Below are 54896 nucleotides of genomic sequence, written 5' to 3' on the forward strand. Positions count from 1 at the left end.
CGCGGTCGGGACCCCGCCGGGGGTGGAGCTAGAGGTCTGGTCGAAACGGATCCGGAAGCCGTCGGACACGTCGGTGACCAGCTTCTTGAGGGTGCCGATGGCGAGCGACTCGTTGACCTTGACGACCCCGTCCACGGTCAGCGACACCGTGCCAGTGGCGCCCGTCTCGGAGCCGTCGGTGAGCGCGTAGGTGGCCGAGAGGCTCTTGCACTTCCTGCCGAGGGTGTACTCGACGTACGCGGGCGTGCCGGGCGTCTCGGTGGTCAGGCTCGCCGAGTAGTACTCAGCACCGACCATCGCGCCTGTGTTGCCGTCGATGTTCACCTTGGGACCGGAAGTCCGCTGGACGAGCTTCTCCCAGCGGTAGACGGTGACCTCGAGCTCCTTGCTGACTCCCGCCTTGACGTTGCCGGAGGCCGGCTTCACCACGCGATAGAAACGGAGCCCCGGGGTGCCCGGGTCGTCGGAGAGCAGGAAGCGCCCGTTCTTCTTGACCTTGACGTCGTCCGTCTTCTTCCACGTGGTCCTGCCGTCCAGACGCTGCTGAAGAATGATCTTCTGGCCGGCGGCCTTCGGGGTGACCTTGCCCGAGACCTTGATGACGTCCTCCTTGGCGACGGCGGTCGAGGAGCTGATCGAGGCCTTCACCTTGTACGTGGCTGCGGCGCGGGGCGCTACCTCGGCGCCGGCGGAAAGGGTGGCTGCCACGGACAGTGGCATCGCAGCCACGACGAGCGCGGCCAGCGTGGTGGTGAGTTTCATGAGACTTCCTCCGTGTGTGTCGTTCGATGCGGCCTCGTGGGCCCCTCGGACATGAGACTCGCAGCATGTCGGGAAAGTTGTGTCCCATCTCGGCGGCACGGGGGGCCACCCACCTATCCCTGAATCGTTTGTTCTAGTACGATGCAAACTATGTTGATCCGTCTCGACCCGCACAGCAGTGCGGGTCTCGCCGACCAGATCGCCGGGCAGGTACGCCGCGCCATCGCCACCGGTGGACTCGCACCGGGCGAGAAGCTGCCACCGGCCCGGGAGCTGGCCGCCGGACTCGACGTCAACATGCACACCGTGCTGCGGGCCTACGCCGTCCTGCGGGACGAGGGACTGCTGGAGGTACGACGGGGCCGGGGGGTCCACGTCCGCACCGACGCCGGGCCCACCGAGAGCACGACCCCCGGCGTCCAGCTCGGCGCCCAGCTGCTGGAGCAGGTGCACGAGCTGGTGCGCAGCGCCGCTCGCATGGGCCTGTCCCGCGAGCAGCTCATCGACGAGATCCGAAAGGTCCAACCATGACCAAGACCCCGCGCGTCGCGGTGGCGGCGACGATCCTCCTGGCCGCCCCGCTCGCGGTCCTGTTCCTGTGGATCCGGTACGCGAACGCGGTGCCGGACCCGGTGCCCACGCACTGGGACGGCACCGACGAGGTCGACGGCACCACGTCCCTGACGGCGTTCACCCTGGGCGCGGGCGGAGTCGCGACGGTCGGCTCGCTGGTCGGTCTGGCCGTGCTCGCAGCCCGCGCCCACCTGCGGATCACCGAGGTCGCCGTGGCCGCCGGCTGGCTGGCCTGGCTGCTGCCGAGCGTCTACCTCACGGTGATGGTCAACGCCCGCGGCGCGACCTCGGCGGGCGAAGTGCACCTGGGCTACCAGTGGGTGGCCGTGGTGCTGGTCGTTCCAGTGGCGGCCGCGGCCGCCATCTGGTGGCTCCTCCCCCGCCAGAGCGGTGAGGTCCCGGTCGGACCTCCGCACTCGAGCCTCACCCTGGGCGAGGACGAGCGGGTCGTCTGGGTCGGGCAGGCGCGCTCGCGGGTGCTGCTCGGTCTCGCCTCGGTGGCCGCGACCGCTGGCGCCGTCCTGACGATCTGGTCCTCCTTCGCCGGCCTGACCACTCTCGGCGTGGCACTGCTGCTCTCGCTCATGCACTACCTGACGGTGCGCGTGGACCGGGAGGCGGTGACCGTCACCTGGGGACCCCTCCGCTTCCTGCGCCACCGGCTGCCGCTGGACACCCTCGCCGGCGCGAGGATCGAGCAGATCGAGCCATTGCGCTGGGGTGGCTGGGGCTACCGGGTGAGCACCCGGGGCCGCGCGGCCGTGGTCCGTCGGGGATCGGGCCTGGTGCTCACGCTGCGCACCGGCTCCGAGTTCGCGGTGACGGTGGACCGTCCCGAGGGGGCGGTCGAGCTGGTCAACGCACTGCTGGCGGACCGGCGTACCGTCGGCTAGACCAGCTCGCCCATCGGAGCCGGAGCCCTAGTGCCGCCCGGGCCGCGAACACCGCCTATTGCCAGGGTCGAGGCGCCTGGGGATTACGCTCCCAGAATGGCTGGAACAAATTCCCCGAAGCTCGCGGTGCTCATCGATGCCGACAACACGACTCCCTCGATCATCGCCGACCTGTTGGCGGAGATCGCGAAGTACGGCACTGCGACCGTCAAGCGGGCGTACGGCGACTGGACGACGCCGCGGCTGTCCGGATGGAAGGACGCGAACAACTCCCACGCGATCCAGCCCATGCAGCAGTTCAGCTACACCACCGGCAAGAACGCCACCGACAGTGCGCTGATCATCGACGCGATGGACCTGCTCTACACCGGCAACCTCGACGGCTTCTGCCTGGTCTCCTCCGACAGCGACTTCACCAAGCTCGCCTCCCGGCTGCGCGAGTCCGGGATGACCGTCTACGGATTCGGCGAGCCCAAGACCCCCAAGCCCCTGGTGGCCGCCTGCGACAAGTTCGTCTACCTCGACGTCCTGCGCACCAAGGAGAAGGCCCAGCAGCCCGAGGCCGGCTCCTCCTCCTCCCCCGCCGCCCCCAAGCGCCGCAGCCCCAACGAGCTGCACAAGGACCGCAAGCTCGTGCAGCTGCTGCGCGACGGCATCGACGCCAACTCCGACGACGACGGCTGGGCCGCACTGGGCGGCGTGGGCTCGCACGTGGCCAAGCAGGCGCCGGACTTCGACTCCCGCAACTGGGGCTACAGCAAGCTGGTCGACCTGATCAGCGAGATCGGTCTCTTCGAGGTGCAGCGCATCGCCGGCCAGCAGGTCCGGGTTCGGGAGCGTCAGGCCGACAGGTCGGACAAGCAGGACCGGTCCGAGAAGAACGAGCCCCAGGCAGAGCGGGCGAGCGAGAAGCCCGCCACCCGGTCGAGCCGGTCGTCGCGACGTGGGCACGCCGAGGACGCACCTGCGGCACCTGCCAGCGAGTCCACCAGCGCCCCGGAGCAGGCCTCGGTCGGCGCCTCGAGCACCCCCGCCAGCACCCCGGTCGAGGTGCCGGCCCCCGAGGCCGACTCCGCCCCGACGACGCCCACCCGCAAGACCCGCACCCGCAAGTCGGCCAGCCGCCAGGCAGGCGCGCCGTCCGCCGAGTCCGCACCCGTGACCGCTCCAGACCCCACCCCCGAGGCCACCCCCGACGCCGAGGCCCCGGCACAGGCACCGGAGGCAACGGCACCGCCGGCCAAGAAGACCGCGCGCAAGCGCGCCGCCTCCAGCCGCACGACCAAGAGGGCCGCGGCCAAGCCCGACGCGGTCAGCGCCGAGCCCAGCACGGCCCCGGCTGCTCCCTCAGCAGCCGAGGCCGGCGAGCAGGCACCCGCCAAGCAGGTCGCCCGGAAGAAGACCGTGACCCGCAACGCCGTGAAGACGGTTCAGGCCTCGACTCCCGCCGAGTGACCGGCCGGGGTCACTTCGAGGGCTGCGGCAGCTTCACGTCGTCGCACTTGATCTTGGGGTTGGCGCCCAGGTAGTTCAGTGGCCCCGCCACGATCGTGAGGGCGGTGTCACCCGCGGACTTGCAGCTCACGTCGCGGTCGTCGCCGAAGTAGCCGCGCTGGAAGGCGGCGATGCAGCCGATGACGAGCCATACGACGACGATGATCCCGATGGTGCTTCTCATGGTGCCTGCTTCCTCTAAGGGTGACCCCGCCCAGGAGTGTTACCCCCAAGTACCGGAGTTGGAAACCCCTCGTCTCAGGACAGCCGGCGCAGCAGGGGACGCGTCACGAATGCCAGGGCGACCACGGCCCCCAGCACCAGGGCGAACCAGAGCAGCATGTGGCGCGACGGGCCGTGCACGTCCTCCCGCACCGGCGCCGGAGGTGCCGTGGCGTCGGACCGTGGCTCCGCCTCGCTCCGGGAAAGCCGTCCGTTGCGGCGGGGCGCCAGCTGGTGGGTCAGGGCGTCGGCTGCCTGGACCACGCCCGCCCCGGTCCACGGGTTGGGTCGCAGGTCGGATCCCTCGGCGGTGCGGACCAGGCGCGCCACGACCTGCTTGGCGGTCTCCCGTGGGAAGCGGGCGCGCAGCAGGGCGACCACGCCGCTGACCTGCGCGGCGGCGTAGGAGGTGGCGATCTCCTCACTGACCTGGCACTTCTGGCCGTTGAGGTTGATCGAGAGGGCACCGAGGGTGGGGGCGGCCACGTCGGTCTGCTTGTTGGGCCGGACGTAGGGGCGCAGGTCGGTGTCGCCGCCGGGACCGACCGCGCTGACGCCCAGCACGCCCGGGTAGTCGGCGGGGTAGACCTCCGCGTCGCTGTCGAGGGTGCCCGGATAGGCGCTGCTCTCCTCGGCCGGCGCGTTCCCGGCTGCTGCCACCACCACGACGTCCCGCTTCTGCAGGCGCTTGATCGCCGCCTTCAGGACAGGGTCCGGCAGGGGCATGGTGAGCGAGATGTTGACGACCCGGAAGGGGATCCGCCCGTGCAGGTCGGCGAGCCGGTTGAGGCCGGCGGCCAGGGAGGTGGAGGTGACCGGGCGCTCGCCCTCCTCGACGTCGGGGTCGTTCTTGTCCAGCACCCGCATCGACAGGATGCGTGCGTCGGGCGCGACACCGTGCTCGCCGGCGATCAGCCCCGCCACGATGGAGCCGTGCCCCGACAGCAGCGGGCCGCCGAAGCCCGGGACGGACTCCTGCACCACGTCCATCCCCAGCCCGGCCCCCACGCCGCTGTCGACCACCGCGACGGTGACGCCGGCGCCCCGGGTGATGCGGTGCGCCTGGGCCACGTGCATCCGCACCGCCGGCGCGCTCTGCTCTGCCACGGTGTCGATGCTCCGTGGTGTCGCCATCACGATCTGCGGGTCGCACGGGTTCTCGCCCTCGTCGGTGGCCGACGCGGCCGGCGCGAGCCAGACGGACCCCAGCCCGGCCAGCACCAGCGCCGCCGAGCCCGCAACCCAGCGCCTGGGCGCCGGAGCCATCACTGGACCGCCGCGTCGTCGCTGGCGTCCTCGGGCAGCCGCCGCGCAGCGTTGACCGAGAGCTCGACACCGTCGGAGAAGAAGCTCATCCACGAGTCCGGGACCACGGGGGCGTCCACCTCGCCGTAACCGATGAACTCGGCGACCGAGGGCCCGACGAGCGCGTACTTGGCGCCCTTGGCGTCCACCACGAACGGCGACCCGGAGTCTGTGGTCAGGTCCGCGCCGGAGAGGACGTAGGCGCCACCCGAGGGCTCCACGTCCACGTCCTTGCTGCCTGGCCGCAGGCTCTCGGCGCTCGCGTCCTCGCCCGGCTGGTCTGCCAGCACCACGAAGCTGGCGCCGTCCTCCTCCTGGAGCAGGCCGCACATCTCGCCGTCCGTCACCGGCGTCGGGCGCAGGCTCGGCCACTCGACCGGGTGGTCGGGCGGGTCGAAGTCGGCCGAGAGCGCGGAGGAGAGCTCCTTGGGGGGTGCCACCAGGGCTGAGTAGACCAGCGCGGGGAACTCGCTCAGCCGCTGCGGGGAGTCGTCCCCGAGCAGGTAGTAGCCGCCCTCGGGGGTCTGCACCAGGTCACCGACGAGGAAGCCGGTGAGGTCGGTGCGCAGGCCGGGGTAGGTCGCCGCCCGGCCGGTGTCGGCGACGCCGAAGGCCTGCCGGGTCAGCGCCGGGCCGAGCGGGAAGAGGTTGAGCCACTCGTCGCTGACCTCGGGCGCCAGGGAGCTGGCCCCGAACCCCAGGGCGTCGAGCAGCGTCGACTGCGCGGTCGGGTTGGCGGGCAGCTCGAACCGGTACGCCGGGCCGCCGGGGCTCTGGGCGATCAGCCAGGTGAGCCGGTCGCCGGTGCGCACCACGAACGCTCCGCCGCTGCGCTCGGTGACGTCGGGCTCGGCAGCGACGTTGATCTTCACCCCACGGCCCTCGGCGGTGCAGGCGGTCCAGCCGGTCTGGATCAAGGCATCCCCGGGGGGAAGCCCGGCCGGCGCGCTCTCGATCCCGAGGTCGGAGCCGAGCGCGACCGAGCGGATGTACTTGTCCTTGACCGAGAAGACCTCGGGCTCGGCGGTGCCCAGGAGCAGCTGGCCGGAGATGAAGTTGGGGACGCGCTGGATGGCGGCGTCGTCCCCACCGCTGAGCACGACGTACTGGTCGCCGGTGTCCTTGGAGATGATGAAGCTGCCCTCGGACTTCCAGTTGGAGTCCGGACGCCCGCCCAGGAACCCGGCCACTCCGCCGCCGGCGCACAGCAGCACCGCCAGCGCGACCCCGCCGACCAGGCTCTTGGTGGGCTTCGTCGGCTCGACCTCGCGCCCGCCCGGGGCGCCACTGAGGAAGGCGGTGACCAGCCGGCGACGGCTGAACTGGTAGGCCTCGACGAGCTCCTTCTTCGTGGCCACGACTCAGCCCCTGATCCGCTCGAAGAGGCCCACGGCCAGCACCAGCAGCGGCAGCAGCGAGAGCAGCGCGACGCTCTCCACCACGTCGCCGATCCGGCCGCGGCGCACCGAGGCGGACGGCGGGGCCAGGGTCATCACCAGCAGCACCGCACCCACCACCGCCAGCACGATGGCCGAGGCGGCGCGCCAGTCGGAGTGCAGGAACAGCACCGAGACCGCGACCGCGACCAGGCCCGCGATGCCCGAGACCAGACCGGCCAGCACCTCGGAGCCGGTGCGGTACTGACGGGTGCGGAGCATCACGGCCACCGAGCTCATCACCACCAGGAGGGTCCCGGAGATCCCCAGGCCGACCGCCAGCGGCGCCACCAGCACCAGCAGGGCGCCCACCGTGGCGGCGACGGCCAGCAGGATCTCGTGCGCGACCCGGGCGTCGGCGGCGACCCGGTCGCGGTCGATCTCGTCGGGGCCCGCGGTCACGTCGGCGAGGGTGTAGATCTGCTCGACCTTGGTGCCGGTGGCGCCCAGCGCCAGCCAGGGGAAGACGTTGCCCAGGACCACCACGACGGTGAGCATCACGGTCATGACCACGGCCGGGTCGGCGTCGAGCAGCATGATCACCGTGCCGGCGGCGGCGACGAGCGCGCCGAGCACCACGGCCGGGATGATCAGGACACGACCCTCGTCCAGACCGACCGCGGCGACCGCGCCCGTGGCCAGCACGGCGACGCCGGCGCACACCAGGGGCAGGCCGAGGAGGCCGTCCGGCAGCGGCCACTGCCACGACCCGAGGTCGTCGGGCGCGAGCACCAGACCGGCCACCGCGGCGTACACGCACGCGAGCAGCGCGACCGTGACGGCCGCCTGGGGCTCGTCCTGGGCCCGGGCCAGGACCACCGCGCCGGTGACCATCAGGCCGGCGATCACGGCTGCCGCGACCCCGCCCAGCAGGGTGTCGCCGTGCATGAGCAGCGCGACCGCGCCCAGCACGAGGAGCAGCGAGGCCGCCCACAGGGCGGTACGGCGGCCAGCGGCGGGCTCCCACGGGCTCAGCTCGTGCTCCACGACGTCCGCCATCGCCTCGACCACGTCGTCGTACACGCGCTGTGGCTCGTCGCGGTAGCCGGCGGCCACCGCCAGCACCCCGCCGTCCTCCACGCCCTGGATGGAGAGGCCCGCGTCGTTGCTGAGCTGGCGCCCGTCCTGGGTGACCAGGCGGTAGCCGCCGTAGACGGTGGAGGCGTCCAGCAGCCCGACGCTGCGGGCCAGCTCCGGCACCAGCTCGGCCACCGGGACGGCCGAGGGCAGCACCAGGTCGACCCGCCTGGACCCCGAGGTCACCGTCACGCGCACCAGTCCTGAGGTGCTGGCTGCCGTCTGGCTCATCTCGTCATCCCCACTCGTCGATCCACAACCCGCTGACGTTCGGGCCAACCATAAGGGCACCGACGGACACAAGGAGGCCGACCGCCCCTACGGACGGTCGGCCTCCTTTGTGTGGCTGATCAGGCGAAGCGACCGGCGCCTCGGGCGTCGGCGTTCTTGTACTCGGTGTTGGACTCGCCCACGGCGACCGAGACCTGCTCGAGGAGCTGGATCATCTCGGCGATCGCCTTGTCCCACTGGGTCTTCGCCACGTGGTAGGACTCCTTGGCCGAACCGGTCCAGTCCGACTGGAGGGGCTTGAGCTGGCCCTCGAGGTCGTTGAGGCGGTTGTCGATCTTGCCGGCGTAGGTCTTGAGGTCGGCCGCAGCCTGCTCGAGGATGCCGTGGTTGACGCGGATGCCGTCGAAAGACATGTCTGTTCTCCCTGGTCTCTCGGCGTCAGCCGAGGCGGTTCATGAGGTTGGAGGAAGCCTGGGCCTGGGCCTCGTCAGTGGCCTTGTTGTCCTTGTCCGTCTGCTGCAGGGACTGCTCGAAGTTGTCGAGCGCGCTGACGATCTTGTTCTGCTTCTCCTGCCAGGCGGTGTGCAGCTGGTGGAACGCGGTGGCTCCCTGGCCGCCCCACTGCTGCCCCATCCCGGCGATGCGGTCACTCAGACCCTTGCAGAGCTGCGTGACCTCGCTGCGGGCCGAGTTCACGGCCGTCGCTGCGTCGATCAAGGACCTTTCGCGGGCTGAGAGCCCCGAAGATTCAGACATGACTTTCCTTCCCCCTCTGCGGTTCTCGCCGCAAAGCTTCTTGTGGATGGCAGGCCTTGTGGCCTCCCGCCTGGTTCTCGGGGAGACGTCCCGACCCCCCGGACAACGCTGATCTACCCCGGGGCAGACGCGGTAAACATCAAGAGTTCATTTCCCAGAAGAATCGGAAGAGCCCCGAGGCGACGACCAAGGCGGCGATCCCGAAGGAACCGCACAGCGTCTCGGCCACCTCGGCCTTGCGCGCCCACCACACCGAGCGCCACCCACGGCCGGTCGCCACCGCGGCGGTCAGGGTGATCGCCCCGAGCAGCACGCTGAGCACCACCACGGTCACCAGCCAGCCCGGGCTCGCGGCGCCGAGCACCTCGACCGCGAACAGGCCCAGGCACCACAGGCCGGCCAGCCGCAGCAGCGCCTGCGCCGTGCGGTGCCGGTAGCTGCGGGCGGCGAAGAGGATCGCACCGCCCGCGCACAGCAGCAGCACCCGGGCACCGATCAGGTCGACGTCGACCACCGCGGTCTGGAGCAGCTGGGGCGCCGCGACCACCAGCACCACCAGGACGGCGGCCGCCGCCGCGGTCACGGTGCGGGTACCCCGCCCGACCAGCACCTTGACCGCGGAGTCCGGCACCACCATGCGGCCGCGGCGACCCTTGCCGCCCCGGTCCCGGGCGGACCAGGCGGTCACCGCGAGCTTGTCCAGGTCCAGCAGCGCCTGGTCGGGTACGTCGATCGCGAACGACGGCGCCGCGCGGGCGGCCAGCATGGCCAGCACCACCAGCACCGCCCAGGCCACCCGGGCGTCCAGCTCCAGCAGCGGTACGGCGCCGCACACGCACGTGACCATCACCCCGGCCACCATCCAGACCACCAGCTCCTGGTCCTCGTCCTCGCCCAGGGCCCGGGAGACGGCGGCCAGCGCGACGGCGGCCAGCGCGCACGCCGCGAGCACCGCCGGCGCCTGGTAGATGCCCTCGCCGGCCAGCAGCGCCCAGGCAGCACCGGCCCCGAACGCCGGCGCGGCGACCTGGCGGTGACGCGCCCTCCGCCCGCCGGGGAACGAGGCGAGCAGCCCGGAGACGAGCAGCACCGCGGCGACGGCGTACCGCAGGTCCTCCGACTCGGCGTGGCCACCGAACCACCCGGCCAGGACGGCCGCGAGCGCCGCGGCGACCGCTCCGGCCACCGCACCCGGGCCCGGCCGGTCGGAGTCGAACGGTGACCGCTCGCCGGCCTGGGCCGCCCGCCCCCGGTGGAACCCGGTGACGGCGATGACCACGTCGCCGGACTCCAGCCCGACGTCGGCCAGCGGCCGGTCCGCGACCACGAGCTCGCCCAGGGCGGTCTGGATCAGCGGGATGGCCGGCAGCCTGGCCTCCGTGGCGTAGGCGCGGGCGACGTCGTGCGCGGTGGCACCCGAGGGCACGACCAGGTCGAGCACGCCGACGGGGCCGTGGACGCTCAGCAGGATCGTGCGCGCCTGCTCCAGGCCCGCCCTGGTCTCGCTCATCTGGCCCCCTCGCCTCGTCCGCACCGCAGGGTAGTCGCTCACCGGCCTTGCCGCAGGTGGCACGGGGGTCGTCAAGTCCGCCTATCATCATCGCGACCACGACACGGGTCGACGAGGGGGACGCTTGAGCACCGCACTGCGCAACGGGCACCGACTGGAGGCCCCGGAGATGCCCGGCGGCCAGATCGTGCTGCAGCCGCCGCCGGAACTGCAGGTCAACGAGGGGGCCTCGGGCGTCCTGATGAACGCCATCCCGATGCTCGGCAGCCTCGGCTCGATCGTGCTCGTGGCCACCATGGGCGGCGGCGGTGCCGGCCGGGGACGCAGCTTCCTGGCCGCCGGCATGTTCCTCTTCGCCACCCTGGGGTTCATCGTCGTCCAGATCGACCGGCAGCGGAAGCAGCGGGCCCAGCAGGTCACCGGCTCGCGCACCGAGTACCTGCGCTACCTCTCCGGGATCCGCAAGGTGGCCCGCGACGCCGCGGCCCAGCAGCGCCGCGCGCTCACCTGGAACCACCCCGAGCCCACCGCGCTGCCCTCGCTGGCCGAGGAGCGCACCCGGGTCTGGGAGCACGGTCCGGGAGATCCGCACTTCCTGCACGTGCGCTACGGGCTCTGCGCCCAGCCGTTGTCGCTGGAGCTGATCCCGCCGGAGAGCGCCCCGGTCGACCAGGTCGACCCGGCCGCAGCCTCCGCGCTGCACCGGCTGCTGGTGGTGCACCGCACCCAGCCCAACCTCCCGGCCTCGCTGGACCTGCGCGCCTTCGACCGCGTGGAGGTCTGTGGCCCCGAGGACGAGGCTCGGTCCGCGGCCCGGGCGATGATCTGCTCCGCCACCGCCTTCCACAACCCCGAGCAGCTGATCGTGGCGGTGCTGTGCTCCGAGCCCAACCTGACCCACTGGGACTGGGTCAAGTGGCTGCCGCACGCCCAGAGCGCCCAGGAGTCCGACGCGGTCGGACCGATGCGCATGGTCAGCACCTCGCTGGAGGACCTCGGCGCGCTGCTGCCGCCGGACCTCAACGACCGTCCCCGGTTCGGCGCCGACGAGCGCCCGGCGACCCCGCACATCCTGCTGGTCATCGACGGCGGCCACCTCCCGCCCGGCAACCACGTGGTGCCGCCCGACGGGCTGCACGGCGTGACGCTGCTCGACCTGCCCGCGCGCTGGGACGAGCTCGAGGACGCCAGCCGGCTGCGGCTGGAGTTCACCGACGCCCCGACCTCGCAGGACAAGTGCCCGGTGCTGGCCCTGCGGCTGCGCGAGGAGCCGGTCAAGGCGCTGGTCGACCAGTGCGACCTGGCGACCGCCGAGGCGTTCGCCCGTCGTCTCTCACCCCTGCACGTGGTCTCCACCGGCTCGGACGAGGGCAGCACCGACATCAGCGGCCCGTCGGACTTCATGGAGCTGCTCGGGATGGGCGACGTCCACACCTTCGACCCCACCACGTCGTGGCGCCCCCGCCCGGCCCGCGACCGGCTGCGGGTGCCGATCGGCCTGGGCGACGGTGGCTCGCTGATCCACATGGACATCAAGGAGTCCGCCCAGCAGGGCATGGGCCCGCATGGGCTGGTGATCGGCGCCACCGGGTCCGGCAAGTCGGAGTTCCTGCGCACCCTGGTGCTCGGCCTCGCCATGACGCACCCGCCGGAGCAGCTCAACATGGTGCTCGTCGACTTCAAGGGCGGGGCGACCTTCGCGGGCATGTCGGAGATGCCGCACGTCTCCGCGGTGATCACCAACCTCTCCGAGGAGCTCACCCTCGTCGACCGCATGCAGGACGCCCTGTCCGGTGAGATGGTGCGCCGCCAGGAGCTGCTCCGCGCCGCCGGCAACTACGCCTCGATCCGCGACTACGAGAAGGCCCGGGCCGCCGGTGAGGACCTCGCTCCCCTGCCGTCGCTGTTCATCTGCGTCGACGAGTTCTCCGAGATGCTCACCGCCAAGCCGGAGTTCATCGACCTGTTCGTGGCCATCGGCCGCCTGGGCCGCTCCATGGGCATCCACCTGCTCCTGGCCTCCCAGCGCCTGGAGGAGGGACGGCTGCGGGGCCTGGAGTCCCACCTGTCCTACCGGGTGGGTCTGCGCACCTTCTCCGCCGGGGAGTCCCGCACCGTCCTGGGCGTCCCCGACGCCTACGAGCTGCCGGCGGTGCCGGGTCTGGGCTACCTCAAGCCCGACCAGTCCACGCTGCTGCGCTTCAAGGCCGCCTACGTCTCCGGCCCGCCGGCCGGGCGCACCCGGGTGATCCGGGACGAGGGCGGCCACGTCCGCGGCATCCTGCCCTTCTCGATCGCCGAGGTGCAGGCCCTGGAGCCGCTGGAGGCCGAGGTCGAGGAGGCCCCGGCCCCCAAGAGCCAGCAGGGCGAGGCGCCGTCGCTGCTCGACATCGCGGTCGAGCGGATGGTGGGCCACGGCTCCCCGGCCCACCAGGTGTGGCTGCCGCCGCTGGACGTGCCCGACACCCTCGACGACCTGATGCCCGACCTGGTCGAGGACCCGCAGCTGGGTCTGGTCTCGCCGCACTGGCGGGGCATCAAGGGCCTCGTGGTGCCGCTGGGCACGGTCGACCGGCCGCGCGAGCAGCGCCGCGACACCCTGACCCTGAACCTCACCGGCGCCGCCGGTCACGTGGCTGTGGTCGGTGGACCGCGCACGGGCAAGAGCACGATGCTGCGCTCGATCGTCACCAGCCTGTCGCTGACCACCACTCCCCTGGAGTCGCAGTTCTTCGTCCTCGACTTCGGTGGCGGCACGTTCGCCCCGCTGGCCCGGCTGCCCCACGTCTCCGGGGTCGGCTCGCGCGCCGAGCCGGACGTCGTACGCCGGATCATGGCCGAGGTCAGCGGCATCGTGGACCGACGCGAGGCCTACTTCCGCGAGCAGGGCATCGACTCGATCGAGACCTACCGCGACCGACGGGCCCAGGGCGCAGCGGACGACGGCTACGGCGACGTCTACCTGGTCATCGACGGCTGGGGCACGTTGCGTGCTGAGTTCGACGACCTGGAGATGGAGATCCAGCAGCTGGCCGGCCGCGGGCTGACCTTCGGCCTGCACCTGGTCACCGCCGCCAGCCGGTGGGCCGACTTCCGCGCCGCGATGCGCGACATCCTCGGCTCACGGCTCGAGCTGCGCCTCGGCGACCCGCTCGACTCCGAGATCGACCGCAAGGTCGCCGCCCTGGTGCCGGCCGGACGCCCCGGCCGAGGCCTGGTGCCGGGCAAGCTGCACTTCCTGGGCGCGTTGCCCAGGATCGACGGCAAGCCGTCCCCGGACTCCCTGGGCCCCGGGGTCGACCACCTGATCGAGCGCGTCACCGCCGCCTGGCACGGCCCGGCCGGACCCAAGCTGCGTCTGCTCCCCGAGCGCATCACCCTGGACCAGATCCGCGAGGACGCGGCCCGGCGCGGCCAGGTGGGCCGCGAGCTCATCCTGGGCATCAACGAGAAGGAGCTGGCCCCGGTCACCCTGGACACCGACGCCGAGCAGCACCTGCTCATCTTCGGCGACGGCCAGTCCGGCAAGAGCGCGCTGCTGCGCAACTACCTGCAGGAGGTCATGCGCACCCGGACCCCCAAGGAGGCGCAGATCGTCGTCGTGGACTACCGGCGAGCGCTGCTGGGCGAGGTTCCCGAGGAGTACCTGCTCAACTACCTCACCAGCGCCACCCAGGCGGCGCCCGCGCTGACCGACCTGGCGGCGTACCTGCAGAACCGGCTCCCCGGCCCCGACGTCACCCCGGAGCAGCTGCGCACCCGCACCTGGTGGACCGGCGCCGAGGTCTTCGTGGTGATCGACGACTACGACCTGGTCGCCACCTCGCAGAACTCGCCCGCCCAGGTGCTGCAGCCACTGCTGGCCCAGGCGCGGGACACCGGGCTGCACGTGGTCGTGGCCCGACGCGCGGGTGGTGCGTCCCGCGCACTGTACGAGCCGGTGATCCAGTCGCTGCGGGACCTGGCGATGCCGGGCATCATGCTCTCGGGTCCCCGTGACGAGGGCGTGCTGATCGGCAACGTGCGCCCGCAGCAGGCCGAGCCCGGGCGGGCCCGGATGGTCACCCGGGACCGGGGCACCGAGGTCGTCCAGCTCGCGTGGACCGAGCCGACGATGTGAGTCCGACCGGCTCGTAGCGGCGGCTGCGGAGGCCAGACCTCAGTGATCTGGCAGCCGTTGCCGCGGACGTCGATATAGTCGCCGGGTGATCTTCAAGCGGGTAGGCGAGGGACGTCCCTACCCTCCCCACGACCTTTCCTCTCGGTCCTGGGCGGAGATCCCGCCCAGCCAGGTGCGCCTGGACCAGCTGGTGACCACCAAGGACACCCTGCACCTGATGGCGCTGCTCGACGAGGACTCCACGTTCTTCGGCGACCTGTTCGCGCACGTGGTGCGGTGGCGCGGTGAGCTCTACCTGGAGGACGGGCTGCACCGCGCGCTGCGGGCCGCGCTGCACCAGCGCAACGTGCTCCATGCCCGGGTCTACGACATGCCCGACGGCGCCGCGGACGGCGAGACCGGCGGCTCGGGGGACGAGTCCTCGTCCGGCCCGACCGCTGGCAAGGAGACCCGGTGACGCTGACTCCACGACTCCGCTCGGCCCTGACCCTGGGCACCCTGTGCCTGCTTCTGGTCCTGGCCGCCCTGGTCGGGTGGAGGTCGGCGACCGCGCCGCTCCCCCAGATCATCACCACCGAGCTGTGCGTGGACACCGACCTGGTCTCCGGGGAGATCCTGTTCCCCGACCAGGTGGCGGTGAGCGTGTTCAACGCCAGCTCCCGCAACGGGCTGGCCAGCAAGACCCTGAACCAGCTGGAGGGGCGCGGCTTCGTGCCCGCCGACACCGGCAACGCCCCCGACGGCACGCAGGTGCGGGGGGTGCAGATCTGGGGAGACGTCGACAACCCGGCGGTCTCCCTGGTCAAGCAGCACTTCCGCAGCGCCGAGGTCAGGACGGGGCCGCAGCTGGGTGTGGGCGTCGTGGTCGTCGTGGGCGACGGCTACCAGTCGCTGCGGCCGGCCAAGGCCGCGCCGCCCTCGGTCGACGTCCAGGCTGCGGCCACGGTGTGCAGCCCGCCGGGCAGCTGACCCGCCCTCACCCTCGGGCTCACCCCTCGGCCCACTGGGCCAGACGTCCGTGGGACGAGACCGCCCGAAGCCGTTGCTCGGTCGCGTCGCGCTGCCTGCGCGGGGTCACCACCAGCAGCTCGTCGCCGTTGCGCAGCACGGTACGTCGTTCCGGCACCACGGCCTCGCCGTCCCGGATGACCAGCGACACCGAGGCTCCGCGTGGCAACCGCAGCTCCCCCACCTCGACCCCGTGCATCCGCGACCCGGGGCTGATCGCCACCTGGAGCAGGTCCGCGGCCACCTTCTCCAGGGGAGCGGCCTCCACGTCCAGCCCGCGCGGCTCGGAGCGCCGCGCGACCCGCAGCACCCTGGCCACCAGGGGCAGGGTCGGTCCGGTCAGCACGGTGTAGATGACGACCATCACGAACACGATGTCGAAAAGGTCCTCCGACGACTCCACGCCTCCGGCCAGCGGGATGGTGGTGAGCACGATCGGCACGGCGCCGCGCAGCCCGGCCCACGAGATGAAGGTGAGCTCGCGCAGGGCCAATCGAGGTCGTCCCTGCAGCAGCGAGCTGACCAGCACCGAGATCGGGCGCGCCACGAAGGTCAGCATGAGCCCGGCGGTGACGGCGAGGAAGACGGTCTCCCCGGTGATCCGGTTCGGCGAGAGCAGCAGCCCGAGCATCACGAAGAGCCCGATCTGGGCCAGCCAGGCGATCCCCTCGGCGAAGGACCGGGTGGCCACCCGGTGCGGCAGCTCGGAGTTGCCCAGGATCAGCGCGGCGACGTACACCGCGGCGAAGCCGGAGGCGTGCACGTAGGCGGCCGCGCCGTAGGCAAGGAAGGTCAGGCAGATCACGGCCAACGGGTACAGGCCCGAGGACGGGAGCGCGATGCGGCGCATCATCCAGGCGCCGCCGGCCCCGAAGACGTAGCCCGACAGCACGCCGACAGCCAGCTCGAAGGAGATGATCCCGAGCACCGCGAGCGGACCGTCGTCGAGGGCGGCACCGCTGGAGACCAGGGTGACGAGGACGACCGTCGGGGCGTCGTTGAGCCCCGACTCCGCCTCCAGCACCCCGGTGAGCCGCTTGGGCAGCGGCACCACCCGCAGCACCGAGAACACCGCCGCCGCGTCGGTGGGCGAGCAGACCGCGCCCAGCAGGATCGCCAGCTCCCAGGGCAGGCCGAGCAGGTAGTGGGCGCCCACGGCCATCAGCCCCACCGAGATGGCGACGCCCAGGGTGGCCAGGGCGACGCCGAACCGCATCGCCGGGCGTACGGCGGCCCAACTGGTGGTGAGTCCACCTTCGGCCAGGATGATGGCCAGGGCCCCGAACCCCAGGGCGTGGGCCAGGGAGGCGTCCTGGAACTCGATCCCCAGTCCGGCCTCGCCCAGGGCGACGCCCATCAGCAGGTAGATCAGCAGGCTGGGCAGCCCCAGACCCGCGGAGAACCGCACCGCGAGGATGGCCAGCAGAGTCACCCCGGATCCGACCAGCAGGAACGTGTCGAGCTGGTGGACGTCGAAGGTCACCTGTCTCCTCGGGTTGGTGTGCTGGGCGAATCGTATCGGTGACCACCACGCGATCGGCGTACGCAATGATTGGCGTCGAGGTTTCGGCCTGTGGACACGGGGTATGCCACTCACGCAGCGAAGGGCGGTGCGATGTACGGCGAGACGGCGATGATGCGACGACGCGTCAGCCAGCTGAGGGAGCAGGGATCGGAGATCCGCCGGGTGGCGGACCGACTGGTGGCCCAGGCTGAGAGCGTGCCGTGGCACGGACGCGCCGCCGAGTCCATGCGCCTGCGCATCCAGGACCGCGCCTCCCACCTGCGCGACGCCGCCGGCCTGCACGAGAGTGCCGCGGACTCCCTGGACCACCACGTGCACGAGGTGGACCGGCTGCAGGACGCCATCGTGACCATCGAGCGCAAGGTCGCCTCCCTGGTCGCCGACGCCCGGACCCGCCAGGCCCGGCTCGCCGGCTCCCCCCAGGGCGGCGACGTGGACGACGAGGACGCCACGTTGCTGGCCTTCGTGATGCCCCCGCCCGGTCACAAGGACTGGCTCGACGTCGAGCTGCCGGGACTCTGACGTGGCGACGATCGACCTGACGGCGGCGCCGCCGCCCCGCACGGCCAAGGTGCTCGACGGGGTGCCCCGCCGCCTCGCCCTGACCCTGCCCGAGCTGCGCCTGGTGGCCCAGCACGCCGGTGACGCCCCGCTGCCGTTCGACGTCTCCGTGGCGGACGTGCCGAGCCCGCTCAACGCCCGTCTGGGCACCACGAGCGTGTCGGGCGAGGAGGCGGCCTACGCCGCCGCCCTGGCCTCCTTGCACGGGGCGGAGGACTCGCTGACCCGCCGCGGCCTGCTGGACGGCGGCGTCGTGGAGCCCGGCCTGCTCGGAGCCGTGGGACTGCTGGCCGTCCCCGAGCTGGCCCTGGAGATCGACATCGCGACGGCCAGCAGTCACGTCAAGGCGTGGCACCGCGAGTCGGCGGGCGCGGTGGCCACGCTGGCCACCGTGGACGGCCTGGTCTTCGAGCTGGCCTGGTTCGGCGCCGACCAGTGGGCGGGCGAGCTGGCCCGGGTCGCGGTGGTGCCCGAGGAGGTCACGCTGCACGACTCCGCGGTGCCGGCCGCGTTCACCATGCCCTACTCACTGGCGGACTCGGTCGGAGAGGCGCTGCGCTCGCACCGGTCTGACCTCGTCCAGGTGCTGGTGGCCCAGGCCGACGGCTCCGTCGTCGACGGCGACGGCGACCCGATCGAGGACGCCGCGGCCGGCGCGGCCGTGGCTGCTCTGCACCAGGAGGCGCAGGGCAGGCTGCGCCTGCTCGCCGCCCGGATCGAGGAGACGGGGTCCACGGCGGTCGGCGTCGTCTCCTGGACCCTGCTGGCCGACGGCTGGCACGCCCTGCTGCCGCACCACGACGTCGCCGCCCCCCGCCTCGAGGTCCGGCGCGTCACCCCGCAGGACCTGCCCGCCACCCTTGCTCCGGTGCTCGCGGAGGTGAACGCATGAGCGACCTCGGTGCCCAGATCGCGGCAGCCGGCAGCGCCCCGCCCCGCACGGAGGCGGCGATGGCGGCCGACAAGTACCACGAGATGCTGGCCCTGGCCGACCTGTTCGACTCATCCGGGGAGGAGATGCGCGGCCGGGCCCGGCTGGGGGTTGCGGTGCTCTCGGACCCGGAGATCGTCGCCTCCGCGGCGCTCTCCCCGGCCACGTACGCCGAGGCCGAGAGCGACATCCGGGCCGCCACCACCGGCAAGAACGGCCTGCTGACGCGCTCGGTCGAGCTCGACGCCGATGGGCTGGTCGTGCGCGCCACCGTGCTGACCTACCGCTGGATCGATGAGCTGCAGAACGCCGCGTACCAGACGCTGGGCTCGATAGCGGGCCGCGCGATCGGGTACCTGGCGCCGGAGGTGGCCCTGGGCGGCGCCATCGTCTCGGCCGGCCTGATCGAGACCGACAGCCTGGACCGCGACGGGGTGACGGCGTACCTGAACGACCTCGCCGAGAACAACCCGGAGCTGATGGACCACATCTCCGGCGGCGGCGGACTGCTGGACGGTCTCCAGATGCGCTCCCTGCTCACTGCCGGCGTGCTGGCGGGGGAACGTGGGAAGTCGGTGGCGCGCGGTGGCCTCCGGGCCCTCGGCGTGCAGCCGTTCGGGCTGGATGCGGCGTCCGCGCTCCGCGACTCCATCGGGGCCTTCATCTCCGAGGCGACCGGCCCCGACACCGAGGTGTCGGCGGACCCGGTCTCCGGCGCGGCGCCCCGCGGGCTCGGCGAGCTGATGGACACCCTGACCAGCACCGGCTCGGGCGTCGCGGTGCAGGAGGTCGGCCCCGACCGCTTCATCGCCTACCTCCCCGGCCCCACCGGCGCCCGGGAGAACGTCACCACGCCCCGGGTGCGTCTGGTCAGCGGCGACCACTCGATGTATGCCCGCCAGGTGGTCAAGGCCATCGAGAAGGCCGTGGGAGAGAGCAGCCAGGCCCGGGTGATGCTCGTCGGCACCGCCCAGGGTGGTGCGACGGCCGCGGAGATCGCTGCCGGGTCCCGGTCCACCAAGTTCGTCATCGACCAGGTGGTCACCGCCGACTCGCCCGCGTCCCAGGTCCCGGTGATCCCCGAGGCCTGTCAGGTGCTCTCCCTGGAGGAGCGCAGCGACCCGGTGGCGCTGCTGGGCTCCCTGATCAACCACGGGGTGCCCAACCGCCTCACCGTCGCCTACGACGGGCGCGGGGCTGACGGTGCGGAGGCCTTCGTGCAAGGCGCCCGCGCCGCGGACGCCTCTTCCCACCCGGAGCTGGTGGCCGCGGTGTCCCGGATGCGGTCGCTGGGGTTCCTCTCCGGCTGAACCGGATCGCAGCGCACCTCAGACGAGGTCGTGCACGAACTCCCCCAGCTGGCTCAGGTTGCGGCACTCGAACATCGGCACGATCTCGCCGTAGACCTGCGCAGCAGAGTCGCCGGTGCCCCAGTTGCGACGGTGCTCAGGGTTGAGCCACCAGCCTTGGCGGGCCGCCTGGGCGAGCCCGCGCAGCGCGTCCTCGCCCAGGTCGCTGTAGTTCGAGCGAGCATCGCCCAGGATCAGCAGCGACGCCTTGGGTCCCAGGGCGTCGGAGTGCAGCTCGGCGAAGCGCGCGAACGCCTGACCGTAGTTGGTCCGGCCGAAGCGTGAGGCGTGGGCGGCGCGAGCCGCCAGCTGGGCCATCACCTCGCCCGGGTCGGCGCCGGGGCGGAACGCGTCGGTCACCTCGTGCACGTCGTCGACGAAGGTGAAGGCGCGCACCTTGGTGAACTGCTCGCGCAGCGCGAAGACCAGCATCAGGGTGAACTGGGCGAAGTTGGCGACCGAGCCGCTCACGTCGCACAGCACCACCAGCTCGGTGCGGTGCGGCCGCTTGGGCCGGTGGTGGGTGGTGAGCGGGACCCCACCGGTGGACATGGAGGCCCGGACCGTGCGCCGGAAGTCGAGGGTGCCCCGGCGCTGAGCATGGCGCTCCTTGGTGAGCCGGGCCGCCAGCCGCCGCGAGAGCGGGTAGAGCTGGCGCCGCATCTCCTCCAGGTCGGCCCGTCGGGCGGATGTGAACTCGAGCCGGTCGACCGTGGGCCGCACGGTGAGGCGCGCGATGTCGGCCGGGTCGCGCTGGGCGGCGATGCGGCGCCGGGCATCCTCCTCGACCAGCCGGCTGAAGGCGCCGATCCGGCGGGCGGCCCCCCGCTCCGCCTCCTCCTCGCTGCGCCCGCGAGCCTGGAGCGCCGTGACGATCCGGGCCACCAGGTCCTGCGGCGTGACCCGGCGCAACGTCGTGTACGCCGACCATCCGGACTGACCCGGTGACCGGCCCGGCATCTCACCGAACCTCGCCACGGCCTCCACGGCCAGGTCGAGCAGGGCCGAGGGCTCCTGGCCGGACCCGCCGTCGAGCTCACCGTCCTCCGGACCGGGGTCGGTCCCTTCCGCCGCGCCCGCCAGAGCAGCGGCGAGGCGCTCGCGGAACTCGGCCAGGGCGTCGGCGGAGTCGCGCAGGCCGTGCTCGTCCTCCCAGTCGCCGGCATCCACGCCGTCGCCGAGCAGGCGCGGGAAGTAGAGGTCAAACAGCGCCTCGAACGTCGGGCGCTGGGACTGCCGCTTCACCAGCGTCGCGGCGTACCCGGTGCGGAAGAGCTCCCGGGACTCCCAGCCCAGCACCGAGGCGGCCGAGACGGCGTCGAGACCTTCGGCGAGGGAGACGCTGAGCCCGGCCTCACGCAGCGCCTCCAGGAAGCCGATGTGCCTGGCGAGCAGGCCCGAGCCGGTGCCGGCCGGCTGCTCGCTCATGCCCGGGTCACCGCCTCAGCTTGAGCTCGCGGACGGCACGGGCATGGTCGGAGGCGTGCTTGAGCACCACGCCCAGCGTCGACTCCACCGCCGCCTCGTCGAGGTCGTTGATCTCCAGGGCGATCAGGGTGCGCGCCCAGTCGATGGTCTCGGCGATCGAGGGCGACTTCTTCAGGTCCAGGTCGCGCATCCGGCCCACCATGTCGACCAGCTGGGCGGCGATCCGGTCGTCGATGCCGGGCACCTGGCTGAGCACGATGTCCCGCTCCCGCTCGGCGTCGGGATAGTCGAGGTAGAGGTAGAGGCAGCGACGCTTGACCGCCTCGGAGAGCTCCCGGGTGGCGTTCGAGGTGAGCACCACGAACGGCCGGCGTACGGCGGCCAGGGTGCCGAGCTCAGGGATGGTGACCTGGAAGTCCGAGAGCACCTCCAGCAGCAGGCCCTCCACCTCGACGTCGGTCTTGTCGACCTCGTCGATCAGCAGCACCGTGGGCTCCGCGCGGCGGATGGCGGTGAGCAGTGGACGGGTGAGGAGGAACTCCTCGGTGAAGATGTCGTCGTGGGTGCTGCTCCACTCCTGGCTCCCCGCGGCCTGGATGCGCAGCAGCTGCTTCTTGTAGTTCCACTCGTACAGCGCGCGCGCCTCGTCGAGGCCCTCGTAGCACTGCAGTCGCACCAGCTCGGCGCCGGTGGCCTTGGCGACGGCCTTGGCCAGCTCGGTCTTGCCCACCCCGGCCGGGCCCTCGATCAGCAGCGGCTTCTCCAGCGCTCCCGCGAGGTGGGCGGTGGTGGCGGTCGTCCGGTCGGTGAGATAGCCGGTCGCCTCCAGCCTGTTCGCGGCGTCTGCGGGCGAGCTGAACCAGGCATGGGGCGTGGCGCGGGGCATGACGCGAACTCTAGGCGCTGCGGGGCTAGGCTCGTGGCCACCAGACGACAGGGAGAACCAATGAGCACCGAAGAGGACGCGACCCTCAGCGTCGCCGCGCAACTGATCGCCGACCCCGAGATCACCCACGACGCCACGATCAGCGGTGACCGTCCCGGGATCCACCTGGAGCTGGTCGACCTGACCGACGCTCCCGAGGACGACGAGTGGGAGCTGGACACCACCGCCGACATGGGGCTGAAGATCATGATCGCCGGCCTGGACCCGGAGGTCGCGGGCCAGCTGCTCCGCGTCGCCGCGGACTTCCTGGACGAGGCCTCGGTCGAGGAGGACTAGGCAACCCGGCCCGGCCCGGCTCGATCCGGCGCCGGGCCGGAGCCCGACCGCCCAGCGGTCCAGCTCTGTGCAGCCGCCTTGGGTCCAGAGCTCATGCAGAAGATTGGCAGAGGGGGCGGGATTCGAACCCGCGGTAGGTCTCCCTACGACCGCTTTCAAGGCGGTTCCGATCGGCCGCTCCGGCACCCCTCCACGCCCGACACGCGCGCGTGGAGGCAGTCTAGGAGGTCCCGCACCCGCCGTCACGGCCGGGACCGGACAGCGGCGGCGCGAGCCGGCTCAATCGGATCCGCCCGTCTCGCCCTCCACCTCGTCGTAGGCGATGTCGTTGAGGCGCTGCAGGTGGTGCCGCAGGTCGACCATCAGCCGCCGCAGCTCGTAGTTCGCGCGGTCCACGTCGCAGTCGGCGAGCACCCGGAACCTGAGCACCGTCATCCGGTCGAGCAGGGTGTTGCGCTCCCGCAGGGCCGAGGACCGGCGCGCCTGTAGAAGGTCCGGAGGGACCTCGGTCTCGCTGACCAGCAGCTCGCGCACTGCATTCATCCGTTGCAGCACCGCCCAGCGCCACACGCTGAGCGGGGTGCTGTGCGCATAGTGCTCGAGCACGTGCTCCAGTCGGAGCACGGCGGCGTGGGCCACCTCGTCGGCGGCGGTAACGGTGGGCGTCATAGGGCGTCCTCCCCGGGGAGTGGGAGATGATTCGGCTCTGAGTCTGACGCCCCTCGTGCGTTGTGACAAGAGTTGATTGGCTTCGGGTCGCGACGTTGTGTTCAATCGGGGGGTGCCAACCCCCACCCCCGCCGACTACCGGTTCGCCCCCACACTGACCGCCCGCCTCCTCGGCCTGACCCTGGTGGCCTCGGCCGTCGTGGTCCTGCTGGCCACGGTGGCCGTGGCCTACTGGGACCTGCACACCGTGGTGCTGCTGATCCCCGCACTGCTCGTGCTCGCGGTGCTGGTCTCGATGATGGCCTGGAGCAACGGGTACGTCGTGCGGCTCACCGAGGACGGCTACCAGGTCCGCCGGATCCGCGGGGCCGGCGTACCGGCGGCGCACTGGAAGGACGTGGAGGACGCGGTCACCACCCACGTCCACGGCTCCCCGTGCGTGGTGCTGCGCCTGCGCGACGGCCGGACCACGACCATCCCGGTGGAGACGCTGAACGTCGACCGCGAGGCCTTCGCCCGGGAACTGCAGGAGCGCCTGGCCCACGGTCAGGGGCACCGTCGGCTGTGACCCGCGTGGCCATTCCGGGGGTGATTCGGCACTTGCGGCTCGCGCCTTGTAGCCTGTCCTCGCTGTCGGGAGGCGTCGCCTAGTCCGGTCTATGGCGCCCGCCTGCTAAGCGGGTTTGGGGCTAAAACCCCATCGAGGGTTCAAATCCCTCCGCCTCCGCAGTGTGTCCGGCCCCCGTTGCACGCGACGGGGGCCGGACCTTTTCTCCCACCGAGCACGGCCAGGGGCCCAGCCACGACCAATTTCTGCAGCAATCTGCAACGCAACAACCTGCAGGTCCATAACGGTGACGTACGCCCGGTATGCGGTTGAGAATGGACTCCGAGGGCTTCCCCGAAGCCCCAGACCTGAAGGTGGCCAGCATGAAGTTTGTCCGACCCGTTGCCGTTGTCGTTGCCACGACCCTGCTCAGCCTCGGTGTCCTCTCGACGGCTCCCGCCCAGGCGCGGGACACCAGCTGGGGATACAGCGTCGGGCGCTGACCGCTCACAACCAGACCCGCGAGACACGGGACCGTTCGGACCCCCCGCCGACCGGATCTCGGGAGCCTCCGCCAAGGCGAGTCTCGCAAGACGAAGGCAGCGACCATCTGGTCGCTGTCTTCGTCGTTTCGGACGGCCGTCCCGCGCGGGTCGCCAGACCCGGCTCTCGGGAGCTAGTCCTCCGGCTGGTCCTTCAACACTTCTTGACCGGTGACTCCACGGCGACCCATGGCGTAGCCGAGCTGGAAGCGGGTCTGCGCCTCGAACTCCTCCTTCAGGTCCGAGACGTAGGCGGCATACGTCCTGGGACTCACCCCCAGACGCTTGGCGCTCGCGGGGTCGGCGTACCCCTCGATCAGCATCCGGATCGTCATCGCGCGCTGCTCCGCGGCGACGTAGCGGGTCATGGAGGTCTCGCGATTGGAGTAGGGACGGCCCCGCTCCCAGACGCGTTCGAACATGTCGACCAGGTAGGCCACCAACGACGGCTCCCGGATCGCCAGTGCCACGGCCAACCCCTCGTGCCCGGGGATCAGTGCCACCCGACGGTCCACCACGATGATCCGGTTGAAGAACTCGTCCAGGGTCCTGACCTCGGCACCGCGTGCCACCACCTGGGCGACGTACTTGTGGGTGTGCGAGCTGCGCCGCGCCGAGTGCTGGTAGAGGGTCCGCATCCGTACGCCGCGGTCCAGCGCCGCCAGATCACGCTGGGTGGCCGCCTCCAGGCTCGGTGAGCTGCGCCCGGTCTGAGGCTGGGCGGTGAGCAGCTCGTACTCGGCGTCCGCGACCATCGAGGCGATGAACGGGTTGATCGCCTCCGACCGGACCTCGGTAAACGCCCCGCTGGCCACCCCCGGGGACTTGCGCCAGGTGTGGGCCAGCCCGTTGAAGGCCTGGGCCCAGCTCGCGGACTCCGAGATCAGCTCGGCCCCGCGCTGGCCCATCGGCGAGACCACGAGCGAGGAGACGGTACTCGGATCGACCGCCACGAAGCGCGGGCCGTCGCGCACCAGCAACCCGACCCGCAGCAGCAGGTCGAACCCCCGTCGCAGGTCCTCGTCCTCGAGGCGGGCGTCCTCGGCGAAGATGCCGCCCGAGGAGACGATGTCGTCGTAGAGCGGAGTCGAGACCCGCTCGAACAGCTCCCGGTCCCCGGGTCCGTACTGCGCCACGCCGCCCTCCTGAAAAAAGCGATAGGCCCCGGCCAGGCCCGCGCAGCCATGATCTTCGCACAGCGCGGAGCCCGGACCGGGGTCTTGTCACCCCCAGCGCAGTCGGGGCCCAGGCTCACGCCTCCAAGCGGGTGGAAAGCGACGACGGCCCCCGTGCTCGCGTGCGAGCTCGGGGGCCGTCGAGGGCGGTGCTGTGGACCGGGGTGAGGGTCAGCTCTCGTCGCTGTCCAGCTCGGACGCGACCCGGCGGTGGGCCTCCCAGATCGCCTCGGGCATGTTGTCGAACTGCTTGAGGTGCTCCTCGCGGTAGCCCATCTCCTGCTGCCAGCGGGCCTTGTCGATCGTGAGGATCGTCTTCAGGTCCTTGGCGCTGATGTCCATGCCCTCGAGGTCGAGCTCCTCCTCGGTCGGGATGATCCCGACCGGGGTGCGGTTGCCCTTGACCTCGCCGTTCTTGAGCTTGAGCAGCCACAGCAGCGGGCGCAGGTTGTCGCGGTATCCGGGCCACAGGAAGTGGCCGTCCTCCGGGTCCTTCTGGAACCAGTTGACGTGGGCGAAGATCGGCTGGTCCTTGGCGGCCCCGACGATGTCGAGGTAGTGCTGGGCGTAGTCGCCCTCGCCGTAGGCCATGAAGGGGCGGTTGGACATGGGGTCGTAGCGGAGCACGCCCTCCTTGCCCTCGGCCGCGGCAGTCGCCTCGGCACCCAGCGTCAGGCCGTCGTAGACGCCCTCGGCGAGGTCGTGGATCGCGCGGATCAACGGCTCACGGTCGCGGGTGCGGCCACCGAAGATGATCGCGTCGATCGGGACGCCGGCAGCGGCGTCGTAGTCCTTGGCGATGTTGGGGACGTTGTCCAGCGTGGTGGTGAACCGGCTGTTCGGGTGCGCCCACGGGTCGTTCTGCTCGGCCTCGGAGCGCTCCGAGATCGGGTTGCCCTTCCAGTCCAGCCAGCCGGTGTTGTCGGCGGGCGGCTGCGGCGTGCGGCCCTCCCACCAGACCTCCTGGGTGGTGGGGTTGTAGGCGATGTTGGTGAAGATCGCCTTCGTGCCCTCGGCGATGGAGGCCAGGGCGGTGGGGTTGGTGCCCTCGTTGGTGTCCTTGGCGACGCCGAAGACGCCGTACTCCGGGTTCATGCCGTAGAGCTTGCCGTCGGCCTCGTTGACCCAGAGCCACGCGATGTCGTCGCCGTAGAAGGAGACGTGGTAGCGGTCGCCCAGGGCGTCGGGGGCCAGCATCATCGCGAGGTTGGTCTTGCCCGAGGCGCTCGGGAAGCCACCGCAGATGTGGTAGTCCTTGCCGGTCTCCTTGTCGTGGATCCCGATGAGCATGTACTGCTCGGCGAGGAACTTCTTCGACGCCCAGCCGTCGTACGCACCCTGGCGCAGGCCGTGCGCGATCTTGCCGAGCAGCGCGTTGCCGCCGTACGACGACCCGAAGTGCAGGATCGTGCGCTCGTCGGCGACCGTGACGAAGTAGCGCTGGTCCTCGGGGGTGCCCTGGCCCAGGTTCTCCAGGTCGCCGGTCACGTGGACCGCGCGGACGAACTGGTTGGGGTCCTCGAGGTCGTTGAGGAACTGCGCGCCCACGCGGGACATGCGGATCATGTGCAGCACGACGGTGCGGGCGTCCGTCAGCTCGACACCGGCCGCCCACGGGGCGAGGTCGTTGCCGGGAGGCGACATCAGGTAGGGGATGACGTACATCGTCTTGCCCTGCGACGCGCCGCGCATCCGGTCATGGAGCAGCGGCTTCATCTCGTCGGCGGGGCGCCAGTTGTTGTAGACGCCCTTGTCCTTGGGGTCGTTCGTGGCCACGATCGTGCGCTCCTCGGAGCGCGCGGTGTCCTTGTAGTAGCTGCGGGAGTAGTAGAGACCCTCCCCTGCCGGGTCGAGCTCGCCCGCGTCCAGGGCCTCCTGGATGAGCCGTGCGTCGTCGGCGGCGGAGACCACCTCGATGCGCTCGGCGCCCGTCAGTTCCGCGTAGTAACGAACGTACTCGAGAACGTGCGGGTTCTTCAGCCCAGCGGCGTCCAGTGCTGCCTCAACGTCTGCCATCGTGCCTTGCTCCCTCAGTCATGGAAGTTCCGGTGCCCGGACCTCTTCGTCCGCCTGCCGTGCCCTCGTACCCACAAAACACTCTAATTGAAGAGTTTCGCAACTACGCTAGTCTGCACATGTCGTGAGACTAACCTGAGAGGCAGGGTGAGGGCATCATGGCAGTACCCATCTACGAGGCCAAAGCCGACCTCTTCCGGACACTGGGTCACCCGGTGCGGGTCCGCGTCCTGGAGCTCCTCTGCGAGAAGCCGATGCCGGTGAGGGACCTGCTGGCCGAGATCTCGGTGGAGTCCTCCAACCTCTCCCAGCAGCTCGCCGTGCTGCGCCGCTCCGGCCTGGTCACCTCCACCCGCCACGGCACCACCGTCGAGTACGCCGTCGCCAGTCCCGGGATCGCGGCCCTCCTCGCCGCTGGCCGGGAGATCCTCGCCTCGGTGTGGAGCGACGCCGAGGACCGGCTCCACGAGCTGCGCGAGACCTCCTGATTTCACCCCCGGGCAGCCCATCGGCTACTCTCTTCCAGTCCTCGCCTTGGCGGGACGGGCGCCTGTAGCTCAACGGATAGAGCATCTGACTACGGATCAGAAGGTTTGGGGTTCGAATCCCTACAGGCGCACAGATCGGATCCACCGCACGACCTGCGCAACGGTTTCACCAGGGCCGCTCCCCACCGTGGGAGTGGCCCTTCTCCGTTTCAAGAACCGGCCCAAATACTCTCCGCGCGCCGGTTCAGCGCGGAGTGGGGTGGGGAATCAGTGGTCGCGACCGTCGGTCTCGAGCAGGCGGAGCCAGATCTCGCTGATGGTCGGGTACGCCGGTACGGCGTGCCAGAGCCGCTCGAGCGGGATCTCGGCGGTGACGGCGATCGTGGCCGCGTGCAACAGCTCGGCGACATCGGGGCCGACCGCGGTGAAGCCGACCAGGACGTTTCGCTCGGCGTCGATGACCATCCGGGCCTGGCCGCGGTAGCCGTCTGCGTGCAGCGAGGCGCCGGCGACGGCCCCCAGGTCGTAGTCGGCGATCCGTACCTCGATGCCGGCGGCTGCCGCGGTCTCGGCGGACAGGCCGACGGCCGCGACCTCGGGATCGGTGAAGACCACCTGCGTGACAGCACGTTCGTCCGCGGTGACCGCGTGCCGTCCCCAGGCGCTCAGGTCGGGACGGTCGCCGCGCGCCCGTGCGGCGATGGCGTCGCCCAAAGCACGCGCCTGGTACTTGCCGTGGTGGGTCAGCAGCGCCCGCGCGTTGACGTCGCCCGCGGCGTACAGCCATCCGCCGTCGACCGGCATTCCAGCCTCGTCAACGACAGCGAGGGACTCGTCGACGGCGAGCCAGCCGCCCGCGGCAAGGCCGAGGTGGTCGAGGCCGAGGTCCTTGGTGTTGGGCGTGCGTCCGGTCGCGACCAGGACCTCGTCGGCCGTGACGACCCCACCGTCGCCCATGGTGAGGTGCACAGCGCCCGCGGCGTCACGACGGGCCGCGGTGGCCTCGGCCTCCAGGTGAAGGGTGACCCCAGCCGCCTCGAGAGCTGTCGCCACGTGCTCCCCGGCGAACGTCTCGACGCCCGGGAGCATCCGGGTCTGGGATATCACCGTCACCCGAGAGCCGAGCGCGCTGAACGCGGTGGCCATCTCTGAGCCGACGACACCACCCCCGATGATCGCCAGCCGCTCCGGCACCGTCCGGACGGCAGCGGCGTCCCGGCTGGTCCACGGCTTCACCTCGGCCAGACCTGGTATCGGGGGCACCTGCGCCGAGGTGCCGGTGGCGATCACGACCGCGTGTCGCGCCGCGAGCACGGTAATCGTGCCGTCGGCGTGGGTCACCGTGACGCTTCGGCTGCCGGCGATGCGCCCGTTGCCGCGGACCAGCGTGATCCCCGCCCCTTCGAGCCAGCCGACCTGACCGGCGTCGTTCCAGCCCGAGGCGAACCGGTCGCGGCGACGCAGTACGGCGTCGACGTCCAGCTCGCCACTGACGGCCCGACCGGCGGCCGGGAGCGCTCGGGCGGCACGGACGGCGGCGGCGTCGCGCAGCAGCGCCTTGGTGGGCATGCAGGCCCAGTAGGAGCACTCCCCGCCGACGAGCTCGCGCTCGACGATCGCTGCGGTCAGGCCGCCCTGCACCACCCGGTCGGCGACGTTCTCGCCGACCGGGCCGGCGCCGATGATGACCACGTCGTACGTCTCGTGGGCCCCTGCCGCACCGGTGGCGGAACCCGGAGTCGTGGCGGTCATCGCTCAACGCTCGCGTTGCTGCGGTGCAGCCGGAACGCGGAGACCGCGAAGAAGATGCCGCCGAGGGTCGCATACCCGGCGAGACTGGCCAGCGAGGCGCTGCCGTTCGAGGCCATGGCGACGAAGCTGCCGCCGGCGAGGACCGAGATCCCGCCGCTGAGGATCATCGGCCATTGACCGCTGAGGCCGCGGCGCTGGACCGCGACGATCAGCTGCACGACGCCGGCGGTAATCGCCCAGGCGCCCCACACCCGAAGGACATCGGGGATCCCAGAATTGATCGCGACGCCCAGCCCGATGGCGGTGGCCAGGCTCAGGGCCATGTTCACGAGGAGCGGGACCCGCTCTCGCGTGGCGCCCGACGAGCGGAGGTCGTAGACGGCGGCGCCGAGGTCGACGAGGGGATAGAGGACGAGGAGCGTGACGGTGAACGGGTTCAGCTCGGACGCGCTGGTGGCGAGCAGGCCTGCCCAGGCGATCGCGAACGCGAACCGGGCGGCGTAGAGGTTGCGCAACGCCGAGGTGCTGGCGGCGGGCGCGGGCCGGGCGGTGACTGCCTCGGCCTCGGTGTGATGGGACATCGAATTCTCCTTCTCGGGGTGAACTTAGTGGATAGACCGATCGGTCTCCTTCAGGGTGTGGCACCACGTCGTGGATGTCAAGACCGACCGTTCTATCTGTTAACATCGGATCCCTACGAAAGAGAAGGAAGGCTGATGTCCGAGGCGCGCGCACGACTGCTCAGCACGGCGAGCCGGCTGTTCTACGCCGAGGGGCTGCACTCCGTCGGCATCGATCGGATCATTGCCACAGCGGGGGTGACCCGGGCGACGCTCTATCGGCACTTCCCCAGCAAGGACGACCTCCTCGTCGCCTACCTGACGCAGAGCGACGAGATCCTTCGTTCACGTGTTGACGCCGTGCGAGAGTCGGGCGAGCCGACCGAGGACGTGATCCGGGCCGTAGCCGCAGCGATCGCCGAGGACATCCAGCGGCCGGGTTTTCGCGGCTGCGCGTTCCTCAACGCAGCCGCCGAGTACCCGGATCCCGCCCACCCGGTGCACCGCGCGGTGATCGAGCACCGCGACTGGTTCCTGGCCACGGTCGAAGAGCTGTTCGCCGAGACCGGCAAGCCTGACGCGGAGCCTGCCGCCCGCCACTTCGTCATGCTGCGCGACGGAGCCATGGCCGCCGGCTGCCTCGCCGGCCCCAAGGTCGTCTGCGAGACCTTCCTGCGCGGCGTCGAGGGGCTACTCGTCTACCGGAGTCGAGACGATCTGAAAGAAGCTCTAGGGCAGGGATAACTGTGCGACCTCGATCGCATCGAGCACCGTGGCCCTCGCCTTCGCTGTGGGCACCCTCGGCAACGTGGCCGGCTCCGCACTCGCCGGCGTCGACACCGTCTGGGACGTGTCGCTGTCCACCGCAACCCAGATCGTGCTCGGCAACCTGGTCGGCATGGCGATCGGCCTCACGCTCGGCGTGGTGCTGAGGGTCTCGGCCGCAGCGATCGTCAGCTACTTCGTGGTCTCGCTCGTGCTGCCCGGCATCCTGGTGCTGCTCGCGTCGGTGCGGGAATGGTTCCTGGACCTGCAGCCGTGGATCGACTGGAACTACACGCAGGTGGCACTCTTCGAGGGCGCCACGAACACCGGTGAGGAGTGGGCGATGCTCGGCTCGACCACGATGATCTGGATCGTCATCCCCCTGGTCGTCGGGCTGCTCGCCCTGCGCCGCTCCGAGGTCAAGTAGTCACACCGGGGCGTGACGTGGCGGGACGTGAAAGCACCGATCGAGCCGACGAAACGGTGCTTTGGCTTCCCTCCACCTGTGACGGTCCCCCCTAGGCTGGCGTCAACCAGTCGGGAGGACTGACGATGAGTCACCAAGCACTGCAGGACCGGGTACGACGGCAGCGGGAGCAGCTGCCCGACATGTACGCCGCCTTCGGCCCCGAGCACCTGCCGGAACGGCTCGCCCTGACCCTGGACGACCCCAGCGACCTCGACGACGTCAAGGGCGTGGACCGGGCCGAGCTGCTGGCCGACACCGAGCTGATGGACCTGATGGTGACCGCCACCCGGCTGGGGGACGCGGTGGCGGACGCCTACGCCCTGCTCCTGCCCGAGCACGGGATGCGCGGCCTGATCGACATGCTGCAGACCGCGTGCCGCAAGGGCGTCGACGCGGTGCCGGACGCCCCGGCCGAGCTGCGAGCCTTCATGGCCGCGATGGAGGACCGGCCGGACTGGATCGACCTGGACCAGGTCGAGGAGGGCGCCCGCTGGGAGCGCATCAACGCCGCACTGCTGACGCCGTTCGTGATCCGGGGCGCGTTCCTGGCCACCTTCCTCAACGCCTACGCCGCGCTGCCGATGGCGATCACCGGCGCCCTCACCGGCGAGACCTCGGCACGTCGGGTCAAGGAGACGGCCGCGTTCTTCGCCGCCACCGTGCTGCCCGGTGGCACCGCGCGCAACGGTCCCGGTTTCGAGGCCGCGGCCATGGTGCGGCTGATGCACTCGGCGGTGCGGGTGCACGCCACCCGCTCGGGACGGTGGAACCACGACACCCACGGGCCGCCGATCCCTCAGGTGGACCAGATGCCGGCCGGGCTGATCAGCAGCTTCCTGATGTCGGTGGCGACCGTGAAGGACGGGCGCGACGACTTCAACACGCGTGAGCGGGCAATGATCGAGCTGGCCCGTTACCGCTGCTTCCTGCTCGGCCTGCCGGTCGAGCTGCTTCCCGAGGACCCGCACGGAGTGATCCGCGTCTTCAAGGCGCGCGCCGCGACGCTGCGCAGCTCGTTCGACGACGACACCTGCGGGGCGCTGGTCCGCGCGACGCTGGCAGCCCGGCTCCATCCGGACGCGGGCCGGTGGGGCCGGGCCGCGGAGCGGTTCGAGCGCAGCTTCGCCACGATCACCTTCGTCAAGGCCTTCCTCCAGGGCGACTACGAGCGCGCCGAGCGGATGGGCGTGCACGTCAGCCGGGCGGACCAGCTGCGCGCCGCCCCGATGCTGCCGTTCCTGATCGGACGGGTGCTGCTGGTCCGCAAGCTCGCCGGGGTCCCGGGACTGGGCCGGGTCACCGACCGTTACGTCGTGGCCACCCTGCGCCGCAGGCTCCGCGGCTACGGCCACCCGGAGTACGTCGCCCGGGTCGGCTGATCGGTCGGCTCCGGGCAACGGCAGCATCGCTGCGCCGCTGCCCGGAGGTAGCCGTCAGTGCAGCTGTCGGCTCCGGGTGACCGCCTCGTAGTAGCGGCTGGACTCCGGGCGCCAGAGGAAGAACAGGATGACGACGGCCAGGACCACCGAGACCAGGTTGAAGACCAGGGTCGTCGTCGTGCTGCCCGGCTGGTTGAGGGTCAGGATGGTGGAGAGCACGTTGAGCACCCCCAGCACGGTCGCGGTGATCCGCGCCCAGGACCGGCCCTGGCCGTTCTTCCAGGCGAGCCACGCCCACAGCGCCGCCCCGACCAGGCCGAAGAGGCCGACCATGGTGAGCGAGACCGCGTAGGCGGCGTCGATCGTGCTCTGGGTCGCGTTGGGGTCGGACTCGCGCACCGACTCCTCGATGGTGTCCTTGAGCCCGCCCAGGGTGAAGAGCGAGATGATCAGGGACAGCAGGCCCAGGCCGGCGCCGACGTACATCAGCTTCACGGCGTTGGAGATGCTGGCGGGGCGCTCGGGCAGCTGCGCCGGCCCCTTGGCCTCACCTTGCGGGTACTGCGGGTACTGCGGATATTGCGGGTACTGCTCGGACATCCATCCCCCTACGGTCTCAAACGGACGAGCTCTGATGGGCCTGACTCTCCCATGCGCCTGGCCGACCTAAGCGTGGCGGGCAAGGTGTCCGAGGCACTCCCCCTGGTCCCTGCCCGTCGCCGGCCTGCGAGTGGTCAGCGTCCCGAGGACGGTCCTCGGTGTCAAGGGTCCGCGGCGTCAGCCCAGGGCGACCGGCGCGGCGGGCAGCGCGCGCTTGTGCGCCGTCCTGGCGTACGCCGTCTCGATCACCCTGCTCGCCTCGTCGGAGACCTGCTCGCCGACCAGGTAGCCGTCGATCTCGGCGTACGTGATGCCGTAGGCGGTCTCGTCGGGCAGCTGCGGGCGGGCCTCCTCCAGGTCGGCGGTCGGGACCTTGGAGACCAGTGCGGCCGGGGCGCCGAGGTGCCGGCCGAGCTGGCGGACCTGCCCCTTGGTCAGGCCGGCGAGCGGAGTGATGTCGGCGGCCCCGTCACCGTGCTTGGTGAAGAAGCCCATCACCGCCTCGGCGGCGTGGTCGGTGCCGACCACCAACGCTCCCAGCCGCCCGGCGACGGCGTACTGGGCGGTCATCCTGATCCTGGCCTTGATGTTGCCCTTCACGAAGTCGGCCTTGGCCGCGTCCAGGTAGCCGCCGGTCGGCGAGGTGGCGGCGTGCAGCGGGTCGACCGAGGGCTTGATGTCCACGGTGAGCACCTCGTCGGCGGCGATGAACCGCAGCGCCTCCTGCGCGTCGGCCTCGTCGGCCTGGACACCGTACGGCAGGCGCACCGCGGTGAACCGCTTGCCGGCCCGCTCGCAGGCGAGCTGGGTCAGGCGCCCGGCCACCGTGGAGTCGACGCCCCCGGAGATGCCGAGCACGTAGCCGCTCGCGCCGGACCCGGTCAGGTAGTCGGCGAGGAACGAGATCCGACGCTCCGCCTCGGCGGCCGCCTCGATCTCCGGCACCACCCCCAGCGCCGAGGCGATCCGCTGCTGGATGGGGGCGGGGTCGGTCATCTGGCGCCTTTCGTCCGAGGCCGCCGGTGTGCGGCCCCGGACCATCCTGCCAAGGTGCTCACCGCCGCCGTCCTGCCGGACCTCAGCCAGTCGCAGGCGAGGCGGTGGGCAGCGTGAACGCGAGCGAGACGTCGGTGCCGGCACCCAGCGTCGAGGTGAGGGAGAGCTCGCCGTCCATCAGGTCCACCAGCTCTCGGCAGATCGCCAGCCCCAGCCCCGCGCCCTCGTGGCGCCGGGTCGCCGAGGGGTCGGCCTGGGAGAACGGGTCGAAGATGCTCTGGCACAGCTCGGACGGCACGCCCACCCCGGAGTCGCGCACCCCGATCTGCAGCGTCGTGGCGCCTTGGGCTGCGGCAGCCGACCGGGCACTGAGCTCGACGAACCCGTGCTCGGTGAACTTGACCGCGTTGTCCAGCAGGTTGGTCAGGACCTGCTGCAGCCTCAGCGTGTCGCCCACCAGCTCGCGGCACAGCCCCGGGTCCACGACGAGGTCGAAGCGCAGTCCCTTGCGGGTCGCCTGCTCCCGCGCCCAGGCGCAGACGTCGTACAGCAGCAGGTGCGGGTCGAAGGGCGCCGGCTGCAGGGTCAGCACCCCGGCCTCGATCCGGGAGATGTCCAGGATGTCCTCGATCAGCCGGGCCAGCCGCTTGCCGCCGCGCAGCATGGCCTGGACGAAGCGCGCCTGCAGCTCGGTGAGCCCGGTGTCCTCCAGGAGCTCCGCGGTCGCCACGATGGTGGTCAGCGGGGTGCGCAGCTCATGGCTCATGTTGGCCACGAACATCGACTTGGCGACGTTCGCGGCGTCCGCGGCCTCGCGCGCCTCTCGCAGCTCGCGACTGATGCGGGTGCGCTCGGAGATGTCCTCGGCCACCCCGTGCACCCCGACCACCTCGCCCTCGACGACCACCGGCAGGCCGACCAGGGCGACCTCGACGAGGGTGCCGTCCCGGTGCCGCACGCAGGTCTCCAGCCGGCGCGGCTCGCCCGCCACCACGGCCGCGAACTCGGCCGAGACCCGCTCGACCTCGTCGGGGGCGACGACGTCGCGAAAGCTCATCCCGCGCATCTCGGCGGGCGTGTAGCCGGTCAGGTCCTGGGTGGCGAGGTTGACGTCGGTGTAGGAGCCCTGGAGATCGAGGGAGAATACCGCGTGCGGGTTGTGGGTGAACAGCGAGCGATAGCGCTCGGCGCCCTCCATCAGCGAGCGGACCACCACTGGTGTGAGCGGATCGGAGTCATCCACCTGCATCTCCCACCTGCCTGTCTGGGGTCCACGGATCGGGCGCTCACACCCTACGCTTTTTCGACGGACCCACTGCGGCACTCTCCGCCCGGCAGGCGCGCACTACAGTCGTGAATCCTGTGAGATCCGAGGAGAGGGAACCCATGACTGAGGAACTGCACGCGAGCAGCGAGCCGAAGACCGCCGAGCTGTTGCGACTGCACAGCGACCCCACGCTGCTGACGGTGGTGAACGTCTGGGACTCGATCTCCGCGCAGGTCGTCGCCGACGTCCCCGGCACCTCGGCGCTGGCCACCGCGAGTCACTCGATCGCTGCCTCCCGCGGCTACGAGGACGGCGAGAAGATCCCGCTGGAGGAGATGCTCGAGGAGGTCGGGCGGATCGCCTCGGCGACCACCCTGCCGGTCTCCGCCGACCTCGAGGGCGGGTACGGCGACGCCGCCGAGACCATCCGTCGGGCGATCGGTGTCGGGGTGGTGGGGGCCAACCTGGAGGACCAGATGAAGCCCCTGGACGAGGCCGTGCGCCAGGTCGAGGCGGCCATGGACGCCGCCGAGCGCGAGGGGCTGCGCGACTTCGTGCTGAACGCCCGTACCGACGCCTTCGTCAAGGCCGGGGACCGCGACCCCGGCGAGGTGATGGCCGAGGCGATCCAGCGCGGCCAGGCCTACCTGGCGGCGGGCGCACCCGTGGTCTTCGTGCCGGGCCTGTTCGACGAGAAGCAGGTGACCGAGATGGTGGAGGCCTTCGGCCCGCAGCGGCTCACGCTGATCGGGCTCCCCGGCTCGCTGCCGTTGGAGCGGCTGGAGCAGCTGGGCGTGGCCCGGGTCTCCTACGGCCCGCTGTCGCAGCGGGTGGCGCTGACCGCCCTGGCGGAGCTGACCGAGGCGGTGCTCCGCGGAGGCGGCGTACCGGACAACGTGCGTCCGCTCAACTAGCGGGACAGGTCGCCGGTACGCCGCACAGGTCGCGTCAGACCCGGGTACCGGCGACCGCGTCGTCGACGCCGAGATCCGCCGGACCGGAGGCGCCGCGCGCGCTCCGCGGGATGAACAGCACCACGATCGCGCCGAGCGCGGCGGCCGCCGCACCGATGATGAAGCAGATCCGGAACGCGTCGTGGCTGGGGATCGCCACGCCCGGGGCGAGGCTCACCGTCTGCGCACTAAGCACAGCCGCCATCACGGCGCCGGCGATCGTCGTACCCATGGAGCGCATCAGGCCGTTGAGGCCCACGCTGGAGCCGGCCTCGTGCACCGGGACGTTCTCCAGGATCAGCGTCGGCATGGCCGCGTAGCCAATGCCCACGCCCGCGCAGATCACGCAGGTGGCCAGCAGCAGCTGCCACGGAGCGGCGGTCAGGAAGACCCCCACCAGGTAGCCGCCGGCGATGACGAACGCGCCCACGGACAGGGTGATGCGAGCACCGAAGCGGGTGAGCATCTTGGCGGAGACGGGTGCGAACAGCATCATCATGATGCCGCCCGGCGCCATCCAGAGACCGGCCTGCAGGATCGACTGGCCGAGGCCGAAGCCGGTGGCCTCGGGCAGCTGCAGCAGCTGAGGCACGACGATGGACTGGGCCATCATGCCGAAGCCGATCAGCACGGCGGCGATGTTGGTCAGCAGCACCGGACGCTTGGCCGAGGTCCGCAGGTCGACCAGCGGGTCGTGGTGCCGCAGCTCGTAGAGGCCCCACAGGACCAGGACCACGAGGCCGAAGACGACCGCCCCGATCGTCTTGCCGTCGCTCCAGCCCCAGGAGGTGCCCTTGGAGATACCGACCAGGACGGAGACCAGACCGATGGCCAGGCCGATCGCGCCGCCGAAGTCCATCCGGGCGGGGTGCTCGTCCTTGACGTGCGGCAGCAGCACCACCGAGAGCACGGCCATCAGCAGCGCCAGGCCGGCGGACATCCAGAACAGGGCGTGCCAGTCGAAGCTCTGAGCGATCCACGCGGCCAGCGGGAGGCCGAGCGCGCCGCCGACACCCATCGTCGCGCTGACGGCGGCGGTCGCGGTGTTGACCATGTGCGCCGGCGCGACCTCGCGGACCAGGCTGATGGCCACCGGGATGAAGCCCATCGCGAGGCCCTGGAGGACTCGTCCGGTCAGCACGACCGGCAGGGAGCTGGAGATGGCACAGATCAGGGAGCCGAGCACCAGGATCGAGGCGGAGACGACCAGCACGGGCTTCTTGCCGACGATGTCGGCGACCCGGCCGGTGACGGGCATCGCCACGGCGCCGGCGAGCAGCGTCGCGGTGACCACCCAGGAGGCGTTGCTGGCCGAGGTGTTGAGCAGCTGCGGCAGCTCGCCCTGGATGGGGATCACCAGAGTCTGGGTCAGGGCGGCACTGAGGCTGCCCAGGCACAGCACCAGGACGACCAGCTTGGCACCGGTCGTGGAGAGGGAGTCCGTGGCGGACCCCGGTCGAGGCGTGTTCATCAGGTCCTTCCGACCAAAATATGTAACTTACATAAGCCTGCGTATGCTACCGACACCAGGCGCAGACTGCGAAAGGGCACCATGGAGAGCCGTCGCACCCCTCGTCCCCGCACACCCGCGGCGAGGCTGACCAAGCTGATCGTCTTGCTGGACCGGCACCGCCGCATCGTGGAGCACCGCTCCAGCCTGCGTGCGGCCGACCAGCGGTTGCTGTGGCTCTTCACCGACGGCCGGGCGCGCACCCTGCGGGAGATCGCGGAGGCGCTGGCCCTGGAGCAGTCCACGATCAACCGGCAGGTGAACGCCGCCATCAGCGCCGGCCTGCTCCAGCGCTACCGCGCGCCGGGTCGCTCCGCCCAGCTGGTCGAGCTCACCGCCGAGGGTCTGGAACGGTTCGAGAACGACGTCTCCCTGATGCTGGAGACCGTGGGCACCGCCCTGGCCACGCTCGGCGACCACGACTCCGAGCAGCTGCTGGTCCTGATGGAACGCTTCGTGGAGTCCTACGGCGACACCGTCACCGAGTAGTGCTCACCTCCCTGGCCACGCCGGGACCGGGTGCGAGCATGTCGCCATGACGACGTACCGCAGCTCGCCCGCGACCGCCCGAGCCCGACGCCGTACGTCGGCGCTCGCCCTGCTCCTGGTCGGCGGCCTCGCCCTCACCGGGTGCGGCGACGACGAGCCGGAGGAGGCGAGCGACCCCACGCCCTCGGCCAGCACCAGCGCCCCGGCGACCCCGACGCCGACGCCGAGCCCGAGCCCGAGCGTCAGCGTCAGCGAGGAGGCGGGCCCCGAGCACAGCTTCTCCGACATCACCCCGGTCTACTACGCGGTCGAGAGCCGCACCGGGCTGATGCTGGCCAGGGAGCCGCGCGAGACCGGCGAGGCGGGCGTCGGCGCCGTGGAGGCCATGATCAGCGGACCGCAGGACCCCGACTACTCCTCGACCTGGAACCCCGCCACCAAGGTCCTCGGCATCAGCGAGGCCGACGGCGTGATCAACGTCGACCTCTCCGCCGAGGCCCGGGACGCCGACGTGGGTGCCCCGGGCGCGGAGCTGATGGTCCAGCAGCTGGTGTGGACCGTCACCCAGCTCTACGGCGACGAGCTGGGGGTCCAGCTGCTGATCGACGGCGAGCCCGCCGGCGAGCTGTGGAGCGCCGTCACCTGGGACCAGCCGGTCACCCGCACCCCGGCCGACGAGATCCGCGCCTTCGTCGGTATCGACACGCCCGCCGAGGGCACCACCACCAGCAGCCCGCTCACCGTCTCGGGCGAGGCCAACGCCTTCGAGGCGACGGTGCCGTGGCGAGTGCTGGACGCGCAGGGCAAGGAGGTGAAGTCCGGCTTCACCACCGCCGCAGAGGGCATGACGCTCTCGCCGTACAGCTTCGACCTCAGGCTGCCTGCCGGCGACTACACGATCGAGGTCGCCGAGGACGACCCGTCCGGCGGCGAGGGCGGCGAGCCGCTGACCGACAGCAGGAGCATCTCCGTCAAGTAGCCGCTCACCCCAGTGGCGCCACGCTGGCCGGGTCTCCGGTCCGGACCAGCGCGGGCACCACGACCTCGGCGTACAGGCCGAGGTCCACCCCGCCGGTCTCCGCCCGCAGGGCCGCGAGCGCCTTCAGCACCGGCAGGTCCCGGAGGCCGGAGGCGGGGTCGAGGTCGAGCACCGCACAGCGGCCCACCAGGCCGGTGACCTCGACCTCGGCCGCGCCCAGCCGCAGCCGACGGCCGACCCACTCGTCCTCGGCGAACGGCCGGCGATCGGCGGCGGCGAGCTGGAAGGTGGCGCGCAGGCGGGCGCCGTCGACCGGGGCGCCCACTTGGTCCGCGAGCCTCGCCAGCGACGCGTCCGTCACGATCGTCACCGACGCCCCGTAGACCACCTGTCCCGGGGCGGCGCGCCCGAGCACGACCTCGCGCCCCAGGTACGCCGAGTACGCCGCGGCCCACGGCCCGTCGACCAGCTCCACCGACGCGCGCCGCCCCCAGTAGTCGACCTCGCGGACGTCCCCGGTCGCCACGGGCTCGCCGACCACGGTGCGCCCGGGCAGCTCGGCACGGAGCACGGTCCCGTCCCACCCCACCCGGGTCGCGAGCAGCGTCGGGTGCTCGACCGTGCGCAGGCACCGGTCCCGTTCGGGGTCTAGCAGGCAGAACACCCGGTCGCCCACGGGTCCCTCGGCACTCAGCGTCACCGACTCGTGGTCGACGTGCCGTCCCCCCTTGAGGGGGGTGAACCCGATCCTGGTGACCTGCATGGAACAACCCTGTCACGCCCCTTCCGAGGCCCCTGGCGCAATCCGGCCCGATCGCTAGAGTGTCGAACAGCATCCACTCGGGAGGAACCCATGGACGTCCGTCTCTTCCTGGCACTCGCGGTGACTCCCCTGGCCCTGCTGGCCGCGTGCGGCGACGACGACGCCTCCACCGGCGGCGACCAGCCGGCGCTGGTGATCAGCGCCATCCCGGACCAGGAGCCGTCCGAGCTGGCGGCGCGGGAGGAAGGACTGGCCGACTACCTCGCGAACGAGCTCGACGTCGCGGTGGAGTACGCGCCCGTCACCGACTACGCCGCCTCGGTCAGCCTGTTCCGGGCCGGAGACCTCGACCTGGTCTTCTACGGCGGCCTCACCGGCGTGCAGGCTCGGCTCCAGACCCCGGGCGCGGTGCTGCTCGGTCAGCGGGACATCGACGCGGAGTTCCGCAGCGTCTTCATCTCCGGGAGGGACACCGGCATCGAGCCCTTCGACGAGGTAGCAGGGCTGTCGGCCCTGAAGGGCTCCCGCTTCACCTTCGGCAGCGAGTCGTCCACGTCCGGGCGGCTGATGCCGGAGTACATGCTGGCCGAGGCCGGGCTGGACAGTGCCGAGGACTTCGCCGGTGAGCCCGGCTTCTCCGGGTCCCACGACAAGACGATCGACCTCGTCGAGGCCGGCTCCTACGACGCCGGCGTGCTCAACTCCCAGGTGTGGGAGGCCCGGACCGCGGCCGGCACGGTGGACCTGGACGAGGTGCAGGTGGTCTTCACCACCCCGACGTACCACGACTACCACTGGATCGCCGGTCCCGACCTCGACGATCAGTTCGGTGCGGGCTTCACCGACAAGCTCGGTGCGGCACTCCTCGCCCTGGACGGCTCGACCGCGCAGGAGAAGGAGGTGCTCCTGCGGTACGGCGCGACGTCGGTGATCCCCACCGAGGCGAGCAACTACGACCAGGTCGAGGAGATCGCCCGCGAGCTGGGACTCGTCTCCTGATGCCCGAGGTCGTCGTCTCCCTGCGCGGGGCCACGGTGACCTACGACGGTCGACCGGCTCTTGATCGCGTCGACCTGGAGGTGCGCAGCGGGGAGCGCGTGGCCCTGGTAGGCCCCAGCGGGGCGGGCAAGTCGACGCTGCTCGGACTGTGCGCCGGGCGGGTGCTGCCCACCAGCGGGGAGGTGGAGGTGCTGGGCCAGCCGCTGAACCGGGTCAGCGGCGCGACGCTGGCACAGGTACGGCGCCGGATCGGCACCATCGACCAAGGCCTGAACCTGGTCGGTCGCCTGGCGGTGGTCCACAACGTCAACGGCGGAAACCTGGGCCGGTGGAGCACCTGGCACGCGCTGACCTCCCTGGTCCGGCCCCGGGAGGTCGAGCAGGCGCGCGCCGCGCTGGAGCGCGCCGGGATCGGCGACCTGCTGATGGCCCGGACCGAGGACCTGTCCGGCGGGCAGCAGCAGCGCGTGGCCCTGGCCCGGGTGCTGGTGCAGGACCCGGACCTGGTGCTGGCCGACGAACCCGTCTCCAGCCTCGACCCCGCCCGGGCCGACGACGTGATGCGGCTGCTCTGCGAGACCGTGGCCACCCCGGACCGGACGCTGCTGGTCAGCCTGCACGACTTCGAGCTGGCCGTGCGCCGCGCCGACCGGGTGGTCGGGCTGCGCGAGGGCAGGGTGCTCTTCGACCTGCCGGCGGCGGCCGTGGACCGGGGGCTGCGCGACCGCCTCTACGACCTCGCGGCCGATGCCTGACCGCACCCTGGTCGATCTGGGTGCCGTCTCGGCGCTCGAAGCCACCGCGGGTCCGGGACGGCCGGCCCGCCCCGGGCGCTCCGCCGCCGCACGGCGGCGCCGGGTCCGCCTGGCGTGGATCTGTCTCTGGGTGCTGTCGGTGATCTGGTCGGTGCACTCCTTCGTCTCGGACCGGGACGGGGTGCTCAACTCCGGTGGGCTCGCCGCGCTGACCGAGTTCTGGGCACACGCCCTCACCCCGGAGACCTCTCCGGACTTCCTGCGCGCCACCTGGGACGCGACGCTGACCACGCTCGCCTTCGCCGTGCTCGGCACCCTGCTGTCGGTGGCCGTGGGCCTGGCGCTGGCACCGGCGCTGAGCCAGACCTGGTGGCGGCCGGCCGGCGCCTCGACCCCGGAGCGGGTGCTGCGCCGCGCCGGGCTGCTGCTGACCCGCGTGACCCTGGCGCTGCCCCGCGGCGTGCACGAGGCGGTGTGGGGTCTGCTGCTGCTCACCGTGCTGGGCCGCGACCCCCTGGTGGGGGTGCTGGCCATCGCCATCCCGTTCGGGGCGATCACCGCGAAGGTGTACGCCGAGATGCTCGACGAGGCCGACCACGCGCCGTACGACCTGCTGCGCGCCGCGGGCGCCGGGCGCGTCACGGCCATGGCCTACGGTCTCGCGCCCGGCCTGGTCCCCGGCCTGACGTCGTACGCCTTCTACCGGTTCGAGTGCTCCATCCGCTCGGCGGTGATCCTGGGGATGATCGGCGCCGGGGGCCTCGGGCTGCAGCTGAGCCTCAGCTTCGCCGGCCTCCAGTACGGCGAGATGTGGACCTCGATCCTCGCCCTGGTCGTCCTCGGCGCGCTGGTCGACCGGTGGGGAGCTCTGCTGCGCCGCTCCTGGGGCGGCCCCGCCTGGCGGCTCTCCGGGGTGGGCTTCGGGCTGCTCGCGGTCGCCTCCTGGTGGAGCCTGGCACCCGATCCGGGCGGGCTGGTCACCGAGCGGACCCGAGTCCTCTTCGCCCGGCTGGCCGACGAGATGCTCCCCCCGCGGCTGCCAGACGGTGGCTGGTCGGAGCTGGCGTCCCGGTCCGTGGAGACCGTGCAGATGTCGGTGGTGGCCATCTCCCTGGCGGTGGTGCTCGGGGTGGCCGTCTCTCTCGTCGCGGCGCGGACCAGCGGGTCGCCGGCGGGCCGGGTCCTGGGCTGGGGGGCCCGGCAGCTGCTGCTCCTGACCCGCGCCATCCCGCCGCCGGTATGGGCTCTGCTGGTGCTCTTCGTGGTGTTCCCCGGTCCGCTGCCCGGGGCCCTGGCGCTCGGCATCTACACGTTCGGGATCCTGGGCCGGCTCTTCGCGGAGGTGGTCGAGGACCTCGACCCGCGTCCCCGAGAGGCGCTGAGCGCCCTCGGCGCCTCCGCGCCGGTCTCGTTCGCCTACGCCACGGTGCCCGCGGCGGCCGGCCAGATGATCGCCTACAGCCTGTACCGCTGGGAGGTCACGGTGCGCGAGACGGTGGTCGTCGGGATCGTCGGCGCCGGCGGGCTGGGGCGGCTGCTGGAGCAGCAGCGGGCGGGGTTCGACTACCCGGGCATGGCGAGCACCATCCTCGCCCTGATCGCGGTGTGCGTGGCGGTGGACCTGCTGAGCATGACCGTGCGGACGAGCCTCCGCTGACCGGGTGGGCGGGTCAGGCGGTGACCACGATCCGGGCCTCGACCGCCTGGACCACCTCCGGGGTCAGCACGGTGATCTGGTGGTCGGCCGCCGCGTGCGCGGCGACGTCGGCGAGCAGCACCTCGCGGGAGGTGTTCTCGAAGCGGGCGGCGCAGCCGGGCATCACGTCACCGCAGGCGAGCTTGAAGGTCATCTGGTCTCTCCATCGTCGTCGAGCATCATCGGATCACGTCTGGGGTCTGCGTCCGCGCGGTCGGCGGCGCTGGGGACCCGCACCCAGAAGGCGGCTCCGGCCTCGTCCTGGTCGACCCCGAGCGTGCCGCCCTGCGCGACCACCAGGGCCCGGGCCAGGTAGAGCCCGATGGTCACGCCGGTGGCGTCGTCGTTGACGTCGAACGGGTCGAACAGGGCCTGCAGCACCGGCGGCGCGATCGGGTCGGCGTCCCGGACGACCCGCACCTCGACCCAGCCCGGCACCGCCCGCGCCTCCAGCCACACCGACCGGGGTGCGGGCGCCAGGCGTGCGGAGGTCAGGAGGTCGCGCAGCACCAGGGAGAGCAGCGTCGGGTCGGCGTGCACCTTGGTGTCCGGGCCGAGGCCCAGCACGTCGTGGGCATCCAGGCCCGGGAGACCGATCAGGCAGTCGGCAAGCGCGACCCGGCGGGGCGACGTACGCAGCCGTCCCAGGGAGGCGGCACCCAGCAGCTCCATGTCGCGGACGCGCTGAGCCAGGCGCTTCAGGGCGTCGGCCAACCGGTCCACCGTGCGCTCGTTGCCTGCGGGCAGGTCCTCGTCGGCCAGCAGCGCCGCCCACCCCTGGGCCACGGTCAACGGCGTACGCAGCTCGTGGGCGAAGGCAGTGAGGAACCGGTCGCGCTGGGCCGCGGCGTCGGGAGCGGGACGGTTGGTGACCGCGGCGGCACCGGCGTCCACGAAGGCGTGCAGCCAGCGGTGCAGCACAGCGACGTCCACACCCGCTCGGCGGGCGACGTCGCCAGCCTGGGAGCCGGCGAGCACCTCGAGCACGGCAGCCACCCGCGGATCGGTCGTCTCGGCGTCGATCGACTCCGGCACGAGCGTCAGTCCGGACCCGTTCACCCCCCTCCCATCGGCCGGGGGCGGCCACACCTGAGGATCTGTCCCTTCAGTGATGGACACCACAGATTTCGTGACGCAAGATCAGCACCTGTCACACGACCCCTGGGAGAGAACACATGAGGATTGACCACCGTAGGCGCGTCGGCAGCGCGCTGGCCGTGCTGCTGCTGGCGCCGCTCGGCGCCGCCGCCGTAGCGCCCGCCCACTCGGCCGAGCCGACCCAGCGGGCCGCCAAGCCCGCCCCGACCAAGGCCAAGGGCGACAAGCCGGTCACGGTGATGACCCGCAACATCTACCTCGGCGGCGACATCTTCCGCCCGGTGCAGGCCGCCAACGAGGCGCTCGCCGCGGGCAAGGACCTCCCCGGGGTGCTCAACGCCGTCGCGGTCTCCGCGGACTCGACCTGGGCGACCGTGGAGAAGACGAACTTCGGGCTGCGCGCCAAGCTGCTGGCCAAGGAGATCAAGCGCGCCAAGCCCGACCTGGTCGGTCTCCAGGAGGTCGCCCTGTGGCGCACCGGCCCGGTGGAGACCGGCTTCGGCACCACGCTGGCGGTGCCCAACTCCACCACCGTCAGCTACGACTTCCTGGCGCTGCTCAAGGCCGAGCTCAAGGCCTCGGGCGCCAAGTACCGCGTCGCGGTCGTCGGCGAGCGCGCCGACGTGGAGGCACCCGCCTGGGACGCGGCAGGCCAGAACAAGCGCGACATCCGGCTCACCATGCGCGACGTGATCCTGCGCCGGGCGGGCGCGGGCAAGGTGCTGAAGTCCGACGACGGGATCTTCACCAGCAACCTGGAGGTCAAGCTCGGTGGCGTGCTGCCGATGAACTTCGACCGCGGCTGGCAGTACGTCGACTTCCAGTCCGGCAAGCGCCAGTTCCGGTTCATCAACACCCACCTGGAGTCCGCCGGCTCGGACCTGGCCCTCGCCCAGGCGACCGAGCTCAACACCGCGCTGGTGAAGCCGAAGAAGACCACCATCATGGTGTGCGACTGCAACTCCGACCCGCGCAACGACAAGGTCGGGGCCGGAGACACCGTGGCGAACAGCGCGGCGTACGACTACCTCACCAAGGACGCCGGCCTGACCGACCAGTGGCTGGAGTGGGCACCGGCACGCAAGGGCTGGACGTTCGGTCTCTCCGAGCTGGTCAACGACGCCACCGCGGCCGGCTTCGACCACCGCATCGACCTGGTGCTCTCCCGCACCCCCGACGGCAAGCCGCTGACGGTGAAGAAGGGCGACGTCACCGGCGACGAGGTCAAGGACCGGGACGCGGCCACCGGCCTGTGGCCCTCGGACCACGCCGGCGTGGTGCTCAAGCTGAAGGGTCTGCCGAAGAAGAAGGGCTGACCCCGAAGCGCTCCACCGCAGCCGCGGAGGTGAGCTCCGAGCGTTGGGCAGGGTGGTCGGCGTAGTGCTCGATCACCCTGGTCAACGACTCGGGGCTCCACCCCTGCGCCAGCAGCTTGACCAGCCCCAGGTCGACGCGGTCGTCCTTGGGCAGCACCACCAGGACCGGCTGCCACTTCGGCACCGCCTGGGCACCCTTCACCTGGCTCCACGTCACGTGGCGGACCGTCCCCCACCCCGACGGCAGCCACAGGCCCTCGGGGTCCAGCCGGATCCGGAACCGGTCCGCGCCACCGAGCAGCAGCCAGAGCGCCGCGGCCGCGCCGGCGGCGAGGACGACGGACCCGACGACGACCATCGCGGCGTTGTCGTCGGCCACCGCCACGGGCAGCAGCACCGAGGCCAGCGTCAGCACCAGCAGCGCCTGGCGCCACGCGTAGCCGCGACGCAGCGGCAGCGCCACCCCGCCGTCCACCTCCTCGACCGTCCCGGCGGTACGACGAGCGGGGACCATCGCGGTCACCCCGAGCACCCCCAGGACCAGGAGCTGCACCCCCAGCAGGGTCGGGAGCCAGCTTTCCTCGTGGCCGTCGGCGAGCGCGAGCAGGCCGCCTACGAGGAAGAACAGCCCCACGAGCGCCAGCAGGGAGATCAGTCCCGCGACCAGCCACCTCCCGGGTCCGGCCAATGCCGGGTCCCTGCCCGTCGTCCGGGCCATCAGAACCATCCCTTGACGGTGTTCCATCCGTCCTTGGCGACGTCCTTGGTGTCGTCCCAGCGGTCGCCGACCCACTCGTCGACCGGCTCGGTGAAGTCGTCCGGCAGGGCATCCCACCCCTCGGTGACCGCCCACGAGACCCCGGCACCCACGACCACCGCGCCGGCCACGACCACGGCCGTCGGGACGCTCACCGGTGCGGTCGCGATCACCAGGGCGGTGACCCCGGCACCCGCCGCGACGGCGATCAGGCCGCCGCCGGGCGACTCGCCCTCGAGCGCCTGGTACGCCTCCCAGGCCGCCCCGACGGGCCCCAGGATCTTGCCGCCCTTGCCCGCCCAGTCGGCGTACTTGTTCAGGTCCTTGATCCGTCCCGGGGCATCCGGGGACGTACCCCGCGCCCGGCGCGCGGGGCTGCCGGAGCGCCTGGCCTCCCGCAGCTCCTTCGCCGCGGCCCGCAGCGCGTCCGACTTGGCCCCCAGCTTCCGTTCTCCCAGGGTCAGGCCGAACGCGATGCCGAGGTTGCCGACGTTCTCCTTGACGAAGGTCGTGAGCGCGTCGACGTCCTCGGCCTCGAGCGTCTTCGGGACGGGCTTGAGGTTGGTCTCGATCCACTCCACGAAGTTCGTCCACTCGGCCTCGACGTCGGCCAGGATCCGGTTGTAGAGCTCGATCTTGTCGACCTTGGCCTGGAAGGTCCCCATGTCGGTCTTGAACGCGTTGTTCTCCTCGTCCGAGGCGTCCGCCGCCGGGGGCGTCGGCGCCACGGCGTCGGGCGGCGTCTCGATGACGGTGCCGGCGACGGTGAGACCGCCATCCCGGGCCTCGTCGCGCAGCGTCTTCATCCGCTCCTTGGCCGACTTCAGGCGCGCGCTGTAGGAGTCGAGCTTGGAGGCTGCGGTCTCGATCCGCTCCACGTGCGCGTCGGTGACGTTGATGATGTCCTTGACGTAGCCGACGTACGCCGTCCCGGACTGCCCCTCCCAGTGCCGCTCGGCCTTCTGCTTGGCCTTGACGACGTCCTCGCTGGCATCGTCGACCTGCTTCTTGAGGGAGTCACGCAGCCAAGTTGCAGCGCTGTCGACGCTCTTGGTGCTGCCCTGGATCTTGGTCTCGATCACTCGACCACCACCTCCATGGAGTCGAAGCCGGAGGCGACCGCGCCGTCGGTGCTGCCCAGGCCCTCACCCACCGCGCGCACCTGGGCCGCGGCAGCCTCGTTGACCAGGGCGATGTCGTCGGCGGTCCCGACGACGGCGGCGATGATCGCCAGCACGTCGGAGGTGCCTTCGCCGGCGTCCACGGAGGTGGGCACTCCGCCTGCCAGTCCGGTGATGCCCTTCGCGGCCTCGTCGTGCAGGCGCGCCAGCTGCGCCTCGGTCTCCTCGCTCAGCCTGATCGTCATGAGCTCGGCTCCTCGATCCGCAGCTCGGCGGGCATCGGGATGTCGAGGTAGGCGACGTCGTAGTGCTTGATCGCGCGCAGCGCCTCCAGCTCCTCGGTCTTCCACAGCACCCAGGGGTGGGCGTTGCCGCACGCGGCGACGAAGCGGTCCAGGGCGGTGTAGCCCATCAGCGCGATGCGGCCGTCGGCGAGCTGGGCCATCATCACCTCCTCGACCTGGCCGTCGGCGTCCAGACGGCACGGGAGGTAGGCGACGGGAGGTTGCAGGGCGGCGGGAGAACGTCCGGTGGCGGCGTCGGGCATGGGCCCCTCCTACCCCGACCCCGCTGTGGGAAACCGGACGATTGTGTGACCCGGGCGGCGGGTACGGCCCGCTCATGCGATTCGGATACTTCCTGTCCACCGAGGAGTTCACCCCTGCCGAGCTTGTCGAGCAGGCCAAGCTGGCCGAGGAGGCGGGATTCGACGCCCTGTGGATCTCCGACCACTTCCACCCGTGGAACGACGAGCAGGGCGAGGCCCCGTTCGTCTGGTCCCTGATCGGCGCGATCTCCCAGGTGTGCTCCCTGCCGGTGACCACGGCCGTCACCTGTCCGACGTACCGGATCAGCCCGGTGGTGATGGCCCAGGCGGCGGCGACCAGCGCGGTGATGCTCGAGGGCCGCTTCATCTTCGGCGTCGGCTCCGGGGAGGCGCTCAACGAGCACATCCACGGTGAGCCGTGGCCCAGCGCCGACGTGCGGCTGGAGCGCCTGGAGGAGGCCGTCGAGCTGATCCGCGAGCTGTGGAAGGGCGAGTTCACCAACCACCAGGGCAAGTACTACACGAGCGACACCGCCCGCATCTACACCCTCCCCGACTCCCCGCCGCCGATCTACGTCTCCGGGTTCGGCCCCAAGGCGGTCGACCTGGCCGCCCGCATCGGGGACGGCTACATCACCACCTCCCCCGAGGCAGGGCCGCTGAGGGAGTTCAAGGAGAAGTCGGGCGGCAAGCCCGCGCAGGTGGGGTTGAAGGTGTGCTGGGCCGACTCGGAGGAGGAGGGCGTCGAGGAGGCCCACCGGCTGTGGGCCAACTCCGGGCTCCCGGGTGAGCTGGCGCAGGTGCTGCCCTCGCCCCGGCACTTCGAGCAGGCCTCCGAGCTGGTCACCAAGGAGTCCACCGCCGAGAGCCTGGCCTGCGGCCCCGACGTCGACGCCCACGTCGACTACCTGCGCCCGGCCGTGGAGGCCGGCTTCGACGAGCTGTACGTCGGCAACATCGGGCGGCACTACCGGGACATGCTCACCACGTACGGCGCCGAGGTGCTGCCCCGCCTTCGCGAGCTCGCCGCACAGCGCTGAGCCGCCGATGGTTAGCAACGTCGTACTGATGGGTACCAGGCCCGCATGAGCTCGCCCCTGGAGGATCCCGACCGGGTCGACCCGACGAAGTCGTCGGGTCGGGCCCTGATCATCACCGCGATGTTCGGCGTCGCGTTCCTCGTCCTGCTGGTGATGCTGGCGATCGGCATCTTCGTGCTGTAGCTCATCAAGGCGTTGCGCAACCACTGAGGTCGCGCACGAGGCCGTCGCACGGCGGCCTCAATGAAGAAGGAGTGCTGATGGAATTTCTACTGTGGATTATCGCTGTCATCCTGGTGATCAGCGGGATCGTCACCCTGATCCGTGGGTCCGTGATGTACGGGATCCTGCTGATCGTCGTGGGTCTGCTCGTCGGCCCCGGTGGCGTCAGCCTCTTCACGTAAGACCCGCGACATCCCTTGCTCGCCACGGCTCGCCGACCCTTTGTCGGCGGGCCGTGGCATGCTCGGCGCCGTGCCGCTCCACCTCCACCGCGCCACGCGCACCGATCTGCTCGCCGACGACCTGGCGAGCATGCTGGCCACCCCGCTGCCGGACCCGTTCCTGCAGGAGGTCGTGGTGGTGCCGGCCCGAGGCGTGGAGCGGTGGCTGACCCAGCGACTCTCCCACCGCCTGGGCACCGGGGGCCGCGGCGGCGACGGCGTGTGCGCCGGAGTGCGGTTCCTTGCTCCGAGCTCCCTGGTCTCGATGCTGCTGGGCCGGGAGCAGGACGACCCGTGGTCCCCCGACCAGCTGGCCTGGCCACTGCTCGAGGTCATCGATGCCTCGCTCGGCGACCCGGGCTTCGAGGCCCTCTCGGCCCACCTCGGCCACGGTGACACCGACGACCAGCGCCGGGCCCGCCGGTTCTCGGTGGCGCGCCGGCTCGCCGGCCTCTTCGCCTCGTACGCCGTGCAGCGTCCCCAGCTGATCACCGACTGGCGCGCCGGGCACGACACCGACGGCAGCGGAGACCCGCTGGACCGCGACCTGCTCTGGCAGGCCGAGCTGTGGCGACGACTGCTGGCCCGGGTGGACGCGCCGCCGCCGGACGTGCGGCACGCCACCACGCTCGAGCGGCTGCGGGCCGGGGGGACGGACCTGGACCTCCCGCCCCGGCTCTCGCTGTTCGGACACACCCGGCTCCCCGCCACCGAGGTGGAGCTGCTCGCCGCCCTGAGCGAGGTGCGCGAGGTGCACCTGTGGCTGCCCCAGGTCTCCCCCGCACTGTGGGAGGCACTCGCCCCCAGCGCCGCCGAAGGACCGGTCCCGCGGGCCCTCGACACCAGCGTCACCCTGGTCGGGCACCCGCTGCTCGCGTCCCTGGGGCGGGACTCCCGGGAGCTGCGGCGGACCCTGGGGCAGGTCCCGACGGAGGGCGGCCCCACCACGCCACACGCGGGTCCACCTGCCTCCGGGCAGCCGGCGGCGCCCACCAGCCTGCTGGGCTGGCTGCAGCACGACCTCGGCGCCAACCGGGCCCCCGACCCCGCCGAGCGACAGGCCCGGGTGCTGGCCCCGGGCGACCACTCGGTCCAGGTGCACGCCTGTCACGGCTCGGCGCGGCAGGTCGACGTGCTCCGCGAGGTGCTGGTCGGGTTGCTGGAGGACGACCCCTCCCTCGAGCCCCGGGACATCCTGGTGATGTGCCCGGACATCGAGAGCTATGCCCCGCTGGTCTCGGCCGGGTTCGGGCTCGCCGACGTCACCGTGCCCGGCGCCGGCCACCCGGCCCACCAGCTGCGGGTGCGGCTGGCCGACCGCTCGCTGGGGGCCACGAACCCGCTGCTCGCCGTGGCCGCCTCGATCGTGGAGCTCTCCGCGGGACGGCTCAGCGCCACCCAGGTGCTCGACCTGGCCGCCTCGGAGCCCGTCCGGGCCCGCTTCGGCTTCGGTGACGACCAGCTCGAGCGCATCTCCACCTGGGTCCGCGACGCCGGGATCAGGTGGGGCTTCGACCGTGGCCACCGCGAGGAGTTCGGGCTGGCGCTGGAGGCCAACACCTGGGTCGCCGGTCTGCGCCGGGTCCTGCTGGGCGCCGCGATGTCGGGGCAGGGGCACCGCGCCGTGGTCGGCACCCTCCCGCTCGACGACGTGGGGGACAGCGACCTGGAGCTGGCCGGCAGGCTCGCCGAGTTCCTCGACCGGCTGCACTCCTTCACCGTGCGCGCCCACGCCGCCACCACCGTGGCGCAGTGGATGTCGGCGCTGAGCCGGGGGGTGCACGAGCTGACCAGCACCGACCTCGAGGACGCCTGGCAGGTCGCCCAGTTCGACCGCGAGCTGGCCCGCATCGCCGCCGGCGTCGGCGACGGCGAGACCCGGCTGCGGCACGCCGACGTGCGCGCCCTGCTGGCGCAGCGGCTGCGCGGGCGGCCCACCCGGTCCAACTTCCGCACCGGCACCCTCACGGTGTGCACGATGGTGCCGATGCGGTCGGTGCCGCACCGGGTGGTGTGCCTGGTCGGTCTGGACGACGGGGTCTTCCCGCGCATCGCAGGAGTCGACGGCGACGACGTGCTGGCCCGGCGACCGCGCACCGGCGAGCGGGACATCCGCTCCGAGGACCGACAGCTGCTGCTCGACGCGATCGGTGCCGCCACCGAGACCCTGGTCATCACCTACACCGGCCGTGGCGAGCACACCGGTGCGGAGCGGCCCCCCGCGGTCCCGCTCGGCGAGCTGATCGACGCCCTGGACCGCACCGCCACCGCCCCGACCCGGGTGCGGGACCGGGTGCTGGTCCAGCACCCCCTCCAGCCCTTCGACGAGGCCAACCTGGTGCCGGGCCGGCTGAGCGTCGAGCCGCGCCCGTTCACCTTCGACCGGGCCGCGCTGGCCGGCGCCGTCGCGGCACGGGGCGACCGGAGCACGGAGCGAGCGCTGGTGCCCGAGCCCTTGCCGGCGCGCGAGGTCTCCGCCGAGGTCTCGCTGGCCGACCTGCACGACTTCTTCCGCCACCCGGTCAAGGCGTTCTTCCGCAGCAGGCTGCACGTCTCCACGCCGTACGACGCCGACGACCCCAAGGACGCGATCCCGATCACCCTGGACGCCCTGGAGCAGTGGGACGTCGGCGACCGACTGGTCCGCGACGTGCTGGCCGGGGCCGACGCGCACGCCGCCGAGGAGGCCGAGCGGCTGCGCGGTCTGCTGCCCCCCGACGAGCTCGGCGCGGGGGTGCTGGCGGGCGTGGTCGAGCGGGTCAAGCCCCTGGTCCGGCACGCCCTGTCGCTGCGCACCGGCACGCCCCGCACCCTGGACGTCGACGTCGACCTGGGCGGCCGTCGCCTCTCGGGCACCGTGGGCGACGTGTTCGGCAACAACCTGGTCCGGGTGAGCTACTCCAGCCTGGGCGCCAAGCACCGGCTCGCCGCCTGGCTCGACGCGCTGGCACTCGCGGCCAGCCGGCCGGACGAGAACTGGACCGCCCACACCATCGGCAAGTTCCGCAACGGCGGCAAGGTCTCGATCATCGCTCCCCTGCCCCAGTACGAGGCCATCGCCTGGCTCCGCGAGCTCGTCGAGGTCTACGACCGCGGGATGCGCGAGCCGCTGCCGCTGCCGATCAAGACCTCGCTGGCCTTCGCCGAGGAGGAGCTGCACCGGCGCCGGGGCCGCGACGCCGACCCGGACGCCAAGGGCCGGCGGGAGTGGGAGACTCCGCTGTTCAACGACTCCGGCTTCCCCCGGGAGGACGCCGACCCGTGGCACGTCCGCGCGTTCGGCGAGCACGCGCCGTACTCCGACCTCGCGGCCCCGCTGGGCCGCTATGCCTGGCAGGTGTGGGGCCCGCTGCTCTCCGACGACCGCGAACAGGTGCGAGGGATCTGATGACCGCCCTGGAACGCTTCGACATCGCCGGCGACCTGCCGGTCGGCACCACGCTGCTGGAGGCGAGCGCCGGCACCGGCAAGACCTGGACCATCGCGGCCCTGGTCACCCGGTACGTCGCCGAGGGGGTCGCCACCCTCGACGAGCTGCTGGTGGTCACCTTCACCCGGGCCGCCAGCCAGGAGCTGCGGGAGCGGGTGCGGGCCCAGCTCGACGAGGCCGCCCGGGTGCTCGCCGACCCGGCGACCGCCGACCCCGACAACGCCCTGCACCGCCGGCTCTGCGACGCGGACCCGGCCGAGCTGGCCCGTCGCCACGGCCGGTTGACGGCGGCGCTGACCTCCTTCGACGCCGCCACCATCGCCACCATCCACCAGTTCTGCCAGCTGGTGCTGCGCAGCCTGGGCGTGGCCGGCGACACCGATCCCGGCGCCACGCTGGTCGAGGACCTCGAGCAGCTCACCGACGAGGTCGTCGACGACCTCTACCTCGCCCGGTTCGCCGGGGTGCAGCACCCACCGTGGAGCCGGGACGTGGCGCGCTCCCTGGCCCGGGAGGCGGTCGGGGACCCGCGAGCCCAGGTGGAGCCCGTCGCCGCCCTGGACGAGGCGCCGGACTCCGAGGCCGCCGCCCGGGTGCGCTTCGCCCTCGACGCCCTCGCCGAGATCGAGCGCCGCAAGCGGATGCTCGGCATCCTCAGCTACGACGACCTGCTCGGACAGCTCGCCGACGCCCTGGCCGATCCCGCCGCTCCGGCCCGGTCCCGGATGCGCCACCGCTGGAAGATCGCCCTGATCGACGAGTTCCAGGACACCGACCCGGTGCAGTGGCAGGTCTTCGAGCGGGCCTTCGACCAGGTCGCCACCCTGGTGCTGATCGGCGACCCCAAGCAGGCGATCTACGCCTTCCGCGGCGGGGACATCGTCACCTACCTGAACGCCGCGGAGCGCGCCACCACCCGTCAGACCCTGGGGGTCAACTGGCGGGCCGACAAGCCCCTGCTGGACTCGCTGCACGCGGTGCTGGAGGGGGCCGAGCTGGGCGACCCCGAGATCGTGGTGCACCCGGTCGAGGCGCACCACCAGACCTCGCGGCTGCAGGGTGCGGGCCCGGCGTTCCGGATGCGCCTGGTCCGCCGCACCGAGCTCGGGGCCGGTCCGCGGGCCAAGCCCGGCGTGGACGCCTGGCGCAGCCACGTCATCACCGACATGGCGCGCGACATCAAGCTGCTGCTCACCGGTGACGCGACCTTCGAGGGCCGGCCGGTGCGCCCCGGGGACGTGGCCGTGCTCGCGGCCCGGCGGGCCGACCTGCAGGCCGCGCAGCTCGCGCTCGCCGAGGTCGGGGTGCCGGCGGTGATCAACGCCGGCGGCTCGGTCTTCCACACCCCGGCGGCCACCGAGTGGCTGACCTT

The 54896-nt window shown here is 71.8% G+C and carries 54 protein-coding genes and 3 tRNA genes (1 of these 57 cut by a window edge); 29 read left to right on the forward strand and 28 right to left on the reverse strand.

Annotated elements, in window-relative coordinates; genetic code table 11:
* A partial coding sequence (locus tag C5H89_RS17395) for a hypothetical protein (RefSeq protein ID WP_162799446.1) occupies window positions 1–762 on the reverse strand: 762 nt, incomplete at its 3' end.
* Window positions 763–912: 150 nt separating this feature from the next.
* On the opposite strand from C5H89_RS17395, the gene C5H89_RS17400 reads away from it, so the two are divergent.
* From C5H89_RS17400 to C5H89_RS17410, 3 genes are all read left to right on the forward strand, one after another.
* A complete protein-coding gene (locus C5H89_RS17400; RefSeq protein ID WP_104108225.1) occupies window positions 913–1293 on the forward strand; it encodes a GntR family transcriptional regulator in 381 nt (126 codons plus the stop codon).
* A complete protein-coding gene (locus C5H89_RS17405; RefSeq protein WP_104108226.1) occupies window positions 1290–2228 on the forward strand; it encodes a hypothetical protein in 939 nt (312 codons plus the stop codon). The genes C5H89_RS17400 and C5H89_RS17405 overlap by 4 nt, the downstream gene beginning before the upstream one ends.
* Before the next feature lie 96 nt (window positions 2229–2324).
* Window positions 2325–3683: an NYN domain-containing protein gene (locus C5H89_RS17410; protein ID WP_104108227.1), complete on the forward strand. Its 1359-nt coding sequence runs from the start codon at window positions 2325–2327 to the stop codon at window positions 3681–3683.
* A 10-nt stretch (window positions 3684–3693) separates the two neighbouring features.
* On the opposite strand, the gene C5H89_RS17415 is transcribed toward C5H89_RS17410, so the two are convergent.
* From C5H89_RS17415 to C5H89_RS17445, 7 genes are all read right to left on the reverse strand, one after another.
* A complete protein-coding gene (locus tag C5H89_RS17415) occupies window positions 3694–3906 on the reverse strand; it encodes a hypothetical protein (protein WP_104108228.1) in 213 nt (70 codons plus the stop codon).
* 74 nt (window positions 3907–3980) lie between these two features.
* A complete protein-coding gene (locus C5H89_RS17420) occupies window positions 3981–5210 on the reverse strand; it encodes a S8 family serine peptidase (RefSeq protein WP_104108229.1) in 1230 nt (409 codons plus the stop codon).
* On the reverse strand, window positions 5210–6607 hold the full coding sequence (locus C5H89_RS17425; RefSeq protein WP_104108230.1) for a type VII secretion protein EccB: 1398 nt from the start codon (window positions 6605–6607) through the stop codon (window positions 5210–5212). The genes C5H89_RS17420 and C5H89_RS17425 overlap by 1 nt, the downstream gene beginning before the upstream one ends.
* A 3-nt stretch (window positions 6608–6610) precedes the next feature.
* Complete coding sequence (eccD, locus tag C5H89_RS17430) at window positions 6611–7993, reverse strand: type VII secretion integral membrane protein EccD (RefSeq protein ID WP_104108231.1); 1383 nt, start codon at window positions 7991–7993, stop codon at window positions 6611–6613.
* Between the two features lie 119 nt (window positions 7994–8112).
* Window positions 8113–8406 carry a WXG100 family type VII secretion target gene (locus tag C5H89_RS17435; protein ID WP_104108232.1) on the reverse strand — a complete coding sequence of 98 codons (294 nt, stop codon included), beginning with the start codon at window positions 8404–8406 and terminating at the stop codon, window positions 8113–8115.
* A 25-nt stretch (window positions 8407–8431) separates the two neighbouring features.
* Complete coding sequence (locus tag C5H89_RS17440; protein ID WP_101525652.1) at window positions 8432–8749, reverse strand: WXG100 family type VII secretion target; 318 nt, start codon at window positions 8747–8749, stop codon at window positions 8432–8434.
* Between the two features lie 139 nt (window positions 8750–8888).
* Entirely contained in the window at window positions 8889–10259 is a 1371-nt protein-coding gene (locus tag C5H89_RS17445; RefSeq protein ID WP_104108233.1) for a hypothetical protein, read from the reverse strand.
* Window positions 10260–10383: 124 nt separating this feature from the next.
* Between C5H89_RS17445 and eccCa the strand changes: the two genes are divergently transcribed.
* From eccCa to C5H89_RS17460, 3 genes are all read left to right on the forward strand, one after another.
* Window positions 10384–14379, forward strand: coding sequence for a type VII secretion protein EccCa (eccCa, locus tag C5H89_RS17450; RefSeq protein WP_240181937.1), 3996 nt, complete (start codon window positions 10384–10386; stop codon window positions 14377–14379).
* 85 nt (window positions 14380–14464) lie between these two features.
* Window positions 14465–14836 carry a type II toxin-antitoxin system VapB family antitoxin gene (locus C5H89_RS17455; protein WP_240181938.1) on the forward strand — a complete coding sequence of 124 codons (372 nt, stop codon included), beginning with the start codon at window positions 14465–14467 and terminating at the stop codon, window positions 14834–14836.
* A complete protein-coding gene (locus tag C5H89_RS17460) occupies window positions 14833–15348 on the forward strand; it encodes a LytR C-terminal domain-containing protein (protein WP_104108234.1) in 516 nt (171 codons plus the stop codon). Before C5H89_RS17455 ends, C5H89_RS17460 begins: the two co-directional genes overlap by 4 nt.
* A 19-nt stretch (window positions 15349–15367) precedes the next feature.
* Here the strand turns inward: C5H89_RS17460 and C5H89_RS17465 are convergent, their stop codons facing one another.
* Window positions 15368–16870 (reverse strand): potassium/proton antiporter, encoded by a 1503-nt coding sequence (locus C5H89_RS17465; RefSeq protein ID WP_104108235.1) that lies wholly within the window; start codon window positions 16868–16870, stop codon window positions 15368–15370.
* 132 nt (window positions 16871–17002) lie between these two features.
* Between C5H89_RS17465 and C5H89_RS17470 the strand changes: the two genes are divergently transcribed.
* Genes C5H89_RS17470 through C5H89_RS17480 form a run of 3 tightly spaced genes read left to right on the forward strand, consistent with a single transcriptional unit; the run spans window position 17003 to window position 19714 of the window.
* Window positions 17003–17434, forward strand: coding sequence for a hypothetical protein (locus C5H89_RS17470; protein WP_104108236.1), 432 nt, complete (start codon window positions 17003–17005; stop codon window positions 17432–17434).
* A gap of 1 nt (window position 17435) precedes the next feature.
* Window positions 17436–18365 (forward strand): hypothetical protein, encoded by a 930-nt coding sequence (locus C5H89_RS17475; protein ID WP_104108237.1) that lies wholly within the window; start codon window positions 17436–17438, stop codon window positions 18363–18365.
* Window positions 18362–19714 (forward strand): hypothetical protein, encoded by a 1353-nt coding sequence (locus C5H89_RS17480; RefSeq protein ID WP_104108238.1) that lies wholly within the window; start codon window positions 18362–18364, stop codon window positions 19712–19714. Before C5H89_RS17475 ends, C5H89_RS17480 begins: the two co-directional genes overlap by 4 nt.
* Window positions 19715–19732: 18 nt before the next feature.
* On the opposite strand, the gene C5H89_RS17485 is transcribed toward C5H89_RS17480, so the two are convergent.
* Both C5H89_RS17485 and C5H89_RS17490 read right to left on the reverse strand, forming a co-directional pair.
* A complete protein-coding gene (locus C5H89_RS17485) occupies window positions 19733–21181 on the reverse strand; it encodes a VWA domain-containing protein (RefSeq protein WP_104108239.1) in 1449 nt (482 codons plus the stop codon).
* Window positions 21182–21188: 7 nt separating this feature from the next.
* On the reverse strand, window positions 21189–22067 hold the full coding sequence (locus C5H89_RS17490; RefSeq protein ID WP_104108240.1) for a MoxR family ATPase: 879 nt from the start codon (window positions 22065–22067) through the stop codon (window positions 21189–21191).
* 60 nt (window positions 22068–22127) lie between these two features.
* Between C5H89_RS17490 and C5H89_RS17495 the strand changes: the two genes are divergently transcribed.
* Window positions 22128–22403, forward strand: coding sequence for a hypothetical protein (locus C5H89_RS17495; protein ID WP_101525662.1), 276 nt, complete (start codon window positions 22128–22130; stop codon window positions 22401–22403).
* 104 nt (window positions 22404–22507) lie between these two features.
* Here C5H89_RS17495 and C5H89_RS17500 read toward each other — a convergent pair.
* Together C5H89_RS17500 and C5H89_RS17505 are read right to left on the reverse strand one after the other, a co-directional pair.
* Window positions 22508–22595 (reverse strand) — tRNA-Ser (locus C5H89_RS17500).
* Between the two features lie 87 nt (window positions 22596–22682).
* Window positions 22683–23072, reverse strand: coding sequence for a hypothetical protein (locus tag C5H89_RS17505; RefSeq protein ID WP_104108241.1), 390 nt, complete (start codon window positions 23070–23072; stop codon window positions 22683–22685).
* A 112-nt stretch (window positions 23073–23184) separates the two neighbouring features.
* On the opposite strand from C5H89_RS17505, the gene C5H89_RS17510 reads away from it, so the two are divergent.
* Both C5H89_RS17510 and C5H89_RS17515 read left to right on the forward strand, forming a co-directional pair.
* Window positions 23185–23640, forward strand: a complete 456-nt coding sequence (locus C5H89_RS17510; protein WP_104108242.1) for a hypothetical protein — start codon at window positions 23185–23187, stop codon at window positions 23638–23640.
* Between the two features lie 68 nt (window positions 23641–23708).
* Window positions 23709–23799, forward strand: a tRNA-Ser gene (locus tag C5H89_RS17515).
* A 496-nt stretch (window positions 23800–24295) separates the two neighbouring features.
* Here C5H89_RS17515 and C5H89_RS17525 read toward each other — a convergent pair.
* Window positions 24296–25297: a LuxR family transcriptional regulator gene (locus tag C5H89_RS17525; protein WP_104108244.1), complete on the reverse strand. Its 1002-nt coding sequence runs from the start codon at window positions 25295–25297 to the stop codon at window positions 24296–24298.
* A gap of 210 nt (window positions 25298–25507) precedes the next feature.
* Entirely contained in the window at window positions 25508–27352 is a 1845-nt protein-coding gene (locus tag C5H89_RS17530) for a phosphoenolpyruvate carboxykinase (GTP) (protein WP_101525668.1), read from the reverse strand.
* A 158-nt stretch (window positions 27353–27510) separates the two neighbouring features.
* Here C5H89_RS17530 and C5H89_RS17535 point away from each other — a divergent pair, with 158 nt between their 5' ends.
* Window positions 27511–27840, forward strand: a complete 330-nt coding sequence (locus C5H89_RS17535; RefSeq protein WP_104108245.1) for a metalloregulator ArsR/SmtB family transcription factor — start codon at window positions 27511–27513, stop codon at window positions 27838–27840.
* A 58-nt stretch (window positions 27841–27898) separates the two neighbouring features.
* Window positions 27899–27971, forward strand: a tRNA-Arg gene (locus C5H89_RS17540).
* Between the two features lie 136 nt (window positions 27972–28107).
* Here C5H89_RS17540 and C5H89_RS17545 read toward each other — a convergent pair.
* Window positions 28108–29592 carry an NAD(P)/FAD-dependent oxidoreductase gene (locus C5H89_RS17545; RefSeq protein ID WP_104108246.1) on the reverse strand — a complete coding sequence of 495 codons (1485 nt, stop codon included), beginning with the start codon at window positions 29590–29592 and terminating at the stop codon, window positions 28108–28110.
* Window positions 29589–30173: a hypothetical protein gene (locus C5H89_RS17550; RefSeq protein ID WP_104108247.1), complete on the reverse strand. Its 585-nt coding sequence runs from the start codon at window positions 30171–30173 to the stop codon at window positions 29589–29591. The genes C5H89_RS17545 and C5H89_RS17550 overlap by 4 nt, the downstream gene beginning before the upstream one ends.
* Before the next feature lie 135 nt (window positions 30174–30308).
* On the opposite strand from C5H89_RS17550, the gene C5H89_RS17555 reads away from it, so the two are divergent.
* From C5H89_RS17555 to C5H89_RS17565, 3 genes are all read left to right on the forward strand, one after another.
* Window positions 30309–30896 carry a TetR/AcrR family transcriptional regulator gene (locus C5H89_RS17555; RefSeq protein ID WP_104108248.1) on the forward strand — a complete coding sequence of 196 codons (588 nt, stop codon included), beginning with the start codon at window positions 30309–30311 and terminating at the stop codon, window positions 30894–30896.
* Window positions 30897–30924: 28 nt separating this feature from the next.
* Complete coding sequence (locus C5H89_RS17560; protein WP_205305104.1) at window positions 30925–31344, forward strand: hypothetical protein; 420 nt, start codon at window positions 30925–30927, stop codon at window positions 31342–31344.
* Window positions 31345–31469: 125 nt separating this feature from the next.
* On the forward strand, window positions 31470–32765 hold the full coding sequence (locus C5H89_RS17565; RefSeq protein ID WP_104108249.1) for an oxygenase MpaB family protein: 1296 nt from the start codon (window positions 31470–31472) through the stop codon (window positions 32763–32765).
* A gap of 54 nt (window positions 32766–32819) precedes the next feature.
* On the opposite strand, the gene C5H89_RS17570 is transcribed toward C5H89_RS17565, so the two are convergent.
* The 3 genes from C5H89_RS17570 to C5H89_RS17580 all read right to left on the reverse strand — a co-directional run bounded on the left by C5H89_RS17570 (window position 32820) and on the right by C5H89_RS17580 (window position 35604).
* The gene (locus C5H89_RS17570; RefSeq protein WP_104108250.1) at window positions 32820–33365 is read right to left on the reverse strand and encodes a hypothetical protein; all 546 of its coding nucleotides are present in this window, start codon (window positions 33363–33365) and stop codon (window positions 32820–32822) included.
* 177 nt (window positions 33366–33542) lie between these two features.
* Window positions 33543–34361, reverse strand: coding sequence for an ammonia-dependent NAD(+) synthetase (gene nadE, locus C5H89_RS17575; RefSeq protein ID WP_104108251.1), 819 nt, complete (start codon window positions 34359–34361; stop codon window positions 33543–33545).
* A gap of 82 nt (window positions 34362–34443) precedes the next feature.
* Complete coding sequence (locus tag C5H89_RS17580; protein ID WP_162799447.1) at window positions 34444–35604, reverse strand: ATP-binding protein; 1161 nt, start codon at window positions 35602–35604, stop codon at window positions 34444–34446.
* 143 nt (window positions 35605–35747) lie between these two features.
* Here C5H89_RS17580 and C5H89_RS17585 point away from each other — a divergent pair, with 143 nt between their 5' ends.
* Entirely contained in the window at window positions 35748–36542 is a 795-nt protein-coding gene (locus C5H89_RS17585) for an isocitrate lyase/phosphoenolpyruvate mutase family protein (RefSeq protein ID WP_104108253.1), read from the forward strand.
* A gap of 34 nt (window positions 36543–36576) precedes the next feature.
* Here C5H89_RS17585 and C5H89_RS17590 read toward each other — a convergent pair whose 3' ends face one another.
* Window positions 36577–38052 (reverse strand): MFS transporter, encoded by a 1476-nt coding sequence (locus C5H89_RS17590; protein ID WP_104108254.1) that lies wholly within the window; start codon window positions 38050–38052, stop codon window positions 36577–36579.
* A gap of 81 nt (window positions 38053–38133) precedes the next feature.
* Here C5H89_RS17590 and C5H89_RS17595 point away from each other — a divergent pair, with 81 nt between their 5' ends.
* Both C5H89_RS17595 and C5H89_RS17600 read left to right on the forward strand, forming a co-directional pair.
* Window positions 38134–38580 carry a MarR family winged helix-turn-helix transcriptional regulator gene (locus C5H89_RS17595; RefSeq protein ID WP_104108255.1) on the forward strand — a complete coding sequence of 149 codons (447 nt, stop codon included), beginning with the start codon at window positions 38134–38136 and terminating at the stop codon, window positions 38578–38580.
* Window positions 38581–38626: 46 nt separating this feature from the next.
* Window positions 38627–39559, forward strand: coding sequence for a Gmad2 immunoglobulin-like domain-containing protein (locus C5H89_RS17600; RefSeq protein WP_104108256.1), 933 nt, complete (start codon window positions 38627–38629; stop codon window positions 39557–39559).
* A gap of 4 nt (window positions 39560–39563) precedes the next feature.
* Here C5H89_RS17600 and C5H89_RS17605 read toward each other — a convergent pair whose 3' ends face one another.
* Entirely contained in the window at window positions 39564–40322 is a 759-nt protein-coding gene (locus C5H89_RS17605) for an MOSC domain-containing protein (protein WP_104108257.1), read from the reverse strand.
* A 90-nt stretch (window positions 40323–40412) separates the two neighbouring features.
* Between C5H89_RS17605 and C5H89_RS17610 the strand changes: the two genes are divergently transcribed.
* From C5H89_RS17610 to C5H89_RS17620, 3 genes are read left to right on the forward strand one after another with little or no spacing between them, the layout of a single operon-like run.
* A complete protein-coding gene (locus C5H89_RS17610; RefSeq protein WP_104108258.1) occupies window positions 40413–41321 on the forward strand; it encodes a putative selenate ABC transporter substrate-binding protein in 909 nt (302 codons plus the stop codon).
* Window positions 41321–42076, forward strand: coding sequence for an ATP-binding cassette domain-containing protein (locus C5H89_RS17615; RefSeq protein WP_104108259.1), 756 nt, complete (start codon window positions 41321–41323; stop codon window positions 42074–42076). Before C5H89_RS17610 ends, C5H89_RS17615 begins: the two co-directional genes overlap by 1 nt.
* Window positions 42069–43733: an ABC transporter permease subunit gene (locus C5H89_RS17620; protein ID WP_104108260.1), complete on the forward strand. Its 1665-nt coding sequence runs from the start codon at window positions 42069–42071 to the stop codon at window positions 43731–43733. Before C5H89_RS17615 ends, C5H89_RS17620 begins: the two co-directional genes overlap by 8 nt.
* A 13-nt stretch (window positions 43734–43746) precedes the next feature.
* Here C5H89_RS17620 and C5H89_RS17625 read toward each other — a convergent pair whose 3' ends face one another.
* Window positions 43747–43926, reverse strand: a complete 180-nt coding sequence (locus C5H89_RS17625; RefSeq protein ID WP_101525697.1) for a DUF1059 domain-containing protein — start codon at window positions 43924–43926, stop codon at window positions 43747–43749.
* Entirely contained in the window at window positions 43923–44831 is a 909-nt protein-coding gene (locus C5H89_RS17630) for a HAMP domain-containing sensor histidine kinase (RefSeq protein ID WP_162799448.1), read from the reverse strand. Before C5H89_RS17630 ends, C5H89_RS17625 begins: the two co-directional genes overlap by 4 nt.
* Window positions 44832–44947: 116 nt before the next feature.
* On the opposite strand from C5H89_RS17630, the gene C5H89_RS17635 reads away from it, so the two are divergent.
* Window positions 44948–46186: a hypothetical protein gene (locus C5H89_RS17635; RefSeq protein ID WP_162799449.1), complete on the forward strand. Its 1239-nt coding sequence runs from the start codon at window positions 44948–44950 to the stop codon at window positions 46184–46186.
* On the opposite strand, the gene C5H89_RS17640 is transcribed toward C5H89_RS17635, so the two are convergent.
* The 4 genes from C5H89_RS17640 to C5H89_RS17655 are packed head-to-tail and all read right to left on the reverse strand — an operon-like array spanning window position 46152 to window position 48611.
* Window positions 46152–46904: a hypothetical protein gene (locus tag C5H89_RS17640; RefSeq protein ID WP_162799450.1), complete on the reverse strand. Its 753-nt coding sequence runs from the start codon at window positions 46902–46904 to the stop codon at window positions 46152–46154. The two genes, C5H89_RS17635 and C5H89_RS17640, sit on opposite strands and share 35 nt — an antisense overlap.
* Window positions 46904–48025, reverse strand: coding sequence for a hypothetical protein (locus C5H89_RS17645; protein ID WP_104108264.1), 1122 nt, complete (start codon window positions 48023–48025; stop codon window positions 46904–46906). Before C5H89_RS17645 ends, C5H89_RS17640 begins: the two co-directional genes overlap by 1 nt.
* Entirely contained in the window at window positions 48022–48309 is a 288-nt protein-coding gene (locus C5H89_RS17650) for a hypothetical protein (protein WP_104108265.1), read from the reverse strand. Before C5H89_RS17650 ends, C5H89_RS17645 begins: the two co-directional genes overlap by 4 nt.
* Window positions 48306–48611, reverse strand: a complete 306-nt coding sequence (locus C5H89_RS17655; RefSeq protein ID WP_205305105.1) for an SAV_915 family protein — start codon at window positions 48609–48611, stop codon at window positions 48306–48308. Before C5H89_RS17655 ends, C5H89_RS17650 begins: the two co-directional genes overlap by 4 nt.
* A 74-nt stretch (window positions 48612–48685) precedes the next feature.
* Between C5H89_RS17655 and C5H89_RS17660 the strand changes: the two genes are divergently transcribed.
* The 5 genes from C5H89_RS17660 to C5H89_RS17670 form a co-directional block, all read left to right on the forward strand.
* Window positions 48686–49651 carry a TIGR03557 family F420-dependent LLM class oxidoreductase gene (locus tag C5H89_RS17660; RefSeq protein ID WP_104108266.1) on the forward strand — a complete coding sequence of 322 codons (966 nt, stop codon included), beginning with the start codon at window positions 48686–48688 and terminating at the stop codon, window positions 49649–49651.
* A gap of 45 nt (window positions 49652–49696) precedes the next feature.
* Entirely contained in the window at window positions 49697–49834 is a 138-nt protein-coding gene (locus C5H89_RS19020) for a hypothetical protein (protein ID WP_162799451.1), read from the forward strand.
* 77 nt (window positions 49835–49911) lie between these two features.
* On the forward strand, window positions 49912–50055 hold the full coding sequence (locus C5H89_RS19205; protein WP_205305106.1) for a GPGG-motif small membrane protein: 144 nt from the start codon (window positions 49912–49914) through the stop codon (window positions 50053–50055).
* 70 nt (window positions 50056–50125) lie between these two features.
* Complete coding sequence (gene recC / locus C5H89_RS17665) at window positions 50126–53482, forward strand: exodeoxyribonuclease V subunit gamma (RefSeq protein WP_104108382.1); 3357 nt, start codon at window positions 50126–50128, stop codon at window positions 53480–53482.
* Window positions 53482–54896 carry the start of a UvrD-helicase domain-containing protein gene (locus C5H89_RS17670; protein WP_104108267.1) on the forward strand. 1918 nt of this gene lie beyond the right edge of the window, so 1415 of the gene's 3333 nt are visible here — the first part of the coding sequence; its start codon is at window positions 53482–53484; the stop codon falls past the right edge of the window. Before recC ends, C5H89_RS17670 begins: the two co-directional genes overlap by 1 nt.

The sequence above is a fragment of the Nocardioides sp. 616 genome, assembly GCF_002930065.1.
GTDB lineage: Bacteria > Actinomycetota > Actinomycetes > Propionibacteriales > Nocardioidaceae > Nocardioides > Nocardioides houyundeii.

What these genes read in the sequence shown, in the direction of transcription:
- C5H89_RS17400 (WP_104108225.1), top strand. Translation starts at nt 913, where the DNA reads ATGTTGATCCGTCTCGACCCGCACAGCAGTGCGGGTCTCGCCGACCAG.
- C5H89_RS17405 (WP_104108226.1), top strand. Translation starts at nt 1,290, where the DNA reads ATGACCAAGACCCCGCGCGTCGCGGTGGCGGCGACGATCCTCCTGGCC.
- C5H89_RS17410 (WP_104108227.1), top strand. Translation starts at nt 2,325, where the DNA reads ATGGCTGGAACAAATTCCCCGAAGCTCGCGGTGCTCATCGATGCCGAC.
- C5H89_RS17415 (WP_104108228.1), bottom strand. Translation starts at nt 3,906, where the DNA reads ATGAGAAGCACCATCGGGATCATCGTCGTCGTATGGCTCGTCATCGGC.
- C5H89_RS17420 (WP_104108229.1), bottom strand. Translation starts at nt 5,210, where the DNA reads ATGGCTCCGGCGCCCAGGCGCTGGGTTGCGGGCTCGGCGGCGCTGGTG.
- eccD (WP_104108231.1), bottom strand. Translation starts at nt 7,993, where the DNA reads ATGAGCCAGACGGCAGCCAGCACCTCAGGACTGGTGCGCGTGACGGTG.
- C5H89_RS17435 (WP_104108232.1), bottom strand. Translation starts at nt 8,406, where the DNA reads ATGTCTTTCGACGGCATCCGCGTCAACCACGGCATCCTCGAGCAGGCT.
- C5H89_RS17440 (WP_101525652.1), bottom strand. Translation starts at nt 8,749, where the DNA reads ATGTCTGAATCTTCGGGGCTCTCAGCCCGCGAAAGGTCCTTGATCGAC.
- C5H89_RS17445 (WP_104108233.1), bottom strand. Translation starts at nt 10,259, where the DNA reads ATGAGCGAGACCAGGGCGGGCCTGGAGCAGGCGCGCACGATCCTGCTG.
- C5H89_RS17470 (WP_104108236.1), top strand. Translation starts at nt 17,003, where the DNA reads ATGTACGGCGAGACGGCGATGATGCGACGACGCGTCAGCCAGCTGAGG.
- C5H89_RS17480 (WP_104108238.1), top strand. Translation starts at nt 18,362, where the DNA reads ATGAGCGACCTCGGTGCCCAGATCGCGGCAGCCGGCAGCGCCCCGCCC.
- C5H89_RS17485 (WP_104108239.1), bottom strand. Translation starts at nt 21,181, where the DNA reads ATGAGCGAGCAGCCGGCCGGCACCGGCTCGGGCCTGCTCGCCAGGCAC.
- C5H89_RS17490 (WP_104108240.1), bottom strand. Translation starts at nt 22,067, where the DNA reads ATGCCCCGCGCCACGCCCCATGCCTGGTTCAGCTCGCCCGCAGACGCC.
- C5H89_RS17495 (WP_101525662.1), top strand. Translation starts at nt 22,128, where the DNA reads ATGAGCACCGAAGAGGACGCGACCCTCAGCGTCGCCGCGCAACTGATC.
- C5H89_RS17505 (WP_104108241.1), bottom strand. Translation starts at nt 23,072, where the DNA reads ATGACGCCCACCGTTACCGCCGCCGACGAGGTGGCCCACGCCGCCGTG.
- C5H89_RS17530 (WP_101525668.1), bottom strand. Translation starts at nt 27,352, where the DNA reads ATGGCAGACGTTGAGGCAGCACTGGACGCCGCTGGGCTGAAGAACCCG.
- C5H89_RS17535 (WP_104108245.1), top strand. Translation starts at nt 27,511, where the DNA reads ATGGCAGTACCCATCTACGAGGCCAAAGCCGACCTCTTCCGGACACTG.
- C5H89_RS17545 (WP_104108246.1), bottom strand. Translation starts at nt 29,592, where the DNA reads ATGACCGCCACGACTCCGGGTTCCGCCACCGGTGCGGCAGGGGCCCAC.
- C5H89_RS17550 (WP_104108247.1), bottom strand. Translation starts at nt 30,173, where the DNA reads ATGTCCCATCACACCGAGGCCGAGGCAGTCACCGCCCGGCCCGCGCCC.
- C5H89_RS17555 (WP_104108248.1), top strand. Translation starts at nt 30,309, where the DNA reads ATGTCCGAGGCGCGCGCACGACTGCTCAGCACGGCGAGCCGGCTGTTC.
- C5H89_RS17565 (WP_104108249.1), top strand. Translation starts at nt 31,470, where the DNA reads ATGAGTCACCAAGCACTGCAGGACCGGGTACGACGGCAGCGGGAGCAG.
- C5H89_RS17570 (WP_104108250.1), bottom strand. Translation starts at nt 33,365, where the DNA reads ATGTCCGAGCAGTACCCGCAATATCCGCAGTACCCGCAGTACCCGCAA.
- nadE (WP_104108251.1), bottom strand. Translation starts at nt 34,361, where the DNA reads ATGACCGACCCCGCCCCCATCCAGCAGCGGATCGCCTCGGCGCTGGGG.
- C5H89_RS17585 (WP_104108253.1), top strand. Translation starts at nt 35,748, where the DNA reads ATGACTGAGGAACTGCACGCGAGCAGCGAGCCGAAGACCGCCGAGCTG.
- C5H89_RS17590 (WP_104108254.1), bottom strand. Translation starts at nt 38,052, where the DNA reads ATGAACACGCCTCGACCGGGGTCCGCCACGGACTCCCTCTCCACGACC.
- C5H89_RS17595 (WP_104108255.1), top strand. Translation starts at nt 38,134, where the DNA reads ATGGAGAGCCGTCGCACCCCTCGTCCCCGCACACCCGCGGCGAGGCTG.
- C5H89_RS17600 (WP_104108256.1), top strand. Translation starts at nt 38,627, where the DNA reads ATGACGACGTACCGCAGCTCGCCCGCGACCGCCCGAGCCCGACGCCGT.
- C5H89_RS17605 (WP_104108257.1), bottom strand. Translation starts at nt 40,322, where the DNA reads ATGCAGGTCACCAGGATCGGGTTCACCCCCCTCAAGGGGGGACGGCAC.
- C5H89_RS17610 (WP_104108258.1), top strand. Translation starts at nt 40,413, where the DNA reads ATGGACGTCCGTCTCTTCCTGGCACTCGCGGTGACTCCCCTGGCCCTG.
- C5H89_RS17615 (WP_104108259.1), top strand. Translation starts at nt 41,321, where the DNA reads ATGCCCGAGGTCGTCGTCTCCCTGCGCGGGGCCACGGTGACCTACGAC.
- C5H89_RS17620 (WP_104108260.1), top strand. Translation starts at nt 42,069, where the DNA reads ATGCCTGACCGCACCCTGGTCGATCTGGGTGCCGTCTCGGCGCTCGAA.
- C5H89_RS17625 (WP_101525697.1), bottom strand. Translation starts at nt 43,926, where the DNA reads ATGACCTTCAAGCTCGCCTGCGGTGACGTGATGCCCGGCTGCGCCGCC.
- C5H89_RS17635 (WP_162799449.1), top strand. Translation starts at nt 44,948, where the DNA reads ATGAGGATTGACCACCGTAGGCGCGTCGGCAGCGCGCTGGCCGTGCTG.
- C5H89_RS17640 (WP_162799450.1), bottom strand. Translation starts at nt 46,904, where the DNA reads ATGGCCCGGACGACGGGCAGGGACCCGGCATTGGCCGGACCCGGGAGG.
- C5H89_RS17650 (WP_104108265.1), bottom strand. Translation starts at nt 48,309, where the DNA reads ATGACGATCAGGCTGAGCGAGGAGACCGAGGCGCAGCTGGCGCGCCTG.
- C5H89_RS17655 (WP_205305105.1), bottom strand. Translation starts at nt 48,611, where the DNA reads ATGCCCGACGCCGCCACCGGACGTTCTCCCGCCGCCCTGCAACCTCCC.
- C5H89_RS17660 (WP_104108266.1), top strand. Translation starts at nt 48,686, where the DNA reads ATGCGATTCGGATACTTCCTGTCCACCGAGGAGTTCACCCCTGCCGAG.
- C5H89_RS19020 (WP_162799451.1), top strand. Translation starts at nt 49,697, where the DNA reads ATGAGCTCGCCCCTGGAGGATCCCGACCGGGTCGACCCGACGAAGTCG.
- C5H89_RS19205 (WP_205305106.1), top strand. Translation starts at nt 49,912, where the DNA reads ATGGAATTTCTACTGTGGATTATCGCTGTCATCCTGGTGATCAGCGGG.